Here is a 57,671-nt window from a genome sequence, read left to right on the forward strand (position 1 = left end):
GCCAAGGGCTGCCGTCGTCATCGAGATCGGCACGCTGCAATAGAGATCGGCACCGTCGCGCTGATAGAACTCATGCGGCTTGACCGAGAGGAAAATGTAGAGGTCGCCTGCCGGCCCGCCACGCACGCCTGCCTCCCCTTCGCCCGAGAGGCGAATGCGGGTGCCATCTTCGATGCCGGCCGGGATGTTGACGGAGAGCGTACGCTCTTCGGTGACGCGGCCATGGCCGTGGCACTTGGTGCAGGGATCGGTGATCGTCTGGCCGCGGCCGCCGCAGGTCGGGCAGGTGCGTTCGATCGAGAAGAAGCCCTGAGCGGCGCGAACACGACCGGAGCCCTGACAGGTGCCGCAGGTCTTCGGGCTGGTGCCCGGCTTGGCGCCGGAGCCGGTGCAGACGTCGCAGGTGATCGAGGTCGGTACCCGGATCTGCGCGGTCTTGCCGGAATAGGCTTCCTCAAGCGAGATTTCCATGTTGTAGCGCAGGTCGGCGCCGCGTTCGCGGCCGCCCGACGAGCGTCGCTGGCGTCCGCCACCCATCATCTCGCCGAAGATGTCTTCGAAGATGTCGGAGAAACCGCCAGCGCCACCGGCACCGCCACCAAAGCCGTTGCCCATGCCGCCCTGCTCGAAGGCGGCGTGGCCGTAGCGATCATAGGCCGCCCGCTTCTGCGGGTCCTTGAGCGTCTCGTAGGCTTCGTTGATTTCCTTGAAGGTCTTTTCCGAGGCGGCGTCGCCGGGATTCTTGTCCGGATGATACTTCATCGCCAATTTGCGGAAGGCGCTCTTCAGCTCCTTCTCATCCGCGGTCTTGGCAACGCCAAGCGTTTCGTAAAGATCACGTTTCATTCTTCAAAGATTGTCCTGTTACAAGACGTGCCAGCGCGGGGGCCCGGCGGCTGCCTGGTTACCTTGCCACAGGATTTAGTAAACCTTGAAGCGCGATACCATAGCCCATCGGGCCGAGGGTGCGGTTTTTTGTCGGAAAAATGACGTTTCTGCCGGTCCTGTGCCCCGCGGGCGCCATTCGTTGCCATTCCAGCCTGCGACGTTGCCCGGTGGCGGCCGTCTGAGTTGCGTCTGGTCAGTGACTGCCTTCCCGTCAAAAGCAGTCCGACGCGAGGCTGAGGAGGGATAAGGAGCAACAAAAAAGCCCGGGGTGACCCGGGCTTTTCCGTCTCTAGCAGAGAGCGACTTAGGCCGAACGCTTGCGGTCGTCTTCGTCGTTGACTTCTTCGTAGTCCGCATCGACGACATCGCCGTCACGGGCCGCGTCAGCGGCGGCATCCGCATGGGCGGCGTCCGTCTGCTGCGCTTCATAGATCGCCTGACCGAGCTTCATGGACACTTCCATCAGCGTGGCGGTCTTGGCCTTGATGTCTTCGGCATCAGGCTCGGACGCCTCGACGGCGGTCTTCAGCGCGGCAATGGCGTCGGAGATCGACTTGCGGTCGGCTTCCGAAACCTTGTCACCATAGTCCTTCAGCGACTTTTCCGAAGAATGGATCAGGCTTTCGGCCTGGTTCTTCGCTTCCACGCCTTCGCGGCGCTGCTTGTCGACTTCGGCGTTTGCCTCGGCGTCCTTGACCATCTTCTCGATGTCGGCGTCGGACAGACCACCGGATGCCTGGATGCGGATCTGGTGTTCCTTGCCGGTGCCCTTGTCCTTGGCCGAAACCTGCACGATGCCGTTGGCGTCGATGTCGAAGGTCACTTCGATCTGCGGCATGCCGCGCGGAGCCGGCGGAATGCCGACGAGGTCGAACTGGCCGAGCAGCTTGTTGTCGGCGGCCATTTCGCGCTCGCCCTGGGAGACGCGGATCGTCACGGCCGACTGGTTGTCGTCGGCGGTCGAGAAGGTCTGCGACTTCTTGGTCGGGATCGTCGTGTTGCGTTCGATCAGGCGGGTGAAGACGCCACCGAGCGTTTCGATGCCGAGCGACAGCGGGGTCACGTCGAGCAGGAGAACGTCCTTGACGTCGCCCTGCAGAACGCCGGCCTGGATGGCAGCGCCCATGGCGACCACTTCATCCGGGTTCACGCCCTTGTGCGGCTCCTTGCCGAACAGCTGCTTCACGGTTTCCTGAACCTTCGGCATGCGGCTCATGCCGCCGACGAGAACGACTTCGTCGATCTCGGCAGCCGAGACACCGGCATCCTTGAGGGCTGCCTTGCACGGCGCAACGGTGCGCTGGATCAGGTCGTCGACAAGCGCTTCGAACTTGGCGCGGGTCAGCTTCATCGTCAGGTGCTTCGGACCGGAAGCATCAGCCGTGATGAACGGCAGGTTGATTTCGGTCTGCTGCGACGAGGACAGCTCGATCTTGGCCTTTTCGGCAGCTTCCTTCAGGCGCTGAAGAGCGAGCTTGTCGTTCTTCAGGTCGATGCCCTGTTCCTTCTTGAACTCGCCGGCAAGGTACTGGACCAGACGCATGTCGAAGTCTTCGCCGCCGAGGAAGGTGTCGCCGTTGGTCGACTTCACTTCGAAGACGCCATCGCCGATTTCGAGAACCGAGATATCGAAGGTGCCGCCGCCAAGGTCGTAGACGGCGATCGTCTTGCCGTCCTTCTTGTCGAGGCCGTAGGCGAGCGCGGCTGCGGTCGGCTCGTTGATGATGCGCAGCACTTCAAGGCCGGCGATCTTGCCGGCATCCTTGGTTGCCTGGCGCTGAGCATCGTTGAAGTAGGCCGGAACGGTGATGACGGCCTTTTCGACCTTTTCACCGAGGTAGGACTCGGCCGTTTCCTTCATCTTCTGAAGGATCATGGCGGAGATCTGCGACGGCGAGTAGTCCTTGCCGTGTGCTTCGACCCAGGCGTCGCCATTGTCGGCCTTGGTGATCTTGTAAGGAACCATGTCCTTGTCTTTTTGCGTGGTCGGGTCCTGGAAGGTCCGGCCGATCAGGCGCTTGATCGCAAAAAGCGTGTTTTCAGGGTTGGTGACCGCCTGGCGCTTGGCCGGCTGGCCAACGAGACGTTCGCCGTCTTCGCTGAATGCCACCATCGAGGGGGTCGTGCGCGCGCCCTCGGCATTTTCGATGACCTTCGCATCTTTTCCGTCCATGACGGCGACGCAGGAGTTGGTCGTTCCCAAGTCAATACCAATTACTTTAGCCATGTCGTTCTCTCCTTGCAGCGGACTGTCGGAACCCGGTCAGGCATTCGTGAGACAGCCCCTAACGGGATGGTCTTAGGATTTCTTCGCAGCGGTGGCTGCGCCGATGCGGCGTATATAAGGACCGGCGTTTCGGACTGCAAGGCATTCTGGGGGGCGATTGGGGGCAAAAGCAAGCCTGCGTTTGGCGCGCGGCACACAATAGCCGCCCCGCCTGTCGTCGGGGCGGCGCGCAAACGGCGGGAAGGCGCCGTTTGCGCCGCCTCAGCCGCCGGTCAGGATGTCGAAAAGCGTGGTTCGCTTGGTGGCGCCGGTGGTCTGACCGACATCGGCTGGCGGCACCATGCCGCCGTTGCCGTCGGGAAGGGGGCGGGTCTGGTCAACGGCGATCGAGCCGTCGACGCCGACAGGCGGAGCGGGAAACGCGTCCGGATCTCCTGACATGACGTCGCCCGTCGCGGCAGGCGGTGCGCCGCCTTCATCGAAGACCGGCTGTACCCCGGTGGTGCCGAACAGCGGCGAGGGCGAAAGCCCCTCATGCGCGGCCAGCATGTAGTCGTGCCAGGCCCTGGCAGGCAGACCGCCGCCGGTCACCTTTTTCATCGACTTGCCGTCGTCGTTGCCGAACCAGACGCCGGTCGTCAGGTTGGAGGTGTAGCCGACGAAGAGCGCGTCGCGGAAGGATTGGGTGGTCCCGGTCTTGCCGGCGGCTTCCCATCCCTTCAGCTGCGCCTTCTTGCCGGTGCCGTTGGTCAGCACCCGCACCATCATCTGGTTCATTTCGCTGACGATGGCCGGGTCGAGAACGCGCGGCGGGTTGTCGTAGGTATTTTCGTAGAGCACCGTGCCGTCGGCCTTAGAAATCCGGCGGATGACATGCGGCGTCGCCTTGAAGCCGCCGTTCATGAACGGGGCATAGGCAGACGTCAGTTCGACCAGGCTCACTTCCGAGGTTCCGAGCGCGATCGAGGCATTGGCCTGCATCTCGGAATCGATGCCGAGACGGTGCGCGACCTTGACGACGTTCTGCGGGCCGACCTCCATCACCAGCTGGGCCGCGATGGTGTTCAGCGAATTGGCAAGCGCATCGGCAAGCGTGACTTCGCCACGGTATTTCTGGTCGTAGTTTTCCGGCGTCCAGTTGCCGATCCGGACCGGGCCGTCGTTGCGGACCGACATCGGCGTGCGACCGATCTCGAGCGCGGCCGCATAGACGAAGGGCTTGAAGGCAGAGCCTGGCTGGCGCTTGGCCTTGGAGGCGCGGTCGAACTGGCTCTCGGCATAGTCCTTGCCGCCGACGAGCGCGCGGATGGCGCCCGTGCCGTCGATCGACACCAGGGCTGCCTGCGAGGCGTCGAGCTTCTTGCCGTCGCCGTCAAGCGTGGCGCTGATCGCCTCTTCCGCCTTCTTTTCCAGGTTGAGGTCGATGGTGGTGTCGACGATCAGGTCTTCCTTGATTTCGCCGATCATGCCGGGAAGCTGGTCCATCACCATGTCGGCGACATAGTGTTCGGCGCCCGACCAGTAGCTCTTGGCCTTGGTCGGCGTCTGCGACATCGCCGTCTTGATCTCGCTGTCGGTGACGAAGCCTTCCTCGCGCATGGCGCCGAGAACGACCTGGGCGCGCTCTTCCGCGGCCTTCGGGTCGCGGGCGGGCGAGAGGCGCGAGGGCGCCTTCAAAAGGCCGGCGAGCAGGGCTGCCTCGCCGAGGTTCACGTCGCGCGCCGACTTGTTGAAATAGCGCCGCGAAGCAGCCTCGACGCCATAGGCGTTCGAGCCGAAGAACACCCGGTTGAGATACATCGCCAGGATCTGGTCCTTGGAGTATTTCTGCTCCAGCCAGAAGGCGAGCAGCACTTCCTGGACCTTGCGCTCGAGCGTGCGATCAGGTGACAGGAACAGGTTCTTGGCCAGCTGCTGGGTCAGCGTCGAACCGCCCTGGACCATGCGGCCGGTGGTGACGTTGGTCAGCATGGCGCGTGCAAGCCCCAGCGGGTCGACGCCGAAATGCGAATAGAACCGCCGGTCCTCGATGGCGATGACGGCCTGCGGGATGTAGGGCGACATGTTTTCAAGCGAAAGCGCTTCGCCACCGGTGGTGCCGCGATTGGCGATATCGTCGCCATTGACCGCAAGGATCTTGACGTTGGGCGGGCGCTCGGGGATCGACCAGCTTTCCGCGCTCGGCATGCGCGCGCCGTAATAGAGCACGAGACCGCCGACGCCCATGGCGCCCCAGATGCCGATGACGATGCACCAGTAGAATAGGGTGCGCACCAGGCCGATGAAGCCGCCGCCGCCACCGGAGTTGCGGCGCGATCCACCGCGCTTGTTTTTCTGTGCCTTCTTCCTCCGTTGGGAAGCCTGTTTACCACGGACTGGCTTGCGGCCGCCGCCGGTCACGCGATCGCTGGCCTCGATGCGAAAATCGTCGTCATCGTCATCGGCGCTGTTGCCGAAGGAAGGCTCGATCCGTTGTCCTGACTTGCCGCTTGCTGCCATGCCGTTTGGATTTACCCTTCATGCCGCATCGCGGGCGACGAGCCGCTCGCCCCAGCGGCGAACGCACTCTCAAGGGCGGGGAGGAATTGCTCTATCGACCCGCCACGGCGATGCGGTGAACTTTAAATGCGGCAATTTAAGGGGGCGTTAAAAACCGGTTTGTCAAATATGCATGGTCTTCAACAGCTTGGCCGATACGCAGCCCTGCCACCCTGCCAGTCGTTGGCCCTGCGGGTGCCATCGGCGCGCGACGGGTTGCCGGCGCGGCCGGGTATTCATGACCCTGATTTGCCCCGTCGTCTCTGTGGGGCCTATTCGGCGGTTCTTTCGTGCTGCACGATCCGACCGGTCTTCTTCAGAAGGACCGTTTCCTCGGGTGCCGGCTGGCTGTCCTTGGTGATGCTGGCGGTCGTCGTCGTCGTGTCGATCGCCGCGTTGGTCTTGGCGTGATAGGCGCATTCGGCGAATGCCATGGAGGCAGACAGGCCGACTGCGGCCACAGCCACAAGAAGCATCTTCATGATCTTCTCCTTTTCGCTCAACGCCGAAATCCTACGCCTCGACGGGGTTTGCCCGAAATCACGTTTCTGTTTGCCGCTTCGATGCGAGGCCGCAGGGCCGTTCGAAAGCGAGTGCTACTCGATCGAGGTCCGGAGCGGCGTTTCGCCGACGAGCCTTGCCTGTTTGCCCGGGTCTGGATTGGTATAGTCGTAAAGCCATTGGCTGTAGGGCATGCGCAGCAGCACCGAATTGACCAACCTGTTGGTGGCGACCGCGTCGCAGTCGCGCGCCGGATGCGCCTGTCGGGTACACAGCGCCTGAGGGCTATCGACCAGGCGATAGCCGTGGCCTTGAAAGACCAATGCCGTCATCGCCGCCAACTTGTTCGGACCGGGCGGCAGGACGACAACGCGCAGGCTGGCAAGCCAGATTGCCAGGATTACCAGGACGATCATCGCGGTCGGGATCTGGAGCAAAAGTTTCATGGGAGGATCTGCCGTTCCTGAGTGCAACGGCATCTAGAGAACCACAGCGCGTCGACATGTCGAGAGAGATGTGTTTTTTCACATCAAATATCATGGGTTGTGGTTTACAACCTGTAATATTAGTCGGCCATTATGCACTGCAATCTGCGGCCGGCGAAAGAGCGGAAATCGGCAATTCATGGTGCAACGCAGCAATTCCACCCTTGAAAATATTGCGGCGCATGATTATTATACGACTTATCGAAGCGCTGCACCTCCTCCCGCGGCGCCCGATGTGGATCGGTGGCACTCCTCCTCCCAGTCACCGGTCAAGTTTGAGAGCTCCGTGCACCTCCTCCCGCACGGAGCTCTTTTCATTTCCGGTCCTGGCAGAAGTCACGGTCTGGCGCGAAATCATGGTCGCCCGGCGCGAGGCAAACCTGCCACCGGTCTCTCCGGCAATATCGATATTTTCGCGAATCCTGCTATGGCTTCGCCTTGATGTTGTGCTCGGCTGGCCTCCCCGAAAGCCGATGAGGAGGAATTCGATGAAGTTTCCGTCCGCCGCGGTGCTGGTGTTTTCAACGCTTGCAATCGTGAATTCAGATGCTCTGGCGCAGGACAACGTCGCCTATGTCGACGATCGCTCTGACGGCGCGGCCGTCGTGCGCTCGCTCTACAACGCCATCAATCGCAAGGAATATGCCCGCGCCTACGGCTATTTCGGCGAGACGAAACCGGCCGGCGGCTACAAGGCGTTCACGCGCGGCTACGAGCGCACCGTTGCGGTCGAGGTCAAGCTTGGCAAGGTCAAGACCGAGGCGGGCGCCGGCAGCATCTATTCGGCGGTGCCGGTCGCGGTCAAATCGATCGAGCAGCGTTCAAGGGTCCGGTTCTTCGCCGGCTGCTACGTCACCCGGATCATCAATCCATCGCTTCAGGTGCCGCCGTTCACACCCTACCAGATCGAAGCGGCACGCCTGAAGGAAGTGAAGGGGCCGCTCGACGCAGCCCTTCCGACCGTCTGCAACGCACCCTGACGAACGTGCCGGTTGTCCGCTACTGAAGCGGCCCGCGCCGGTCGGCCAGGAATCGCGAGCGCTCGAACACCAGGATGACGCCAAGCGCCATGATGAATGGGATGAGCAGGTAGAGGATCCGGAAAATCGCCAGTGCCGCCAGCACGTCGGCCGGGTTCATTTCCGGCAGGGCGGCGATGAAGACGAGCTCCAGTACGCCGAGACCGCCAGGCGCATGCGACAAGAGTGCCGCCGAGAAAGACGCCAGGAAAATCCCCAGAATGACGATGAAACCCGGGTTTCCGGCCTCCGGCAGGGCGAAATAGATGATCCCCGCTGCGCCGATCAGCTCCACCGGTGCGATGACCAGCTGCCTGAGCACGATGGCGGGCTTGGGATAATGCAGCTGGAACCAGCGGGTCCGGATCGAAGGCAGGCCGACAAGGCTGCCGATCAGATAGAGCGCGATCACCACCAGGATCAGCACGCCCGTTGTCAGCGACATCTCGACCGGCAGGAACTCGGCGAAACGCTCGATGATCTCCGGCTTCACCAGAAGCACGATCGCAGACAGCATCAGCGTGCCGAGCGCGAAGGTGAAGGAGCAGAAGGCGACGAGCACGCCGACTTCGCCTGCCGTCAGCCCCTTCGATCGATAGGCCCGGTAGCGCACGACCGCGCCTGAGAACACCGAGGCGCCGAGATTGTGTGAGAGTGCATAGGTGGTGAACGAGCAGACGGTGATGAACCAAAGCGAGATGCGATGGCCCAGGTGATCCAGTGCCAGCTTGTCGTAGCCGGCAAGCGCCGCATAGGCGACCAGCGTCGCCCCGATCGCCAGAAGCCAGCTTTTCAGCGAAATTGCCTTGAAGCTGGCGAGGAACTCATCGACCGAAAGCCCGCTCAGCTCGTGATAGAGCGCATGCACAGAAAAGATGATCGCCGCCAGCCCGACGATGGGCCAGAAATACGCGCGCAGCCTGCTCATGCCGGCGTCGCGATCGCTGCAAAAAATCGGGCCGAAGGCTCATTCGACGGCGTCGGCTCTATTTCGGAACGCATCTGTTCATGAACGCGGCCGCCATCGCGGCCAAAGCTTTTCACAGTTTCGCGTCCGCTACGCGACGTCTCGGTCCTTACACGTGCCAATGATCCAATGTCCCATTCTGATTTGTTTTGCAAAAGGGAAGCATCTGAGGCCGGTGAGGTCAAGGATCGATGCCCCGGCAGCGGCCGGTGTTTGGTCAAGAAATCGTCGGGACGACACGGTAAAGCGCGTGGGCAAACGTCGATTTGCAGCCGGCATGCCGATGGCGCCGGCTGGCGCGATTTACCGTGCTTCCTGTGCGGCCCGGTGCATATGGCCGCTCCAGCGCTGATTGCCCGGTCTGTCGCAGTGGTCTTGAGCGTCGCATGACCGTCGTGGCGGGTGTGCCCGCCACGACGTCGTTTGATATCAGGCCGCAAGCGCGTCCAGGATGCGGATCCACGAGCGGATGCCCTTGTGATAGGACTGCAGCTCGTACTTTTCGTTGGGTGAATGGATGCGGTCGTCGGAAAGACCGAAGCCGACCAGCAGCGATTCCATGCCGAGCATCTTCTGGAAATCGCCGACAATCGGGATCGAGCCGCCCATGCCGATGACGACGGCCGGCTTCGGCCACTCGTCGGAGAGGGCGAGCTTGGCCGTGTTGAGCAGGTTCGAATCGTAAGGCAGCTGGATGGCCGGCGAACCGCCATGGGCGTGGAACTCGACCGTGCAATCGGCGGGCACCTTCGAGCGCACATAGGCGCGGAAGGCTTCGCGGATCTTGTCCGGGTTCTGGTTGCCGACGAGACGGAAGGAGACCTTGGCGGAGGCCTCGGCGGCAATTACCGTCTTGAAGCCTTCACCGGTATAACCGCCGGTGATGCCGTTGATCTCGGCGGTCGGGCGCGCCCAGGTGAGTTCGAGAACCGAGCGGTTCTTTTCACCCGACGGGATCGACAGTCCGATCTCGCCGAGGAACTTTTCCGCCGTCTGGCCGAGCGTCTCCCAGCCGGCCTTGATCTGTTCCGGGGTCTCCTCGACCCCTTCATAGAAGCCGTCGAGCGTTACGCGGCTGTCGTCGTCGTGAAGGCCTGCGAGAATGCCGGTGAGGATACGGATCGGGTTGGCGGCAGCGCCGCCGAAATAGCCCGAATGCAGGTCGCGGTCGGCGGCCTTGATGACGACTTCCTCGCCGACGAGGCCGCGCAGGCCGGCCGAGATCGCCGGCGTGTCCCGGTCCCACATGCTGGTGTCGCAGACAAGGGCGTAGTCGGCCTTGAGTTCGGCGGCATTGGCTTCGAGGAAAGGCTTCAGCGACGGCGAGCCGGATTCTTCCTCGCCTTCGAACAGGATGGTGACGCGGCAGGGCAGCGTTCCGTGAACATCCTTGTAGGCGCGCGCCGCCTCGACGAAGGTCAGGAGCTGGCCCTTGTCGTCGGCGGTGCCGCGGCCGGTGATGACCTTGCGGCCGGGCTCCAGTTCCTTCAGGCCGGGCTCGAACGGGTCGGTGTCCCAAAGGTTCAGGGGGTCGACCGGCTGGACGTCATAGTGGCCGTAAAACAGCACGTGCGGGGCATCGGCCGTAGCGCCGGCGTGATGGGCGACGACCATCGGATGTCCGGGGGTGTCGCGCACGGACGCGGTGAAGCCGAGGCCGTTCAGTTCCGCGACCAGCCATTCGGCGGCCTTGCGGCAATCGGCCTTGAAGGCCGGATCGGTCGAGATCGACTTGATGCGCACGAGGTCGAAAAGCCGGTCCAGGCTCTTCGGCAGGTTGGCATCCGCGCGCTCGAGAATGGGGGTGATATCTGCCATCATGCATATCCTTGCTTCATGTTTGCCGGAACCTACTGCATGACGTCGTAAATCGGAATCGATTTCAGCGGCGAAATCAGGCAGTCGTTCGACGGGCGGCAGCTGCTCAGGCGCGTCCGAACGGACACGCTGACGTTGCTTTAGAGCCTGAAGCGATCGGGTTTAAGCCAAATCTTTTGATGGAACGATCAGAGAGGGTTCTTCCCCCTCATGGCGCGCTGCCGTCCTGCCCGGCACGGGCAAGCGCCATGCGCATGTATTCGAGCATCAGCTCGCGCTCGAATTGGCGCAGACCCGACAGCAGCGACTGATCGGCGGCGAGTGCCGCCTCCTTGGCCGCAGCCTCGATATCGCGCGCCCGCTCGGTCAGGAACACCTGCTGCGACCGCTTGTCCTGCGGATGCCTGCGGCGGGTGATGAGCCCGTCGCGCTCCATCCGCGCCAGCGTGTTGGCCATGGTCGCCTGCTCGATATCGAGCCTGTCGAGAAGCTGCTTCTGGGTCAGGCCCTCCTCGGCCCACAGTTCCAGGAGGACGGGAAACTGCCCGGGTGCGAAGCCGAGCTTTTGCGCGCGTTCCTGGAGGGCACGCGAGAAACTCTTGGCCAGCAGGCTGGCCAGGTAGGTCGCCGATTGCATTCGATTGAAGGCCATGTCCCATGGGTACGCCCGAAGCGGCGCGAAGACAAGTTACAAAGCAGGCGATGGAGTTTAGAAAGCCTTGTCTCACAAGGATTTGACCCCAGAAACGAGAAACCGCCACGGCGCGGAGGCGGCGCCGTGGCGGTTCTCTGAAAACGGGACAAAGGCCCGGAGAGGGGGATAAGGCCTTTGTCCTCATCTGGTGCGGGCGGGGGACAGGCCAATCACCAGAAGACGGCATCACTCGGTGCCGTTGATTAGGATTTGAGGATTCAAATGTGGCTTTTCAAGGATAGGGGGCCCGAATCCGACATTACAAATGCGTAACGTTTCTGTGAGACTTACGTCGTTCTCGGCACCGTCCCGAAACCGGACGGGATCGCAGCTCTTCGTTATCGCAACAGCCCCGACCAGACCCGGAAAGACCCGGCGCGCAGGCCTTCCCCTTGCTGCCAGAAATAGGCATTGCGCCCCCAGCTGACAAGCAGGCAGATCGGCCGTATCCAGCCATCTTGCCCGGAGCACGCGCCGGCGATCGTGCGCCTGTTCGAGCCCCTGTCGGAAGCGCTTGCGACAAAGAAGAGAATGTCGGGCGCGCTGAAAACCGCAATGGACGTTTCGCTCCCCTCGCGCTATCCATTGCCGATGAAAAACGGTGATCACCTCTTCCTCGTCGACGGCTCCGGATTCATCTTCCGGGCGTTCCATGCCATCCCGCCGCTCAACCGCAAATCCGATGGCCTTCCGGTCAATGCGGTGTCCGGTTTCTGCAACATGCTGTGGAAGCTCTTGACCGATGCGCGCGACACGTCGGTCGGCGTCACGCCGACGCATTTCGCCGTCATCTTCGACTATTCCTCGAAGACGTTCCGCAACGAACTCTATGACCTCTACAAGGCCAATCGTTCGGCGCCGCCGGAGGAGCTCATCCCGCAGTTCGGGCTGATCCGCCACGCCACCCGTGCCTTCAACCTGCCCTGCATCGAGAAGGAAGGCTTCGAGGCCGACGACCTGATCGCCACCTACACGCGCCTTGCCGAAAAGGCGGGCGCCAGCGTCACCATCATCTCCTCCGACAAGGACCTGATGCAGCTGGTGACGCCGAATGTGTCGATGTACGACAGCATGAAGGACAAGCAGATCTCGATCCCGGAAGTGATCGAGAAATGGGGCGTGCCGCCGGAAAAGATGATCGACCTGCAGGCGATGACCGGCGATTCCACCGACAACGTGCCCGGCATTCCCGGCATCGGTCCGAAGACGGCTGCGCAATTGCTGGAGGAATACGGCGACCTCGATACGCTGCTCGCGCGTGCCGGCGAGATCAAGCAGGCCAAGCGCCGCGAAAACATCATTGCCAACGCCGATCTCGCACGCCTCTCGCGCCAGCTGGTGACGCTGCGCACCGACACGCCGCTCGACGTGCCGCTCGAAGATTTTCAGCTCGAGCCGCAGGACGGGCCACGCCTGGTCGCGTTCCTGAAGGCGATGGAATTCACAACACTCACCCGCCGCGTCGCCGCGGCCACCGGCACGGACGCCGATGCGATCGAGCCGGCGACGGTGCCGGTCGAGTGGGGTGACGACGCGCGTGGGCCCGATCTCGACAAGGCGGCGGTTTCGAAGGCGCCGCTCGGTGCCGGTGAGGCCGTGCCCGCCGGCGAAGCCGAGGCCGTCGCGACTGCAGGAGCCGGCGACGCCACGGCCGAGGCGCTCGCGCAGTCGCGCGCAGCCCTTTTCGCCAGCGCCGCCATCGATCATTCGACTTACGTCGCGATCCGCGACCTCGCGACGCTCGATGCCTGGATTGCCGACGCCAGGGACGCGGGCCTCGTTGCCTTCGACACCGAAACCACATCGCTTGATGCCATGCAGGCCGAGCTCGTCGGCTTCTCGCTGGCGATCGCCGATTACGCCAGGGATCCTTCTGGAACCGTGATCCGCGCGGCTTACGTGCCCCTGATCCACAAGACCGGCGTCGGAGACCTTCTGGGTGGTGGCCATGCGGAAAACCAGATCCCGGTGCGCGAAGCGCTGAGCCGGCTCAAGGTCCTACTCCAGGACCCCTCGGTGCTGAAGGTCGCGCAGAACCTGAAATACGATTACCTGATCATGAAGCGGCACGGCATCACCGTTCAGGGCTTCGACGACACCATGCTGATGTCCTACGTCGTCGATGCCGGAAACGGCACGCACGGCATGGATGCCCTGTCGGAGCGCTGGCTCGGCCACAAGCCGATCGCCTACAAGGACATGACCGGCAGCGGCAAGTCGTCGGTGACCTTCGATTATGTCGATATCGACCGCGCCACCGCCTATGCCGCCGAGGATGCCGACGTCACCCTGCGGCTCTGGCACGTGCTGAAGCCACGGCTGAGCGCCAAGGGGCTGGTGCGTGTCTATGAACGGCTGGAGCGGCCGCTGGTGCCGGTTCTGGCGCATATGGAGGAGCGCGGCATCACCATCGACCGCCAGATCCTGTCGCGCCTGTCCGGTGAACTGGCGCAAGGCGCCGCAGCCCTTGAGGACGAGATCTACAAGCTGGCCGGCGAAACCTTCACGGTCGGCTCGCCCAAGCAGCTCGGCGATATTCTCTTTGGCAAGATGGGCCTGCCGGGTGGCTCGAAAACCAAGACCGGCCAATGGTCGACCTCGGCGCAGGTGCTCGAGGATCTTGCGGCCGAAGGCCATGAACTGCCGCGCAAGATCGTCGACTGGCGCCAGATGACGAAGCTGAAGTCGACCTATACCGACGCCCTGCCGGGCTTCGTTCATCCGGAAACCAAGCGCGTCCACACCTCCTATGCGCTGGCATCGACGACCACGGGGCGTCTGTCGTCGTCCGAACCGAACCTGCAGAACATCCCGGTGCGTACCGCCGAAGGCCGCAAGATCCGCACCGCCTTCATCGCCACGCCCGGCCACAAGCTGCTGTCGGCCGACTACAGCCAGATCGAGCTGCGTGTGCTCGCCCATGTCGCCGATATTCCGCAGCTGCGCCAGGCCTTTGCCGACGGCGTCGACATTCATGCCATGACCGCCTCGGAGATGTTCGGCGTTCCGGTCGAAGGCATGCCGAGCGAAATCCGCCGGCGGGCGAAGGCCATCAACTTCGGCATCATCTACGGTATCTCTGCCTTCGGCCTCGCCAACCAGCTGTCGATCGAGCGTTCGGAAGCCGGTGACTACATCAAGAAGTATTTCGAGCGCTTCCCCGGCATTCGCGACTACATGGAAAACACCAAGGCCTTTGCCCGCGAGCACGGTTATGTCGAAACGATCTTCGGCAGGCGGGCGCACTATCCCGACATCCGCTCGTCGATCCCCTCGCACCGCGCCTTCAACGAGCGCGCGTCGATCAACGCGCCGATCCAGGGATCGGCCGCCGATATCATCCGTCGCGCCATGGTCAAGATCGAGCCGGCGCTCGCCGAGGCGAAGCTGTCCGCCCGCATGCTGCTTCAGGTGCACGACGAACTGATCTTCGAGGTCGAGGATGCCGAGGTCGAGCGCACCATTCCGATCGTCGTCTCAGTGATGGAGAATGCGGCCATGCCCGCGCTCGACATGCGCGTGCCGCTCAAGGTCGACGCCCGCGCAGCCATGAACTGGGACGAGGCGCACTGAGGTTTCCTGAGGGGTTCCATCAGAAGCCTCTGGTCGACAGATGCGGTTATTCTTGCAAAAGGCGGCCCCCACGGCCGCCTTTCGTTTGTCCTGATATCACGATGAGAGAAAGCGTCTCCTGCGGCCATGTCGGCCCCATGCCGGCCGTTGCGGCAAGCGCGGTCACCTTCTAGGCAGCGACCTTGGAAGGCGCCAGCGCGCCCGGTAAAACCGTTGACCGGAGGGGACCATGACCACCAACACGTTCATCCTTGTGCTGGCCTGTGACGACAGGCCCGGCATCGTCGCCCAGGTGACATCAGAGCTTGCTGCCCTTGGCGCCAACATCGCCGAAAGCAGCCAGTTCTGGGACCGCGGCACCAATGGCTTCTTCATGCGCATCGCCTTCCAGGCGCCGGAGGGCGTGCTGCGCCACGATATCGAGCGAGCGCTGCAGCCGGCTATCGACCGGTTCCAGATGCGCGTCACGCTGAGCGAAGCGACACGCAGGCCGAAGGTCATCATCCTGGTGTCGAAGTTCGACCACGCGCTCTTGCATCTGCTCTATCAGATCCGTGTCGGCTGGCTTCATGCCGAGGTCGTCGCGATCGTTTCCAATCACGAGGATAGCCGGCGGACGGCCGAGCTGGAGGCGATCCCCTATCACCACTGGCCCGTGTCGAAGACCAACAAGGCCGAGCAGGAGGAGAAGCTGCTCGGCCTGGTGCAGGAGACCGGAGCTGACCTGGTCATCCTGGCGCGCTACATGCAGGTGTTTTCGGATACGCTGTCGAAACGCCTCTATGGCAAGGCGATCAACATTCACCACTCGTTCCTGCCGTCGTTCAAGGGTGCAAAGCCCTATCACCAGGCGCACGAGCGCGGCGTCAAGCTGATCGGCGCGACCGCGCACTACGTCACCCCGGATCTCGACGAGGGCCCGATCATCGAGCAGGAGACCGAACGCGTCAGTCACGCGCTGACGGCGGACGACTTCGTCGCCAGCGGCCGCGACATCGAGAGCCGCGTGCTGGCGCGCGCCGTCAGGCTGCACCTGGAGCGGCGCGTCATGCTCAACGGTCACAAGACGGTGGTGTTCAGCTAGAACGCGTCCGCTTACGGATGAAGCGCTCGTTCGGCGGTCGATGGCGCGCTGACGGCCGGCGGGGTGCGAAAGCTCGAAAACAGCCGGCTCAAGCCATCGCGCCCTTCGATGACGAGATCAAAGCGGCGGCCGAAGAGCAGCCATTGGGTGCACAGGCCCAGCATCATCCAGTGAAGCGTGCGGGTCGCCGATGTCGGCGTCCAGTTGTCGCGCATATGACCCTTGGCAAGGGCGCGGGCGAAGGCCAGCTCGAGCAGGGCATTGTGATGCTCGTCGAGCTCCTTGTGCCGGGTCAGGACCTCGGCCATGTCGCCGTCGTAGTTGGTGCGCAGCATGATGGTGAGAATGCGCTGACGCTGCTCGTCAGCGGCCAGGATATCGATCCAGGCACCCATCGCGTCCTCGACGATCGCCAGCGTATCGGCAGCTTCCGCCTCGATCTCCTGGGCGATCATGTCTTCCTGCGGCAGGGGGACTGCGTCATGCAGGGCGAGGAAAAGGTCAGTCTTGTTGGAAAAGTGCCAGTAGATGGCGCCGCGGGTTACGCCCGCTTCCTTGGCCACTTCCTCCAGTGTCGTGTTGGAAACACCCTTTGCGTAGAAAACGCGTTCGGCCGCATCCAGGATCTTCTGCCGGGTTGCCTCCGCATCGGCTTTCGTTCGGCGCATTCATTCCTCCTTGCAGAACGGCCCGCCCAGGGGGCGGGCCGTCGATTGTCATCTTACTCGGCGGGTGTGGGTGTTTCGGTCGCAGCCGGTGTGGCTTCTGCCTTCTTGCGTCCGAACAGCTTCGTGACGAACACGAAGAACACCGGAACGAAGAAGATCGCCAGCACCGTTGCCGAGATCATGCCACCCATCACGCCGGTACCGATGGCGCGCTGGCTGCCTGAGCTTGCGCCCGTCGCGATCGCGAGCGGCAGAACGCCGAGCGTGAAGGCGAGCGACGTCATCAGGATCGGACGGAAGCGCAGATGCGCCGCCTCCAGCGTCGCGTCGATCAGCGACTTGCCCTGCTCGCGCAGTTCCTTGGCGAACTCGATGATCAGGATGGCGTTCTTCGCCGACAACCCGATGATCGCGATCAGGCCGACCTTGAAGTACACGTCGTTCGGCATGTCGCGCATCGTCACGGCCAGAACCGAGCCGATGACACCGAGCGGAACCACCATGATGACCGCGACCGGGATCGACCAGCTCTCATAGAGGGCTGCAAGGCACAGGAAGACCAGCAGGCACGACAGCGCGATCAGGAGAGGCGCCTGGGTGCCGGACTGGATTTCCTGCAGCGACTGGCCGGTCCACTCGTAGCCGAAGCCTGCCGGCAACTGCCCAGCAAGCCGCTGCATCTCGTTGATCGCGTCACCTGACGAATAGCCATGGGCCGCTTCGCCACTGATACGCACCGACGGGTAGCCGTTGTAGCCGATCGTCTGGGTCGATGCCTTGACCCACTCCACGGTCGCAAAGGCCGACAGCGGAACCATGCCGCCATTGGCGTTGCGCACGTTGAGGTTCAACAGGTCCGACGTCTGCATGCGCTGACCTTCGTCCGCCTGCACCGTCACGCGCTGCATGCGGCCGGCATTCGGGAAGTCGTTGACGTAGGACGAGCCGAGATTGGTCGAGATCGTCGAGTTGATGTCGGCAAAGGTGACGCCGAAGGTATTGGCCTTTTCGCGGTCGATGGTCACGCTGACCTGAGCCGCATCGGGCATGCCTTCGAAACGAACGCCAGTGACGATCTTGCTTTCGGCCGCAAGGCCGAGAAGCTGGTCGCGGGCCTGTGACAGCGCCGCTTCGCCGAGACCGCCGCGATCCTGCAGGCGGAAGGAGAAGCCGCCGGTGGTGCCGAGACCCTGGATCGCCGGCGGCGACAGCGCGAAGCTGATCGCATCCTTGATCTGGCTCATCGCCATCGTCGCCCGCATGGCGATCGACTGGGCGGCGTTGTCGGCGTCGCGTTCCTTCCAGTCCTTCAGCGTCACGAAGGCGAGCGCCGCGTTCTGTCCGGTGCCAAAGAAGGAGAAGCCGTTGATCGCGATGATGCGTTCGACAGCGGGCTCCTGGCCGAAGATCTTTTCGGCCTGCTCCACCACCTCGGTCGTGCGGTTGCCCGTCGCCTCGGAGGGGAGCTGCATCATGACGATCACGAAGCCCTGGTCTTCGTCCGGAAGGAACGACGACGGCAGCTTCATGAACAGCCAGCCGAGACCGGCCAGAACCGCAAGGTAGACGATCATGTAGCGGCCGGTCCGGTGGACCATGCGCTTCACGAGGCCGCTGTAGCCATGCGAGGTCTTGTCGAAGCTGCGGTTGAACCAGCCGAAGAAGCCGCGCTTGGCGTGGTGGTGGCCCTTGGGAACCTGCTTCAGGAAGGTGGCGCAGAGCGCCGGCGTCAGCGACAGGGCAAGCAGCGCCGAGAACAGGATCGACACGACCATCGTCAGCGAGAACTGGCGATAGATCACGCCGACGGCGCCCGGGAAGAAGGCCATCGGAATGAACACCGAAGCCAGGACCAGCGTGATGCCGATGACGGCGCCGGTGATCTGCTTCATCGCCTTGCGGGTCGCCTGCTTCGGCGTCAGTCCCTCTTCGGACATGATGCGTTCGACGTTTTCGACGACGATGATCGCATCGTCGACGAGAATGCCGATCGCCAGCACCATGCCGAACATGGTCAGAACGTTGATCGAGAAGCCCATCGCCAACATGACCGCGCAGGTGCCGAGCAGGGCGACCGGCACGACGAGCGTCGGGATGATGGTGTAGCGGATGTTCTGCAGAAACAGGAACATCACGATGAAGACGAGCGCGACCGCTTCGACCAGCGTCGAAAGCACCTTCTCGATCGAGACGGCAACGAACGGCGAGGTGTCGTAGGGAACCGAATATTCGAGGCCCTGCGGGAAGAACTTCGACAGTTCGTCCATGCGCTCCTTGATCGCGGTCGATGTCGACATGGCATTGCCGCTCGGCGACAGCTGCACGGCGATGGCCGCAGACGGCTTGCCGTTCAGGCGGGTCGAGAACGCGTAGCTTTCACCGCCGATTTCGACGCGGGCAACGTCACGCAGACGAACGGAGGAACCGTCCGGATTGGCGCGAAGCACGATCGCTCCGAATTCCTCGGCGCTCGACAGCTGGCCCTTGACGACGACGGGCGCGCTGATCTGCTGGGTGATCGGGTTCGGCTGCGCGCCGATCGAGCCGGATGCGATCTGGGCGTTCTGCGCCTGGATGGCATTTGTCACGTCGGCGGCCGTCAGGTTGAGGCCGAGCATCTTGTCGGGATCGAGCCAGATGCGCATCGACCGTTCGGTCGCAAACAGCTGCGCGCGGCCGACGCCGGGCACGCGCTGAACTTCGTTCAGCACGTTGCGGCTGAGATAGTCGCCGAGACCGATGGCATCCATCGAGCCGTCGGTCGAGGTGAGCGCGACGATCATCAGGAAGCCGGAGCCGGCTTCGTCGACCTGCACGCCCTGGCGCTTGACCGAATCGGGCAGGCGCGGTTCGACCCGGCGAACGCGGTTCTGGATGTCGACGGCCGCCTGTCCCGGGTCTGTACCGGGTGCAAAAGTGGCGCTGATGTCGACCGAGCCGGAAGCGCTGGAGGTCGATTCGAAGTAGAGCAGGCCCTCGACGCCGTTCAGCTCGTTTTCGATGAGCCGGGTGACGCTCTGGTAGGTGTCTTGCGACGAGGCGCCGGGATAGCTCGTATTGATGGAGATCTGCGGCGGCGCGACATCAGGATATTGCGATACCGGCAGGAGCGGTATCGCAATGATGCCGGCGAGCATGATGAAGATCGCCACCACCCAGGCAAAAATCGGCCTGTCGATGAAAAAACTGGGCATTAATCAGCACTCACTTTGTGGCTTCAGCGGGCTTTTCTTCGGCGGCTGCAGTCGTCTGGGCTGCTTCGGCCGCGGGCTTGGCGTTCGGGTCCCAGTCGGTCGGCTCGACCGGTGCACCGGGTCCGATCTTCTGGAAGCCTTCGACGATGACCTTCTCGCCGGGCTTCAGACCCGACGTGACCTGCCAGCGGGTTCCCACGGTGCGTCCGAGCGTGACGTTGCGGAACTCGACCTTCTTGTCGGCATCGACGACATAGACCTGCGACTGACCGGCAACATTGCGCTGGACAGCCTGCTGCGGCACGGTGATCGCGTTCTTTTCGACACCCTGCTGGACCAGCACGCGGACGTACATGCCCGGAAGCAGATCGCCATCTGGGTTGGGGAATTCGCCGCGCAGCGTCACCTGGCCGGTCGTCGCATCGACGGCGGCTTCGGAGAACAGCAGCTTGCCCTTGTGTTCGTAAGGCGTGCCGTCGTCGAGGATCAGCTGAACCTCGGCTTCCTGGTCGCCGCTCATCATCTGGCCGTCCTCGAGTGCCTTGCGCAGGCGGATGAGATCGGTCGCCGACTGGGTAAAGTCGGCGTAGAGCGGGTCGAGCTGCTGGATCGTGGCGAGGTTTTCCGAGCTGTTGGCACTGACGAGTGCACCCTCGGTGATCAGCGCGCGCCCGATCTGGCCGCTGATCGGCGCGGTCACGTTGGCATATTGCAGGTCGAGCTTGGCAGCGGCGAGGCCGGCCTGGGCGATGGCGACGTCTGCAGCAGCTGCGGCGAGCAGGGCGGCGGCGTCGTCGAACTGCTGGGCGGCAACGACGTTGGCCTTTTTCAGTGCTTCCTGGCGTGCAGCTTTCTGCTCCGCCTGCAGGCGCACGGCCTCGGCGCGGCGCAGCGTCGCTTCAGCCTTTTCGACCTGAACCTGGAAGGGAGCCGGATCGATGCGGTAGAGCACGTCGCCTTCCTTCACCTTGGTTCCCTGCTGGAAGACGCGCTCGACGACGATGCCGGAAACGCGCGGGCGCACCTCGGCGACGCGTGTCGCGGTGATGCGGCCCGGCAGTTCGTTGGTGATCGGCAGCGTCTCGGATGCGGTCGTGAAGACGGCAACGGCTGAGGGCGGGAAGGCGGGAGCGGCCTGTTCTTCTTGTTTCTGGCAGCCGGAAAGCAGAATCACGGTTGCCAAGGCGGCGGCCAGTGTCGGTCGGTTCATGCGCATAGCGATGTCCATGTTCGGTGACCGTGCGCAGCCAGATTGGGAGGGCTGCGCGGTCCGGAAGTGAAGGGAAGCGGGACCGGCATGGGAACGGAGAATACCGGAACGCTAATATACAAACATAAATGTATGTTAATTTGCGCCGCAGTGCAACACCGTGATGCGGTGCGTTGGTTCCAGCAAAAAATCAGCCGCCGCAGTGCGTAGAGCACCACGGCGGCGTGATATCACCAAGCTGTGATCCGTCCGTCAGGCCGGATTGTTTGCCTCAGGCGAGGATGCGGTCATCGGCACCGAAGCGGTGCATGCTGCCGACCATCGGCGTCGCATAGACAATGTCGTCAGGCGCGTAGCGGTGTTCGCCGAACAGCCTGACCGTGATCAGGCCGACCTGCTCGGACTCGATGTAGACGATGGTGTCGGCACCCAGATGCTCGACATGCACGACCTTGCCCTTCCAGTCGCCGCTGTCGCGCGACAGGCCGATATGTTCCGGTCGGATGCCGATCGTCTTGGCGCGGCTATCGCCGAGCCGGGCGCCGTCGACGAAGTTCATCTGCGGCGAGCCGATGAAGCCGCCGACGAAGACGTTGGCCGGGCGGTTGTAGAGATCCATCGGCGAACCGATCTGCTCGATCTGACCGGCGTTCAGCACCACGATCTTGTCGGCGAGCGTCATCGCCTCGACCTGATCGTGGGTAACGTAGATCATCGTCGCCTTGAGGCTGCGGTGCAGCCTTGCGATCTCGAGCCGGGTGTTGACGCGCAGCGCCGCGTCGAGGTTCGACAGGGGCTCGTCGAAGAGGAACAGCTTGGGTTCGCGCACGATGGCGCGGCCGATGGCGACGCGCTGGCGCTGGCCGCCGGAAAGCTCTGCCGGGCGCCGTGCGAGATAAGGGTCGAGCGACAGCATGCTCGCCGCCTTGCCGACCTTTTCTTCGATTTCCGCCTTCGGTTTGCCGGCCTGCTTCAGGCCGAGGCCCATATTGTCCTTCACCGTCAGGTGCGGATAGAGCGCGTAGGACTGGAACACCATGGCGATGCCGCGCTTGGCGGGTGCGACGTGACCAACTTCGACGCCGTCGATCTGGACGCTGCCGGAGGTCGCATCCTCGAGGCCGGCGATGGTGCGCAGCAAGGTCGACTTGCCGCAGCCGGAGGGCCCGACGAAGATGACGAACTCGCCGTCCTTCACTTCGAGATCGATGCCCTTGAGAACCTCATGGCTGCCATAGGCCTTGCGGATGGATTTGAGTTGAAGTGATCCCACCTGATTGCCCCTCTTAAAGTTTGACCGGCTGGCCGCTGCGCACGCTTTCATCAGCGGCAAGGCAGATGCGCAGCGACTGGACGGCATCGTCCATGTGGCGGTCGAGATTGATATCTTCGCGGATGGCCTTCAGCACATAGGCCTGCTCCCGGTCGCACAGTTCCTGGTGGCCGGGCTCGCCGTCCATCTTCAGGTCGTCGTCCGGTTTCAGGAAACGCCCGTCTGGGCCGGTTTCCGCGCTGTGGAGGCGAATGACCGCCGTCTTGGTGTGCATGTCGATATCGTCGGACTTGGCGTTCTGGTCCATGACGATCGAGACGGATCCCTTCGGCGACATCACGTCCTTCACGAAGAAGGCGGTTTCGGAGATCATCGGACCCCAGCCGGCTTCGTACCAGCCGGTCGAACCGTCCTCAAAGATCACCTGCAGATGGCCGTAGTTGTACATGTCCGGCGCGATTTCGTCGGAAAGACGCAGGCCCATGCCGCGCACTTCCACCGGCTTGGCGTCGGTGATCTGGCACATGACGTCGACATAGTGCACGCCGCAGTCGACGATCGGCGAGGTCGTCTTCATCAGCGACTTGTGCGTCTCCCAGGTCGGGCCGCTCGACTGCTGATTGAGGTTCATGCGGAAGACGTAGGGGCCGCCAAGCTTGCGGGCTTCGGCGATCAGCCGGATCCACGACGGGTGATGGCGCAGGATATAGCCGATGATCAGCTTGCGGCCATGCTTTTTTGCGGCGGCAACGACGCGCTCGGCGTCGGCGACCGTCGTTGCCAGCGGCTTCTCCACGAACACGTCGCAGCCCGCTTCGAAGGCGGCGACTGCATAGTCCGCATGACTGTCGGAATAGGTGCAGACCGAGCAGAGCTCGGGTTTCAGTTCCGCAAGTGCCGTCTTGAAATCCGGATGGATCGTATAGCCGCTCAGCTCTTCCGGCAGCGGCACCTTCGAGCGGTTGACCAGGCCGACGATCTCGAAGCCGGGGTTGTTGTGGTAGGCGAGCGCATGGCTGCGCCCCATGTTGCCGAGCCCTGCGACGAGGACGCGGACCGGTTTGCTGTCTGAACTCACTTGACTGCTCCTGCGGTGATGCCGCGGATCAGCTGCCGCGAGAAAATGACGTAGAGGACGAGAACCGGAAGGATCGCAAGCGACAGGGCCGCAAGCACCGCGTTCCAGTTGGTGACGAACTGGCCGATGAAGATCTGCGAGCCGAGCGTCACCGTCTTGGTGGCTTCCGCCGGCGCGAGGATCAGCGGGAACCACAGATCGTTCCAGATCGGGATCATCGTGAACACGGCGACCGTCGCCATCGCTGGCCGGATCAGCGGCAGAACCAGGCGGAAGAAGATCGAGTATTCCGACAATCCGTCGATGCGGCCGGCATTCTTCAGGTCATCGGAGACCGTGCGCATGAATTCCGACAGGATGAACACCGCAAGCGGCAGCCCTTGCGCGGTGTAGACCAGGATCAGTGCCGTCAGCGTGTTGACGAGGTTGGTGGCGACCATGCCCTGAAGGATGGCGACGGTGCCAAGCCGGATCGGGATCATGATGCCGATCGCCAGATAGAGGCCCATCAGCGTGTTGCCGCGGAAGCGATATTCCGAGAGGGCGAACGCTGCCATCGCGCCGAACAGCAGCACCAACGCGATCGCGACGATGGTGACGATGAAGCTGTTCTGGAAATAGGTGGCGAAATCACCCTGGCCGAGCACCGTCTGATAGCCGATCAGGCTGAATGTTTGCGGCGTGGGCACAGACAGCGGCGCCCGGAAGATGGCGTTTCGGTCCTTGAACGAGTTGATGATCGTCAGGAACACCGGAAACAGCGAGATCAGCGTATAGGCGATCAGGGCTGCGTGGACGAAGCCGGTGCGGAAAATGGAGTTGCGTGCTTGCGACATCTCGGCCTCCCTTAGAACTGATAGCGGCGCATGCGGCGCTGGATGACGAAGAGGTAGAGCGAGACGCCGGCGAGGATGATCAGGAACATCACCGTTGCGATCGTCGCGCCCATCGAGCGGTCACCGAGCTGCAACTGGAAGCCGAAGAACGTGCGGTAGAGCAGCGTGCCGAGAATGTCTGTCGAGCCGTCAGGACCGGCAAGCGCCCCTTGCACCGTATAGACGAGGTCGAAGGCGTTGAAGTTGCCGACGAAGGTCAGGATCGAGATGATGCCGATCGCGGGCAGGATCAGCGGCAGCTTGATCTTCCAGAATTGGCTCCAGCCGGTGACGCCGTCGCATTCGGCCGCCTCGATCACCTCGTCGGGAATGTTGAGGAGCGCAGCATAGATCAGCATCATCGGGATGCCGACATATTGCCAGACCGAGATCAGCGACACGGTGATGAGCGCCGAGCCGGGCTTGCCGAGCCAGGGCGCAAACAGCGACTTCAGGCCGACGAGGTCGAGCATCCACGGGGAAACGCCCCAGATCGGCGACAGGATCAGCTTCCAGATGAAGCCGACGATCACGAAGGAGAGAAGCGTCGGCAGGAAGATCGCCGTGCGGTAGAAGGTGACGAAGCGCAGCTTGGGAATGGACAGCATGGCCGCGAGCGCCACGCCGATCGGGTTCTGCACGCACATGTGGATGATGAAGAAGATGACGTTGTTCTTCAGCGCGTTCCAGAAGTCATGGGCCCAGCGTTCCTCGCCGAACAGAACCTGGAAATTCGCGAGGCCGACGAAGGTCGGCTGACCGTCGACCGTGTTGTACAGCGACAGGCGCAGCGTCTCGATCAGTGGCAGGATCATCACCGCCGTGTAGACCACGAGGGCCGGCAGCAGAAAGACGAGGATGTGCCAGCGTTTCGGCCGTCTCGCGGTCGGCTGTTCCTCATGCAGTGAAGTGGCGTTGCTCATTGATCGTACCCGCTTGTTCGACCGGTTCCCCTGGGCATCATGATGCGTATCGGCGCGATACGGCCGGTCCTGCCGCATAACGCCTGCCCCGATCCGGGCTCATGACGAAGGTTAAGGCTATCGCGTTTTTTTGCAAACGACTGCGTCGGTGGCCTCCCCATAAAGGGGAGGCCGATGACGCTGCGGCTGGGGGAGTGCCTCTTTGGACATTGTCGCCCCGCCCGGCCCTTGCTGCATGCTTCGGTGGAACCATGCAGCAACTCGAAATGCTACGGCGACGTTTGCGCGTCTCATCAGACGCATGGCGCCGTAGGGCCGACCCTCCCCGTGAAGGGAGGGAACCAGTTGCACTTACTTTGCCGGCTTGTACCAGCCGTCGAGGCCCTTCTGCAGCTTTTCCGCGGCCACTTCAGGCGTATCGGTGCCGTTGATGACGTTTGCAGATTCGACCCAGGTCTCGTTTTCGAGGTTCGGCGTGCCGCGCGACAGGATCTGGTAGGTCGAGCGGATCGTCGGCTTGCACTTTTCGCGCCAGGAGACGAATTCCTGTGCGAGCGGATCGGCCATCTTCACCGCGGTCGAGTTCAGGCTGAAGAAGCCCGGCAGCGCGTTGGCGTAGATTTCGGCGAATTCCGGCGACGAGATCCAGGTCAGGAGCTTCTTGGCTTCTTCGGCATGCGCGCTCTTGGCGTTGAGGCCGACGCCGATGTCGTTGTGGTCGGAGATGTAGCAAGCGTCGCCGGCGTTCTTAACCGGTGGCGGGAATGCGCCCATCTTGAACTGGGCCTGGGTGTTGAACAGGCCGATTTCCCACGAGCCGGCCGGGTAGATCGCGGCGCGGCCGAGCGTGAACAGGTTCTGGCTGTCCGGATAGGTCTGGGCTTCGAAACCGTCGCCGAGGTAATCCTTCCACTTGGCCAGAACCTTGTAGGGCTCGACCCACGCGGCGTCGGTCAGCTTTTCTTCGCCCTTGATCAGCTTGGCGCGGCCTTCTTCACCCTTCCAGTAGGTCGGGCCGATGTTCTGGTAGCCCATGGTCGCGGCTTCCCAGAGGTCCTTGGTGCCCATCGCCATCGGGATGTAGTTGCCGTCGGCCTTGATCTTGTCGAGCGCCGCGAAGAATTCGGCTTCGGTTGCCGGCGGCTGGATGCCGAGCTGGTCAAAGGCGTCCTTGTTGTAAATGAAGCCGTGGATGACCGATGCCATCGGCACGCAGAAGGTGGCTGCGCCATCGTCGGTGGTCCAGGCGGACTTGGCGACCGGCGAGAAGTTCTCCATGCCCGGAAGGGCCGTCAGGTCGGCCAGGTGCTTCTTGTTGTAGAGTTCGAGCGAGGCGTCGAACGGACGGCAGGTGATGAGGTCGCCAGCCGAACCGGCGTCGAGCTTGGCGTTCAGCGCCGCGTTGTATTCGGTCGGCGCGGTCGGTGCGAACTTGACCTTGATGCCCGGGTGCTTGGCTTCAAACGCCGGGATCAGCTTTTCCTGCCAGATCGCCAGGTCGTCGTTGCGCCAGCTTTCGATCGTCAGCGTGACGTCTTCGGCGTGTGCCAGACCGGCCGAGCCCAGAATGCTCGACGCGAGCAGCAGGCCCTTGAGTGTTGTACGGGTCATTCAGCTTCTCCCTCTTATATGCGCCGTTCCGGCGCGGTTTGAATCCCAGTTTCTTGTCAGGCCGAGACGATATCGATCGCCCGGCGCAGATTCTGCTTGCTCTGGTCGAGCGCCGCTTCGGCCGCCGCCACATCCTTGGCGCCGGAGGCGAGCAGGATGGCGATCTTGACCGAGCCGGAGGCGGTATTGATCAGCCGGCCGGCCTCGGACGCGCTGATGCCGGTAATGTCGGCAACGATGCGCACCGCCCGGCCATGCAGCTTGATGTTGTCGGCGCGCAGGTTGACCATATGGCCGTCGAGCACGTGGCCGAGATGGATGCCCACCAGTGTCGAGAACATGTTGAAGGCGATCTTCTGCGCCGTACCGGCTCCCATGCGCGTCGAGCCGGAGATCACCTCCGGCGGCGTCTGCAGCAGAATGGCGACGTCGGCGTCCTTGAAGAGAGCGGCACCCGGATTGTTGGCGACCGCGATCACCTTGGCGCCGCGCTGGCGCGCTTCGTCGGACGCGGCAAGCGCATAGGGCGTCGAGCCGCTGGCCGACACCGAAATCAAACAGTCGCCGGCCGTGATGCCGGCCTTGCGCACGTCTTCACGCGCAAGCTCCATATCGTCTTCATAGCCGCCGGCAAGGTCGCTGAGGCTGGCAGTGCCGCCCGCAAGCAGCACGACGATCTGGTCCTGGGGGATGCCATAGGTGCCGGGGAGTTCCAGCGCGTCGGCCATGGCCATCAGGCCCGAACTGCCGGCCCCGGCATAGGCAAGCCGCCCGCCGGAGGCAAGCGCTTCGGCAGCCAGGGACGCTGCGGCGGAGATCGGCTCGATTGCCGCGTCCACCACCTTTGCCGCCGCCTGCTGCCCGGATGCGAGCAGCCGAAGCGCCAGCGCCGGATGCATGACATCGAGGCCCTTGGCGTTATCGTGACGCTCCTCGGTCTTCACTGAAGGCATAGGTTGTGTCTCCTCTGAGCGAATTAATGCCAAAAAAATACCAATTGTCTAGGGCAAATTACATTTTGAAGCCAGAAAAAAGCAATCTCTGAAATTATCCGTTGTTATTCAATGCATTATTTCAAAAAACGCGGTCGAGACCGATTCGGACTTGGTTATTGGTACTTTTTTGGTATCTTCAACGGGCGGAGGTACTCATGCCAAACTACCTAATAGGAATCGACGGCGGCGGAACGAGCTGCCGGGCGGCTGTGGCTGCGGGGGATGGACGGATCCTTGGCCGCGGCAAGGCAGGTGCTGCGAACATTCTGACCGATCCCGAAACGGCGCTCGCCCATATCGGCGATGCCGCGCGGGCCGCGTTCGAAGAGGCCGGTCTTGATCCCGACGGCATTGCCGCGGCGCGCGCGATCGTGGGTGTCGCCGGGCACAATGTCGGCGATGCCGTGCACTATGTGAAGCGCCGCCTGCCGTTTGCCGCAGCCGATATCGAATCGGATGGCCTGATCGCGCTTCAGGGTGCGCTCGGCAACGAGGACGGTGCGGTTGCCATTCTTGGCACCGGCAGCATCTACATCCTGCGCCAGGGTGCAACGGTCAGCTATGTCGGCGGCTGGGGCTTCACCATCGGCGATCACGGCAGCGGCGCTCGCATCGGCCATGCCCTTCTGCAGGAGAGCCTGCTCGCCTTTGACGGCATCCACGAAGCGTCGCCCGTGACCGACAGCGTCATGGCCGAATTCAGGAACGATCCGGGCAATGTCGTCGATTTCGCGCGACTGGCAAAGCCGGGTGAGTTCGGCCGCTACGCCCCGCGTGTGTTCGAGGCGGCGCAACTGGGCGACCCGGTCGCCGTGCGACTGTTGAAGTCGGCAGCGACCACCATCGACGAAGCGCTCGACGTGGTGGTGGCCCGGGGCGGGCGCAAGATCTGCCTGCTTGGCGGTCTCGCTCCGATCTACCGTCCGTGGCTTGCGCAGCGCCATCAGCCGCTGTTCGTCGAAGCCGAGGCCGACGCGCTCACCGGCGCCGTGGCGCTCGCCGCCCAGCGCTTCGGCTCCAGCCCGGAGGTTGGAGCATGACCGATCATCTCGCCGCCATCCTGCCGCTCGAGGGGCTTTTGGCCGGCGGATCCGGCCCGCTCTATCTCAAGCTGCGCCAGTCGCTGGAAGATGCTATCCAGTCGGGCAAGCTCAATCACGGCGACGCCCTGCCGCCGGAGCGCGACCTGGCCGACTACGCCAATATCAGCCGCGTCACCGTGCGCAAGGCGGTCGACGACCTCGTGCGCGACGGTCTGCTCGTGCGCCGTCACGGCTCCGGCACCTTCGTGGTCAAGCCGGTGTCCAAGGTCCAGCAATCGCTGTCGCGGCTGACGTCGTTTACCGAGGACATGGCGCGCCGCGGCCTCAACACCCACGCACGCTGGCTCGAGCGCGGCCTTTTTCATCCATCGCCGGACGAAATGATGGCGCTGGGCCTGCCGGCAGATGCGCTGGTGGCGAGGCTGGGGCGCCTGCGCATCGCCGGCGACATGCCGCTCGCGATCGAGCGTGCCAGCATTTCGGCCGAATTCCTGCCCGATCCGCAGGCCGTCACGGCGTCGCTCTATACCGCGCTCGACAAGACCCGCTCGCGCCCGGTGCGCGCCGTGCAGCGCATCTCCGCCTGCAACATCAAGGATCCCGACGCCTCCATGCTCGGCGTCGCGGTCGGCTCGGCCGGCCTTTCCATCGAACGTGTCTCCTATCTCGCATCGGGACGCGTCGTCGAATTCACCCGCTCGCTCTATCGGGGCGACGCCTATGACTTTGTCGCGGAACTGACCCTGTCGGAATCCTGACCGACGAAGCCGCCAAGAGAGGAATTGACCATGCAGACCAACATGCGCCGAGAAATCGACGAGATCCCCGAAGCCGCCCAGCGCTTGCTGGAACGCTCCGCCGATCAGTTGAAGGCAGCCGGCGCGGCACTGCGCGCCAAGGATCCGGCCTTTCTGGTAACGATCGCGCGCGGCTCTTCCGACCATGCGGCCCTGTTTCTGAAATATGCGATCGAGCTGCAGGCCGGTCGCCCGGTCGCCTCGCTCGGACCGTCGCTGGCCTCGATCTACGGCGCCAAGCTTAAGCTCGGGGGCGCTGCCGCCATCGCCATTTCGCAATCGGGCAAGAGCCCTGACATCGTCGCCATGGCGCAGGCGGCAACCGATGCCGGTGCCGTTTCGATCGCGCTCACCAATACGCTTCCGTCGCCGATTTCCGAGGCCTGCACCCATCCGCTCGATATTCTCGCCGGGCCCGAGATCGCCGTCGCTGCGACCAAGTCCTACGTCAATTCCATCGTCGCGGGCCTTGCCGTTCTCGGCGAATGGACCGGCGATGCGTCGCTGCAACGTGCCGTCGCCGACCTGCCGAACCAGTTCGCAAAGGCTGTGAAGCTTGACTGGCAGTCCTTTGCCGACGACCTCGGTGAGGCCGAATCGCTCTACGTGCTCGGCCGTGGCCCGGCGCTGGCGATCGCCAGCGAAGCGGCGCTGAAATTCAAGGAAACGTCGGGCATGCATGCCGAGGCCTATTCCGCCGCCGAGGTGTTGCACGGACCGGTGGCGCTGGTCGGTGCCAAATTCCCGGTGCTGACGCTTGCAGCGCGCGACGCGGCCGAAAGCTCGGTCGCGGGCATCGCCGACGGCATGGCCGAAAAGGGCGCGGTGGTTCACGCGACCTCGAGCCTTGCCGCCAAGGCCAAGCGTCTGCCGTTCGTTGAAACCGGTCACCCGATCACCGACGCGCTGACGCTGATCCTGCCGTTCTACGGCTTCGTCGAGGCCTGGTCGCGCTCGCGCGGCCTCAACCCCGACGCACCGGCGAGCCTCAAGAAGGTAACGGAGACGAGATGACCGAGACGAAGGCAATCATCGGCGCCCGCCTGTTCGATGGCATCGAATGGCACGATGGCGCCGCCCTCCTGATCGAGGCCGGTCGCGTCAAGGCGATCGTTGCCGCCGGTGATGTGCCGGCCGGCGCCGAGACCGTCGATGCGCATGGCCTGTTGCTGGTGCCGGGGTTCATCGACCTCCAGGTCAATGGCGGCGGCGGCGCGCTTCTCAATGCGCAACCGACGCTTGAGGGCATTCGCCAGATCTGTTCGGCCCATGCGAAGTTCGGCACCACGGCGCTGCTCCCGACGCTGATCACCGATACGCGCGAGGTGCGTGCGGCGACGATTGCCGCCGGCGTTGCGGCAAAGGCGGCAAGCGTGCCCGGCTTCCTCGGCCTGCATCTGGAAGGCCCGCATCTCTCTGTCGCGCGCAAGGGCGCGCACGACCCCGCGCTGATCCGGCCGATGGATGAGGCCGACCTCAAGGACATGCTGGACTGCGCACGCGCGCTCGGCGTGCTGATGGTCACGGTCGCTCCGGAAAACGCGACGAAGGAGCAGGTGCGGGCGCTCGCCGATGCCGGCGCCGTCGTCAGCCTCGGTCATACCGATGTCGGCTACGAGACCGCCGTCGCCTATGCGAAGGCCGGGGCAAGGACGGTGACACACCTGTTCAACGCCATGAGCGGGCTTGGCCACCGCGAGCCCGGCGTCGTCGGCGCAGCACTTGCGACCGGCACGTTGCATGCCGGCCTGATCGCCGACGGCTACCATGTCGAACCGGCCTCGATGGGCGTCGCGCTGCGCGCGAAGACCGGTCCCGGCCAGATCTTCCTGGTTACCGACGCCATGTCGCCGATCGGAACCGATATGACGAGCTTCGAGCTCAACGGTCGCGAGATCCTGCGCCATGGTGGCCGATTGACGCTTGCCGACGGCACGCTCGCCGGCGCCGATATCGACATGCTGTCGTCGGTGCGCTTCGTGCACGAGAAGCTCGGGCTTCCGGTCGAGGAAGCGCTGCGCATGGCGTCTGCCTATCCCGCCGACGCGATGGGCCTCTCCTCGCACAAGGGCCGTCTGTTGCCCGGCTCCGACGCCGACTTCGTGCTTTTGACGCCGGACCTCGGCATGGGATCCACCTGGATCGGCGGAACGCAGGTCTACGCCGCCTGATTGCAGCGACGAAAGAACCGGAAAGCCTGAGCGCTTTCCGGATTTCGGCATGCGTTTGCTTAAATCACGACAACGGTCGCGCCGGTCGGGGCCTTGTCGAAGAGGTCGATGATATCCTCGTTGACCATGCGAATGCAGCCGGACGACGCCTCGGTCCCGATCGTCCAGGGCTCCGAGGTGCCGTGGATGCGATAGAGCGTGTCGCGACCATGCTGAAACAGATAGAGGGCGCGCGCGCCAAGCGGATTGTCGACACCAGGCGCGATCCTCGACGGTAGCCCTTCGACATTGCGTTTCATGTCGTCGGTCGGATACCAGGCCGGCCACACCGCCTTGCGACCGACGATCGCCTCGCCCTTCCAGCTGTAACCGGAGGTGCCGACCGCAATGCCATAGCGGTCGGCGGTGCCGTTGCCACGGATCAGGTAGAGCAGCTTTTGCTGCGTGACGACGACGATGGTCCCGGCCGCGTAGCCGGGTGGCGCCGCTACCGTCGCCGGTCTGAGCCGCGGCGCAAATTTGCTGCGGTCGACGATGCGGACCGGATAGGCCTCCTGCGCATAGGCCCGCGGGGGCACGGCGATTGCGGCGGCGGAAAGTCTTGGGTCGCCTTCCGTGCGAGGGCTGCAGGACGTACACGTGATAAGGACCGCGGCGAGGACAGCAGCTCTGCAAAGCGACGGCCGTTTTGGGCCAATCTCACTGTGCGCCATCGGACATCTCGGCATTCGCGGAGAGTTTCTTCAGCCGATCGAGACTTTGCGAGAAGCCCTTGAGCGATACGGCGACATCGACACGCTGCCCGCTATCGGCCGCGGTCATTTCGATAACCAGCTTGGCGCCTGCTCTCAGCGCGCGTTCGAGCTTTTCGTCGGGTGCAAAAGCGGCGAGACACCCTTGAGGCAGACATGTCTTGAAGGTGGTCGTCAACAGCATGTCCTTCTCGATGCGCAGCCTAATGCCGGACTGCAGATCCAGTCCGAATGGCGCGACGATCGTCCCGCTCAGCCCGTCTTTGCCCCCCGACGGAATGGCGAATGCGATCGTCAACACGCGCTCGTGCGAATTCGCCTGCAGCAGGCTCTGCGAAATCTGGCACACTTTCCTGCCGGCCTGCTTTTGCGCAGCCTTGTCTGCGGATCGCGCGGTGGTGCATTCGACCACCCAATCCTGATAGGTCTCCGACAACGCCGACGGTGTGGCGTCCTGTGCGTTGGACCGATCGGCAAGGCCGAAAGACAGCGTGCTCAGCGCCGCACCGATTGCCCAGCGGGCGAAAGGCCCTGGCCCCTTACGTGGGCAGGTGGGGCGTCTTGCGCGTGTTCCTACCATTTGACGCGAAACCCGATTGAGCCGCCGACGGTGTAGCTGTCGGCGAAGTTGGCAAGGCTGGTGTTGAGCGAGACCTCGCCATAGACGGAGTATTTGTCGTCGTCCCAGTTGTAGCTGCCGCCGGCGCCGATGCCGCCCCACAGTCTCTCGGGCCGGGTCTGGAACTTTGTGCCGGAAACGTCGACCTGGCTTGCGTCGAGGAACTCGTAATAGAGGTTGGCGATGCCGTAGAGGTGGCTGCGCCGGGTCTTGCCCTCGTCGTCCTTCCAGGTCTGGTCGCGGTCGGCGGAGATGCCGAGCCGGCCGCGCAGGCTGTCGCCGTCGTCAAGCGAGACCGACGCGTCGAACGGGTCGGTGAAGCTGTCGAAGTCGACATGGGAATAGATCAACTGCGCCTGGGGTGTGATCGTCCAGGTCTCGTTGAGATCGATCTTCTTGCCGGTCTCGATCGACAGGGCATAGCCGATGCCGTTGTTGCCGTCTGCAAGGCCGATGCCGGCCGTGTCGGAGAAGAGGTCGCTGTCGTACCAGGTGACTGTGGCCTGGCCGTCGACATAAAAGCCGTTCTGGTCGAGCCAGGTCAGCGTGCCGCCGAAGCCGAAGCCGGTCGTATCGATGCCGCCATTGCCATAGATCGAGCTGACGTCGCTGGAGGCCTGTCCGTAGTGAATGGTGATACCGCCGATCAGCCTGCTGCCGTCATCGGCCTCGTGCAGCAGGCCGTCGAGCCCGGCCTGCAGTTTCCAGCTGTTGGTGTCGTAGTCGGTGCCGCTGGTGGTGACATCAGGTTCGATGCTGCTGTGCAGACCTTCCAGCCGGCCCCAGACGCCGCTGGCCTCGATCGTCGCGCGGGCGGTCTGGCCGTCGACGTAGTATCCCGCCTGCTCCGGGGTCACCGTGCAGCGGAAGTTGCGCGACGGATCCTTGCAGAAGATCTCCGCCGGGGCAGGCTCCGGTTCGCGCCAGTAACGATTGCCGACCCGCTGCTGCATCGTCGGCATGCCGTTGAGCGCAAGCAGGTTTTGCGCATAGACCTCGTAGACCGGTACCCCAGGCTGGTAGAGTGGCGGTCCCGGATCGGGATCGGGATCGGGATCCGGGTCGGGGTCCGGGTCGGGAGCCGGGATCAACCGCGAGCGAAGATACCAGTTGTTGTCGGCGACATCGGCGCCGACGCCGCCGTAGTTGAGGGTATAGGCATAGGCGCCACCGACGACGGCCTGCTCGCCATTGCTGGTGATGTAGTCGCCGACGAGCGTGAAGGCGGTCGATTCCGAGGTCGCACCATTGATGGTATCGACCACCAGGATGCCGTTGGCTGTCGTCAGCGCTCCCGGTCCAGTCGTGTTGCGCACGATCAGCGACGTCGCGCCGGTGGCAGCACCGCCATCCACCACCAGAATGTCCGATGGCGCGCCATCCGCGCCGAGATAGGTGTTGAGAGCGATCTGGCCGTCTTCGCCGACATAGTTGACGACCGTCAGCGTCTTGTAGCTCGCAAGCAGAGTCGGGTCGCCCACGGGCGGCGAGAAGTCGATCAGGCTCGGGTCGTTGAGCAGGTTGGTGAGGTTGGAGGAGCCCGTCAGGTTCCAGACGCTGTCGCTCCGCATCACCACGTTGGAGACGCTGTCGACGGCGGTAAAGGCCGAACCGGTGACGGTGGACGCCGTCAGGGTGATGTTGGCAAGGCCGGGGACGACGGGCAGGGCGGCGGGCGGTGAAAAGACCGGCGGCGTCTCCGTTCCCTCCGGATCCGTCAGCCCTCCCGGGCCGCTGTCAGGAAGACCAAGGGGTGGAAACTCGGCGATCGTCGCGACCCGCAGCCACTCGCCGCTGCCGCCAGCCGTCGAATTCGTCAGCGTCACGTTGCCGTTGCCGCCGACCGCGATCGTCGGACCGCTCGCATTGGTCAGCGAACTCCCGGTAAAGCGGGCTTCGGAGACAAAACCCGGCGCGCCGGCGACATAAAGGGCGGCCGCCTGCGTGCCGGTCGCCTCGACGGTCGAGTTGAGACCGGTGACCAGGCCGCCGGCTTCGGCAAGGGCGCCGTGCCCGTTCGTCCCGGTCGCCAGTACCGCGGTGCTGTCGAGATTGACGGAGCTGCCATTGTCCCTGGCATGCATGCCGGCGGAGCGAACGCCTTCGACGAGAACATTGCTGCGGTTGGCGTTGACCGTGCCGGCCATGATCGCACGCAAGCCATCCGACAGGGCGCCGTGGGTGGTGACCGCGGAATCGTTGAGGGTGATGACGGAAGGGGCTTCGAGGAAATGCTGGTTTGCCCCGGCGCCATGGGCGGCCGCGCCTGACGTCTCGACCGTTATGCCGTTTGCCGTGATCGTTGCCGGAAACTGCGCACCGGCCTGTTCGACGGTCGCGTAGAGACCGAGGCTTCCGGGGCCGAGCGTCGTGATCGTATTTCCGTTGAGGAACACCGATCCGCCGTCGTCGGCCACAGCACCCATGGCGATGTTGCCCGTCGTCAGGATCGCGGTGCCCGTCGCCGTCAGCACGCCGTTCGGGTTGCGCGCCGCCACGCCATGGGGAAACGAGCTCAGTCGCACTGCGTCGCCGGTGGTCGTCACCGAGCCGCCGTTGAGGGTGATCTGCCCGTTCAGGTCTGCGAGCACACCCATCGCGTTGTCGGTGCCGGATGTGCGGATGGTGACGTCTGTGGCGGTGATCGTGCCGTTGGCCGCATAGAGGGCGGGGCCGTCACGCCCTTCGGTGGTCGACGAGCCGCCATTCATCGTGGCGGATGCGCCGGACACGACGCGCAGGCCATAACCGACAGGCCCGGTGCTTCGAATGGCGCTGTTCGTGAGGCTGATCGTCGAGCCTGCGTCCTGCACGAGGATGCCGGTGTTGTTCTGCGACAGGAATGTGCTGCCGGTGACTGTCGCCTGGCCGCCGTTGAAGAGGAAGACGGCGGGTGCACGTGTGCCGGCGACCGTCACCGTCGTGTTCTCTATCGTGGCCGTCGAGCCGGCGTCCTGAACGGAGATGCCGACACCGCGCTGGCCGGTCGCGTCGATCGTGACCCCGCTCAGACTGAGGGTGCCGCCGGACAGCGCCCTTGCCGCCGAAGATGGATCCGTGTCGGCACTGGCGTTGCTGCTCGAATTGATCGTGCTGTTCGTCAGGCTCACACTGCCGCCCTGCTCGGCACGCGCGCCACTCGCCAGCAGGCCCGAGGTGCTCACGGTAATGCCGGTCCCGTTGATCTGGCTGCCGGCGCCCGTCGCGATCAGGCCATGGCTGCCCACTGGCCCAACCGTGTTCTGCACACCGGTGGTCGTGATGGTCGCACCGCTGTCGAGGGTGATCGCGCCGCCGCCCTGCGCGAGCGCGCCGAAGGAGCCGCGCGACAGCGTTGCAATCGAGCCGCCCGAAAACTGGATCTGGCTGCCCGGGCCGGTTGAAATCAGGCCATGGTTTGTCAGGCCGTTGCCGCCACCGAGCATCCGGATCGCGGTGTTGGTCAATGTGAGCGCGCCGCCTGCCTGCGCCGTGGCGCCGACCATGTTGCTGGCTGTCGTGGTTCCGTTCGGCGGCCCCATGGTGATCGTTGTGCCCGATGCGGCGATCGTGCTGCCGGTTCCGGTCGCACGCAGCCCGATCTGTCCGGCGGAGGTGGCTGTTGTCACTGCCGTCGTCACAAGCCTGCTGTCGTTGAACTGGATGGTCCCGCCCGACTGCGCCTGGACGCCGATCGTCGTCGCCGCGCCGAGGTTGACGGTGATGCCGTCGCCTATGATCTGGCCGAGCGTGCCCGAGGCGTTCAAACCGACGGCGTTTGCCGGCACCACGTTGATCGTTGTTCCCGGCGGGACTGTACATTGGGTGTTGTTGACGGTTGCGGGGGCCGGGCAGGCCTGGGCGAACGCGGTGCCGGGCAGGGCAAGCGACACAAGGGCCGCAGCACCAGCGCTTCCGAGCCAGCCAGCTTGATGCTGCCTGTCGTTGACGACGTTCTTGGGAATGGAAGACGGCGCCCGTCTGCGCGCAGCATTCGCCCTGCACCGGTGGTGATGCTGCTTGTCGGTCGTCATTGAAACGTCCCCTCGCATGCCTCAACGGATCGTCGGCGTCGGGGGAAGGTTCGGGAGCCTTGCTTGTGCTACCGAACGAGAATCAAGATCCCCCGTAATCTACAGCAATACGCTCGCAATTGTGATAACAATACCCTGCATTTTAGTGGGTGCTTTATTATCTTTCTGAAAGAATTAACGACCTATTACCGTCTGTATTCTTCGCTGCCGGCGGCAAGTTTGAAGTGGTGCGCCCTTCACGCCGGAATGCATGCTGGATCTTCTTGATCATCGGGCAGCGCAAGCACGTCTGCAGACGTAGAGCGAGCACGCCGCGTGGCGCCCACTCTCGATGGAGGCAGGGCAGGGTATGGTTGGCGGGGCATGGCAGGGTGCGCGACGCGCCAGGAGCAGATCAGGCCGTGATGGCTGAGCCTTTACCGTGCATCGTGTGCGGCGAGCTTCGCCTTCATCGCCTGCACCGTCGTGGTGTCGGTGCGGCGCCGATCCTCGGTCACAAAGCCCATGCTCAAAAGTCGTGGATCGTGAGCCGGCTCACGGATCGAGCATGACGAATGCACTTCGCTGACCGAAAGTCGGGCGAGCAGCGCGTCGACTGTATCTAGTGTTACGCCGGAGCCGGGCATGATCGACAGTCGTCCGGCCGACAGCTGCACGAGTTCCGCGAGCCTGTCGATTGCCTGCGGCGCGCTTTTCGCGCCGCCCGACGTCAAAATCCGCTCGAAGCCGAGTTCGACGGCAAGCTCCATCGCGTCATTGAAATCCGGCACCAGGTCGAAGGCGCGGTGCAATGTGAGGCCGAGGCCGGCGGCATGGCCCGTCAGTTTCCGCAGCATCGGCGCGTCGAGACTGCCGTCGGCGAGCGACGCGCCGAGCACGACACCCGCAAGCCCGGCATCGCGCACGGCATCGATATCCCGGCGCATCATGTCGAGGTCGCCGGCGCTGAAGACGAAGTCGCCCGGACGCGGTCGGATCATCGCGTAGACGGGAACCGGTGGTGGTCCGGCAAGCGCCATCAATCCGGCGGTGGGCGTCAACCCGCCGATCGAGAGCGCCGCGCAGAGTTCGATGCGGTCGGCGCCGCCCTCGATTGCCGCTGCCAGCCCGTCGGCGTCGTCGACGCAAACCTCAAGTCCAGTCACGCTCATGCTCTTTCCTCTCCCAGTCCCAGCAGTGCCGCGCCGATCAGGCCCGGCTCGACCCGACACTCGCCGCGCACCACCAACGGCCGCTTGAACTGCCGCAGGATCCGGCCGCGGACCGCCGTGTCGATTTCTTCCAGCAACGGTTCCACATTGGAAAGGCCGCCGCCGACCGGCACGATCGTCGCACCCGTCGTGTTGATGACCACCGCCAGCGGCGCGCTGACGAGATCGACAAGCACCTCGACGGTGCGTTTTGCTTCGGCGTCGCCCTTCAGCCACGCCTCGATGATCTCGTGGCTCGTCATCGTCTTGCCGTGGATGGTGTCGTGCAGGCGCTCGAGTCCGCGCGCGCCGCCGACGGTGTCGACGCAGCGTCGCTGGCCGCAGCCGCAGGCATAGGCGGGAATGGCAATCGGCGGATCTCCGGCTTCGGCAGCCAGAGCCGGCCCGTGCCCCCATTCGCCGGCAAAGCCGCCATCGGCGTTGATCAGCTCGCCGCCGACCACCAGGCCGCCGCCGACGCCGGTGCCCAGGATGGCGCCGAAAACGATGCGATGCCCCCGTCCTGCCCCGGCGCCGGCTTCTGCAAGCGCGAAGCAGTCGGCGTCATTGGCGATCCTGACTGGCAGATGCAAGGCGCGTTGGAGCTCTGTCACCAGTTCGCGGCCATCGATGCAGGGTATGTTGGCGCATTTGATCCGGCGCGTTTCCGGGTCGATGACGCCGGTGATCGAGATCGCCACGCATTCCGGATGGCCGCCGGCCTCGTCCAGCACGGACTCGAGCACCTGGACGAACTGGCGAAAGTCGGTGAGCGGCGTCGTGCGGCGCGGCAGCGGAAAGATCCGGTCCCGCGCATGCACGACCGCGCCCTTGATCGCCGACCCGCCGATGTCGAAACAGACGATCATGCCTCTCCCCGGATCACCGTTTCGGCCGCAAGCGCAATCGACAGCAACCGGTCATCCTGATGATGTGGTGCGGCGAGCTGCAGGCCGACGGGCATTTCGCCGGCGCCGGTGCCGCAGGGGATCGAGACGCCGCAGAAGTCGAGGAAGTTGCCGATGAGCGTGTTGCGCAAGGTCCTGGCATTGGTCTTGAAGAACAGCTCGTCGTCGCCAAGCAGTGGCGCGACGGGCGGGGCCACATGCGGCAGCGTCGGGTGGACGATCAGCTCGCCGGGCTTCAGGCTCTCGATCGTCTCGTGGATCAGCTGGTCGCGTGCATCGAGAAGCGCGATGTAGTCGGGCATGGTGATCTTCTCGCCCAGCCTGGTGCGGGCGACGACGCGCGGGTCCATGCGTTCGGCTTCGGGTCCAGCAAGCCGTTCCCGATGCAGCGCAAAGGCCTCCGCTGTCACCAGCGCACCATGGCGGGCCATCAGGTCGAATACCGCCTTGAAGGTCGGGAAGGCGCGCCGCGTCACGCTGGCACCGGCCTTTTCCAGCCGCTTGATCGCATCCTCGAAGGCTTCGACGACTTCGCTCTCGGCCTCGTCGAAGACGATGGTTTCAGGAATGACGATGGCAACGCCGGCGATCTCGCCGCGGCGCACCACCGGTGCGGTCAGACCACGCATGGCGGCATCGATCCAGACCGCATCCTGCACCGTGTGGCAGAGGGGGCCGAGCGAATCGAGGCTCTCGGCCAGCGGAAACACACCCTTCATCGAATAGCGGCCACGCGTCGCCTTGTAGCCGACGATGCCGGTCATTGCCGCCGGGATGCGAATGGAACCGCCGGTGTCGGTGCCGATCGCCGCCGGCACCAGGCCGGCAGCGACGGCTGCGGCCGAACCGGAGGAAGAGCCGCCGGTGATGCGCTCGACATCGGTCGAGGCCGGGTTGTGCGGCGTGCCGTAATGCGGATTGATGCCCAGGCCGGAAAAGGCGAATTCGCTCATATTGGTTCGCCCGACGCTGACCATGCCTGAGCCGGCAACCGCGCCGACCACTGCCGCGTCGATGCTGGCGGGTGCATTGTCCTTCAGGACGACGGAGCCGGCGGTGGTGACGCTGCCCTTGACGTCGAAGAGGTCTTTCCACGCGACCGGAAGGCCGTCGAGCAGGCCGAGCGAGCGGCCGGCCCGGATCCGGCTGGAGGCAGCAGCCGCATCCTTCAGCGCGCGGTCGCGGGTGGGGCCGACGAAGATCGCCTTGTCGCCATGTGCCTCGATACGGGCGAGCGTTTCCTCGGCAAGCGTGACCGGATCGAGCTTACCGTCCTGGATGAGGACCGATAGCCCGGCGAGCGTTTTCTGTCTGGTCATTGTCTCCCCTTGTCCGCCGGCCATCCGTGGCGGTTCGTCTGTGTCCTGTCGGCCTGTCGGGCCGTTGATTTCGCGCGTCGCGATCCCTCGGGCGCGCTTCACGCGCCGGCCGTCATCGTCGACATGGCTTACCATATCGCTCCCCATGGCGTTTGCCATGGCCCGACCGCCTCCGCCGCCAGAATTTTGCCGAATTGGCGGGATGCCCGCCCTCCCGCCTTGTCGATGCGAACGCTTCTGCCTACATGCCTCATCGAACCCTGCCCGGCACTGGAGAGAATTGATGATTTTGGACGCGGCGCGACTTTCTCTCGCCAATCTCTTTGCGCCGGAAACGCGCTCCGTGTTCTGGAAGGTTCTCGGCCTGACGCTGCTGGCGCTGGCAGCGCTCTGGTTCGGGCTTCGCGAAGTTTTCATCTGGCTCGCCTTGCCATGGCTCGACGCGCTGATGCCCGGCACGCCTGCCTGGGCGGGCTGGCTCACCTTCGTGCTCGGTATCTTTGCCAGCCTCGGGCTGGCGCTGGCGCTCGCCTTGTTGCTCGCACCGGTAACCGCGCTGATCGCCGGCTTCTTCCTCGATGATGTCGCCGAAGTGGTCGAGGCGCGCGATTATCCGAACGAGCCAGCGGGCAGGGCGCTGCCACTCGGCGAGGCGATCGCCGGCTCCGCCAAGTTCCTGGGCGTCGTCATCCTCGGCAACATCCTTGCGCTGTTCCTGCTGCTGGTGCCGGGCGTCAATCTCATCGCCTTCTTTCTCGTCAACGGCTACCTGCTCGGCCGGGAGTTTTTCGAGTTCGCCGCCATGCGCTACCGTTCGCCGGCCGAGGCGCGGCTCTTTCGCGCCAAGCACCGCTCGACCGTGTTTCTGGCCGGCCTGCTGCTGGCGGCCTTCCTCGCCGTCCCGCTTCTCAACCTTTTGACCCCGCTTTTTGCCGCAGGCCTGATGGTGCATCTGCACAAGAGGCTGTCGGCGAGCGATCCCGGATTTTCGTCGACGCCTGGGGCGCGACCGCCAGCGCGTGAACGGCAATCCGCTTGACAGCGGGCTGCCGCTCGCCAATCTGCCGGCAAACCCAAAATGACGTCGCGCGCCCAGGTGGCGCAGACCGGACGGAGAGCCGCAATGAACAATGAAGACCGGGTCACCAGGCTCGAAGAAACGATCGCGCACCAGGCCAAGACGATCGAGGAGCTCTCCGATCAGCTTGCCGAGCAATGGAAGGTCGTGGAACAGACGCGGGCCAAGCTCGACCGCTTGACGGAGCGCTTTCTCAGCCTCGAGGAGCAATCGCTCGACGCGCCGCCGATCACCCGCCCGCCGCATTACTGAGAGGCAAATCCGGAAAACGTACAAAAAAGGCCGCCGTTCCTGCGAACGACGGCCTTTCTCGTTTGAAGGCGCTAGCCCTTAGTAGGGGCAGGCTTCGTCGCTCATGTAGTCGTGAACCTGGACCTTGCCGGCGATGATTTCGGCTTTCACCTTTTCGACCGCGTCGAGCATTTCCGGGGTGATCAGGGCCTTGTTGTTGTCGTCGAGCGCGTAACCGACGCCATCTTCCTTGAGGCCGAGGTTGGAGATGCCGAACTCGAACTTGTCGTTCTTGGCTGCGGTGAAGGCTTCGTAGACGGCGACGTCGACGCGCTTGAGCATCGAGGTCAGCACCTTGCCCGGCTGCAGGCCGTTCTGGTTGGAATCGACGCCGATACCGAGCTTGCCGGCATCTGCAGCTGCCTGCAGGACGCCGACGCCGGTGCCGCCGGCTGCGTGGTAGACCACGTCCGAACCCTGGTCCATCTGCGACTTGGCGATTTCGCCGCCCTTGACCGGGTCGTTCCAGGCATCCGGCGTCGTGCCGGTGTAGGCTTCGAGAACCTTCACGTCAGCGCCGGTCGACTTCGCGCCGCCGACATAGCCGCAGGCGAACTTGTGGATGAGCGGAACGTCCATGCCGCCGATGAAGCTGACGGTCTTCGACTTCGAAGCGAGACCGGCGAGCACGCCGACGAGGTAGGAGCCTTCCTGTTCCTTGAACACGATCGACTTCACGTTCGGCTTGTCGAGCACCATGTCGATGATCGCGAACTTGGTGTCGGGGTATTCGGCGGCGATCTTTTCGAGCGGAGCGGCCCAGTTGAAGCCGGCCATGACGATCGGGTTGTTGCCGTCGCTGGCAAACCGGCGGAGCGCCTGTTCGCGCTGTGCGTCATTGGCGATTTCGAACTCGCGGTATTCGACGCCCGATTCTGTCTTGAATTTTTCGGCGCCGTTGAAAGCGGCTTCATTGAACGATTTGTCGAACTTGCCGCCCAGATCGTAAATGATGGCCGGCTTGATGTCGGCGGCCAGAGCCGTCGCGGACATCATGGAAAAGGCAAAGAGACCGAGAATTGTTTTTTTCATCGTGCAGCCCTGTTGTCGCTATTGATCTTTATCGGGTCCTCCCGCGGGCTCCTGACGGAGCCTGTCTGCGGAACCCACCCCTCTCGCGGGGGCTAGGGTGGGCGCATCCTTGCACGGTCACGGCAAAAAAACACTCAAAATTTTTCGGATGGTAAAAATGTCGACCGACATTCACAGACATCGTTAAAATGCCGGTTCCCTTGACCTTTTGGCGTCCGGGGATGGGCGCCGCGCGCCGCGCGCACGGCGGAAAAGGGCTAGCCGCCGATCGGGCAGCTGACCCCGGTGCCGCGCAGACCGCAATAGCCGCTGGGGTTTTTCGCCAGATACTGCTGGTGGTAGTCCTCTGCAAAGTACAACGGACCGGCCACTTCGATTTCGGTGGTGATCCTGCCGGTATTGCCCGACTGCTTCAGGGCACGCTGGAAGGCGTCGCGCGCGTCCTTGGCCTGTCTCAGCTGCGCGTCGTCATAGGCATAGATCGCCGAACGATATGTCGTGCCGATATCGTTGCCCTGGCGCATGCCCTGGGTCGGGTCATGCGCCTCGAAGAAGGTCTTGAGCAGACTGGCAAGTGAAACAGTCTTCGGGTCGTAGACCACCAGCACCACCTCGGTGTGGCCGGTGAGCCCCGTGCTCGTTTCCTGGTAGGTCGGGTTCGGCGTCAAGCCGCCGGAGTAGCCGACCGCCGTGACGTGCACGCCGGGAATGTTCCACAGCAGCCGTTCCGCCCCCCAGAAGCAGCCCATGCCAAGCAAGATCTTCTCGGTCCCTTCGGGGTAGGGGCCCTTCAGGGCGCGTCCGGAGACGAAATGGGTGTCGGCGGTCGCAATGGCTTCCGCGCGCCCGCGCAGTGCCGTCTGGGCGTCGGGCAGAATGGTCTTCTTGTTGAACATGTCGATCAGGAACATCGTCAAACTCCTTGTCGTCGGGGCGGGTGAGCGCCCTTCGATGATCAGGCGGCGAAGCGACCGGCGGCCGGCCGCTTCTTGTATCCGGCCATCCAGAGCAGCAGGGCGAGAAGGGCAAGCACCGCAAAGGCGGGCTGCGTCAAAAGCCAGTGCAGCGCCTGGTGCCAGAGTGTCGGTGCGCTATCGGAGCGCTGCGCAAACTGCACCCAGCTGGCGGTATCGGCGCCGAGCGCCTCGAGATCGTCGCCGAGCGAGGTCATAACGAGTTCGGATGCGGCGACGGACTGGATGGCATCGACCGCACCGGCCAGGACGGCTGCAAGCAGCACCACGAAGCTTGCCAGTCTCAACACGAAACGCATCGGTCCCTCATTCCTCAAATTCTGTCCCGCGGGCGGACCCGTCGCTCCTTCGGCGGCCCTTCCGAGGCGGAAAGCCGGCGAGGCCAGGGCACGCGATATTCCGGGATGGCGCAGCCTTCCGGCGATGTCGGTCGCTACGGGTCGAACAACGCTTCGGCAAGAGATAGGCCCGCTCGTTGGCGAGCGCAATGGCGAGCCTTGCCTGCCAAGTTATACAAGATGTCAACAATCTGTCAGAAAGCAGTTGATCCCGGACAAATCATCGGTATATATCCCGCCCGTCCGCCGGTTCGCGCCGGATGACACGAAGGGCCAAGGCTCTTCCCATCCAGCCGCATGACCATCGGCTGTTGACGGATGGACAGGTGGCCGAGTGGTTGAAGGCGCACGCCTGGAACGCGTGTATACGTGAAAGCGTATCGAGGGTTCGAATCCCTCTCTGTCCGCCATCACCTCTTCCCAAGCCTTGCTGCAGACACTCGCAAAGCCCTTGGCCTCCAGGATTCGTCACGCTTTGTGTTTCCCAAGGCTTCCCATCGGTAGGGACCGCGACCCACGCATATGTTGGCATATCCTCATGCAAACCTAACGAAGCTGGCCGCCGCGCGACCATGTTCATAGTGTCTGCTTCAGATTGTCGACCAGCTTACGAACCCGGCGTTCCCGCACTTCAGCGGTCTTGGCCTCCTCGATCGCGTTGACGTGTTTTTGCCGAAGCCCGAAAGGCAGGCGCTCAAAAGCCATTCGGGCGTGCGGAGCACTGTCGAAAGCCTCGGCGAGTTCGGCAGGCTCGGCGACCTCTCTCGGCGCCTCGTCGAGCGCGACATCGATCTCGATGATATCGCCTTCGTTGATCCCGGCGGCGGCGCGGTGGGCCGCGCTGATCCCTATCAGCCGCTGGCCGCGCATGGCCGCCACCCGGGTGCGCCAGCTAAAGCCATTAATCGTCACCGTCACCGGTGGGCGGCCGGCGGGACCCAGTATTTCCATCACTGGGCCGGGGACCTCGACGCCTGTTGCATTGCCCGAAGGGACGACCTTGGCCTGGAACGTTGCCGACCGCCTACCTGCATTCGTGTTCTGCTCGTCGCTCGATGCCATCGCCCAGATCCATGTTCATGCCACCCATCCATACGGCGTTAATTCGCAAGAGGAGTAAAGGTGCAAAATCCATTCGGTTTGCAGGGCCGTCGCGCGATCAGATGCCCATTGTCGATGCCGCCAAGTGCCTCCTGTCCTGCCTGTACGTTCCGCTTCCGTCCGGGGCTTGGTCGATCGGACATGCTTCACGCGTCGATGACGCGGCCGGCGGCGGTTCCGGCAATCTGCATCGCGGCAACCATCATCTGGTGGATCTGATCAGGGTCGTCGCCCCAGCGATGCGTTGCGGGCGGATCTGAATGTCGAAATTCGGCGTGATCAAGCGCGCCCGCTATCCAGTCATGCGGGCATTTTATGCGCAAAAATATACTTGATGATCCGCTAAAGGAGAAGAAAACCCAATAAATATGAAACAGATGAAATTTCTCTTGCGGAAAACCTCAACGTGCATGTAGTGTTTATGTGCATAAAAAGAGGTGAACATGTCGGTCTTGCAATTTCCACTTATTGAGATTCACGGTTCCCCGCGAGAGCGGGGGCGCATGCATGGAATGCAGGCGGCGGATCGCATCAGGCTTGGTATCGGTCACTACCTCACGCAGTTTTCCTCCTACGGTCTGGGGCCCGCCGCAATCGGCCGGCACGTCGACGCCTATCTGCCGCGCATCCAGGCGTTCGACGCCAATCTCGTGGAGGAGATGCGTGGTATCGCCGAGGGGGCGGCCGTCGACTTCGAGGCAATCGTGCTGCTCAATGCCCGCACCGAGCTGCTGTACGAAGCGCGCGAAGTCAGGGATGCGGCGCTTGCCAGCGAGAGCGCTGCTCCCGATGGCTGTACCGGCGTGGTCGTTCTGCCCAGCGCTGCCCGGGACGGGCGGTTGATCCATGCTCTCAACTGGGACTGGAAGGCCGAGTGCGCCGAGACGTCCATCGTCATGCGGGTTCGTCGCGACGACGGTCCCGATGTGATGACGTTCACCGAGGCTGGCGCGTTGGCGCGGGCGGGATTGAATGCGGCCGGCATTGCCATCACCGCCAACTACATCGAGTCCGATCGCGATTTCCAGACGCCAGGCATTCCGCTCGCCCTGGTTCGCCGCAAGGTGCTGGAAGCCCAGACCTACGCGGAGGCAATCGGTGTGGTTGTCTCGACGGACAAGCTGACCTCGAACAACCTGATCCTCAGCCACCGTGACGGCGTGGCAATCGACTTTGAATGCGCTCCGCGCGAGACCTTTGCGCTTTATCCGGACAACGGGTTGCTGGTTCATGCCAATCACTGGACCAACAAGTCCGCGCTTGCAAAGTATCGCGACGTCGGCATTCGCAATACGCCCGACAGTCTCTATCGTGACCTTCGGGTGCGCAGCCTGCTCGAGCCGAGCATAGGCGCCATCACCCAGGACGATGTCATTGCCGCCTTGCGCGACGATTTTGGCGCGCCTTATGCCGTTTGCCGTGCGCCCCTGGCCAACCGCCGTGGCAATCTGACCGCGACCGTCGCGACGTTGATGATCGACAGCACGGCGGGGACGATGGAGATCACGCCGCTTCCTGCCACGAACCGAAAGTCGACGACCTACAGTCTCACGCAACCGGCCTCACTGGCTGCCTGAGATCGAGGTATCGATGTTTCGCTATTTCCTTCGCCGAACCTTGATGACGGGCATCACGCTGTCGCTTGTCGGCATCACTGTCTTCTTCATCATGCGACTGATCCCCGGGGATCCGGCGTCACTGATGCTGGGCGAGTCTGCGACCGACGAGCAACTCCAGATCCTTCGCGGCCGCTGGGGGCTCGACCAACCCTTGCCGGTGCAGTTTGGTTACTGGCTTGCAAGTCTGCTGTCGGGCGACTTCGGCGTTTCGACGCGAACAGGGCAGGATGTTCTGCCGCTCATTCTCGACCGCTTCGGCGTCACCGCGACGATCGTCGTCCTGGCCGTTGCCATTGCCGTGGCAATTGCGGTTCCCGCGGGCATGATCGCCGCATGGCGCCAGAACAGCCTGACCGACGTTGTTGCGATATCGCTCGCAACTCTGTTGCTGTCCATTCCGAGCTTCTGGCTCGGACTGATCATGCTGCTGGTCTTCGGGCTCAAGCTGGGCTGGGTCCCGGTCCTTGGTTTCGTCGGCTTCGACGGGGACATCTTGCGTGCGCTATCATTCATCATCCTGCCTGTCGTCACGCTTGCGCTGATTGAAATCGGCGTGCTGATCCGCATGGCGCGTGCCAGCACCATCGAGGTGCTCCGGCTGGAATATGTCACGCACGCCCGCGCCAAGGGCATTCCCGAGTGGAAGGTGCTGGTTCGACACGTCTTTCCCAACGCCTTCGCACCGACGCTCACCCTGATCGGGCTGATGCTGGGCAATCTTCTGGGCGGTATCGCGGTGCTTGAGACGGTGTTCACGCTGCCGGGCATCGGCAAGCTGCTGGTGGAGTCGATTTTCGCCCGTGACTACCCTGTCGTGCAGGGCTGCCTGCTGCTGACCGCCACAGTCTTCGTGCTCATCAACCTTGTTGTCGACCTGCTCTACCCGGTCTTCGATCCGCGCGTAACGGTGGAATAGCGCAATGATAAATAAGGCAAATCTTTTCGCTGGGGCGGCGTTGACCGGTGGGCTGCTGGCTGCGGCAATTCTCGGCGCCTTCTGGACACCTTACAATCCATTGCAGCTCGATATGCTCAACCGATTGGGCGTGCCGTCATCGACCAACTGGCTCGGAACAGACGAATTTGGTCGGGACGTGCTGAGCCGCTTGATGGCGGGGGCGACGGCGAGCCTGAGTATCGCGGCAATAACGGTCGCCCTGGCCATCGTTTCCGGCACGTTTCTGGGCATGCTTGCGGGTGTCACCCGCGGGTGGGCTGCCCGCGGCATCAGTGCCGTCAGCGACGCCCTGCTTGCATTTCCCGGCATCCTCTTGGCACTCACTTTGATCGTCATTGTCGGCGCGGGCCGCAATGGCATCGTGATCGCGCTCGCCATCGCCTACATGCCCGGTGTCATGCGGATCGTGCGCAGTTCCGTGCTTTCCGCCCGCGAGAGGGAATATGTCGAGGCGTCACGCGTCATTGGAAATTCGGAACTGTACACCATGCTGGTACATGTCCTGCCCAATTGCCTGGCGCCGATCACCGTCCTTGGCACCTCCATGTTCGGCTGGGCGATCCTGTCTGAAAGCGCCCTGTCGTTTCTCGGGCTTGGCGTTCCGCCGCCGGCTCCCACATGGGGCAACATGCTGGCCTCCGGTCAGCCGTTCTTCGAACAGGCGCTTTGGCTGAGCCTGGCACCCGGCATCTGTATCTCCGTCGCACTGCTGGGCACCAATTTGCTCGGCGATGCCCTTCGCGACCGTCTTGACCCACGAATGGCTGCAATATGAGCACTCCAGTCCTCGAAATCAGCGGCCTGCGCGTTGCGACCAATCGCCTGGAAGTCCTGCATGGCGTCGACCTGTCGCTCGCGGCCGGACAGCTTTCTGCCCTTGTCGGCGAGTCGGGCAGCGGCAAGACGATGGCGGCCCGCGCCGTCATGCGGCTGTTGCCAGGCGGACTGCGCATTACCGGCGGTTCGATACGCCTTGATGGCGAAGAGATCACAGGCGTCAGCGACCGGCGGATGCGCGCCCTGCGCGGACCCGGCATGGGCATGGTCTTCCAGGAGCCAATGGTGTCGCTCAATCCAGCGATTTCGATCGGGGCGCAGATGGCCGAAGGCCTCGTCCAGCACCGGCGCCTGTCGCGCGCCGATATCAAGGCACTGTCGCTGGCAATGCTGGAGCGTGTCCGCATCGCTGATCCGGAAGCCTGCCTGAGGGCTTTCCCGCACCAGTTTTCCGGCGGCATGCGCCAGCGCATCCTGCTGGCCTCGGTCATGTTGCTCAAGCCGCGCCTGCTGGTGGCGGATGAGCCGACAACGGCACTGGATACGCTCGCCCAGCGCGAAGTGCTGGACCTGATGGTCGAACTTGCGCGCGAGAACAACACGGCCGTGCTGCTCATTACCCACAATCTCGGGCTGGTATCGCGCTACACCCAGGAAATGACGGTTCTGAAGAATGGCGATGTGGTCGAAAGGGGTTCGACCAGGCGCATCATCGACCATGCCGAACATCCCTATACGCAAGAGCTGGTTGCGGCAGCGCGCCGCAGCGATGGCGCACCGCCAGCCCCTGCCGGGACCGTCGTTCGTGAACTGGTCCGCGCCAAGGCGGTTTCGGTCACCTATCGCGGCCGCCACAGCAATGCGGTCAACGGCGTCGACCTTTCGATCGGCGAGGGCGAGACGGTGGCGCTTGTCGGCGGCAGCGGCTCGGGCAAGACGACGATGGGTCGGGCCATTCTCGGCCTCGTGCCGCTCTCTTCGGGCGAGGTGACGTTTCGCGACCGCAGCATCATGTCGGGCGGCGCCGTCGACCGGGACGTCCGTCTCGCCTGCCAGATGGTGTTCCAGGATCCATACTCGTCCCTCGACCCACGTCAGCGCATTGGCGCGATCGTGCGCGAGCCGCTTCGCCATGTCGGCGATATGACCGGTGCCGAAAAGGATGCCCGCGTTGCCGAGGTCATGGCCGATGTCGGGCTCACGGGCATGGAGCGACGGTTCCCCCATGAATTGTCGGGAGGCCAGCGCCAACGCATTGCGATCGCCAGGGCGATCGTGCGGCGCCCGGCGTTTGTGGTTGCCGACGAGCCGGTTTCGGCGCTCGACATGACAATTCAGGCCCAGGTTCTCGACCTGATCCTTTCGCTTCAGGCGCGATATGGCTTTGCGTGCCTGTTCATCAGCCATGATCTCTCTGCGGTGCGGCGCATCGCCCAGCGCGTGGTGGTCATGGAGAACGGCGTCGTTGTCGAAGCCGGGCCGACGGCTTCGGTCCTCGACAAGCCGAGCCATCCCTATACGCGTCGGCTGGTCGAAGCCGCACCGGTAATCGACAGGCCTTCGATCGCACCCAGACGAGCTGCCGGTGATCATCTGGATCAGCGAGACAAGGAATTGTTGTAATAATTTCTTATAGTTATCTCTAGACAACGACGACATATAAAAACGGGAGGTGGGGATGATTTTCAGTTTTCAGAGATTTGCGAACGTTCGATCAGGGCGCTTGGGGGTTGCCTTTGTCGTACTGTCACTGGGCATCGGCTTTGCCGACCCGGCTATCGCTCAAGGGGGCAGCATCATCCGTGCTGCCCTGAACGAAGACATCAGGGGTGTCGACCCGGCGCGCCAAAGCGAGGGCATGGCTGACCCGGTTCACATGCATGTCGTCGAGGGCCTCGTCGCATACGGCAGCAATCTGGAAGTCGGGCCCGTTTTGGCCGAGTCCTATTCGGTCGAGGATGGCGGCAAGACCTACGTCTTCAAGCTGCGCGACGGCGTGAAGTTTCACAACGGCGAGACGCTGACCTCGGCCGATGTCAAATGGTCCTGGGACTATCTGATGGCCGAGGGGTCCGTCTGGCGTTGCAAGGCGGTCTTCGAAGGCAACGTCAAGGTGCTCGCCGTCGAGACGCCGAATCCGCTGACCGTGGTCTACAGGCTTGCAGAGCCCAACGGTTCGTTCGCCTACACCCTGGCGCGGACCGACTGCGCCGGTACGCCGGTGTTTCACAAGAGTTCGCTGAAGGCCGACGGCAGTTGGGGGTCGGTCATCGGCACCGGCCCGTTCACGGCAGGCGAGCGGAAGATCGGTGAGTATGCTGAAGTGCTCCGTTTTGCCGACTACAAGTCGCCCGCCGGCGAAGCCAATGGCCGGATCGGCCGCAAGGAAGCCATGGTCGACAAGATCCGCTTCTCGGTTGTCACCGATCCGGCCGCGCGCATCGTTGGGCTGCGTTCGGGAGAGCTCGATGTTTCCTCGGTCGCCAGCCAGTCAGTGGATCAGATCAGGCAAGAGGCGGAGCTGGACGTCGTGCTGTCCGAGACAACGGTCTGGTATGCCCTGCTGCTCAACCAGAAAGATCCGCTGCTGCAGAACAAGGCGCTGCGCCAGGCGATTGCATCGGCCATCGACCGGCAGGCAGTCGCGCAGGGTGTGACCTACGGTCTGGCCACAGGCACGTCCACGCCGATGCCGCGCGTCAGCCGTTACTACTCGCCGATCGCCAACGAACCCTTGGCGGCCAATCCGGACCGAACGCGCGAATTGCTGGCTGAAGCCGGCTATGACGGCGAGCCGATCACCATCATTGCCAACAGGAGCTTCCAGTCGATGTTCGACCAGGCGATCATCATTCAGAGCCAGTTGCAGGCAGCCGGCATCAATGTGACGATCGAGACGCTCGAATGGGGTCTGCAGCTCGAGCGCTATACGGGTGGCAAGTATCAGTCGCAGTCGTTCAGCTATTCGGGCCGTTTTGACCCGATGGGAGCGTGGGAGCGCATCATCGGGCCGGAATCACGCAAGGTCTGGAAGGATGAACGCGCCATCGCACTGCTCAAGAAGGGGCTCGTGGCCACCGACCCTGACGAAGTTCGGGCGATCTCGGACGAAATCTATGCCCTTTTCATCGAGGAAGCGCCTGCTGTCAGCCTCTTCCACATGACGCTGGCAAACGGCTTCAACAAGCGTCTTGAAGGCATCAAGTCGGCGCCCTTCGACACCCCGACATTGTGGAACGTCTCCATCAAGTGACCTGCCTGACATGCGCTTGCCGAGCGCATGTCTCTCGCGGCCTCGCGGCAGCTCCTTCCCCGGAGCGGTCGCGAGGCGGCTTCGCCTGCAAATCTTGACAAGGAAAGAGTGAAATGAACGCATCGGAACTGGACGCCAGGCTGCAAGCCCTGTCTGAAAATCGAGGCTTCGATATCTACTGGCACGTCCGGTTGGCAGCCGGCGGGGAAGAGCTGACGCGCGGTGGCGACGCCGTTCTTCCCTCTGCGAGTGTTCGCAAGACATCCGTCATGATGGCTGCGCTGCATGCCGCTGCCGAAGGGCGCCTGGACCTTGACCAGCCAGTCGTCATCGCGAAGGAGGCGCAGCCGGGAATTCTATCAGGCGTGTGCCAGTACATGACGCCAGGCCTGACCTTTCCGATGCGCGACGCCATCCTGCAGATGATCATCACCAGCGACAACATCTGCACCTATGAGGTGATGAAGGGTTTGGAAATTTCCGAATTCACCGACTATTGCCGCCGTATCGGCATGGCCAACACGACGCATCGCACCCGCTTGCCGCCTCTGGGATTGTCGCCCGAGCATGCGCTTGACCATGTCACGACAACAACGGCGCGCGACCAGGTGCTGCTGCTGCAGCTGATCTACGCCGGCGCCAAGGGCGATGCGGACGCGATTGCACGGCTTGGTGTCGACGCCGAGCATTGCGCCATGGCGCTGCGCTTTCTGACCTGGCAGCGCTTCCGCAGCATGATTCCGGGGCATCTTCCGACGATGGCCGAGGTGGCCAACAAGACGGGCTGGGGCGAACGTGGCTGGATGGATTCGGCAATCGTCTTCAAGGACTCCGCTCCGCTCTACATCATGAGCATAACGACCGACCGGGTGCCGAGGGTCATGCCCAACGGCCTGCCGGGTCGCGTCGCCTCGACGGCGGCTATCGCCGAACTGTCGCGGGCCTGCTGGGACGCATTGGGCTGACGCTGAGGACGGTGCAGGCGTTCAGAACGCCTTGATGTGGCCGACGATGGCCTGCTCGACCTCATAGGGATCGCGCTCCTCGATCGCCGCCACGATGGCGAAATGGTCGCGGCTGCTCGCCTGCAGCCCTTCCACCGAGCGCCAGCGGCCGGTGGTGAACTGGCCGCTGCGGTTGCGCATCTCGTTGATCGTCTCGCTCAATACGGTGTTGCGTGTGAGCGAGTAGAGATAGGAGTGAAAATTGTGGTTGGCGTGGGCCTGCGCCTGCCTGCCGTCTTCGGAGATGCTGGCTTCGAAGATCAGGGCAAGCCGCCGCAGCTCGGCGATGTCGGCCGCGTCGGCCCGGGCGGTGATGAGGGGGGCCGCGCTGCGCTCGAGCAGTATGCGTACGAACAGCGTCTCGTTTCGGGTCGTCACATCGAGCGTCGCGACGCGGAATCCTGCATTGGCAACGTGATCGACGAGCTTGTCGTTCTTCAGATGGTCCAGTGCGCGGCGGATGTGGAACGGGCTTGCATCATACTGATGCTGCAGTTCGCTCAGCTTCAACCATGTGCCGGGCGCATAGGCGCCAAAGATGATGTCCCTGCGGATCGTGGTGATCAACTGCGCCAGTTGTTCGGCCGCTTCATGTGACTTCGCCATAACGGTCCATTCTGTTCAACGCGCCCATTCTAGGTGGGCGGAAAGGCGAAGGCCAGCGCCAGACAGCGTTGAAGCCATATCTTTCACCGGTTCGGTGGCGACAGCCGCACAGTAACCGCGACGGAAGCATCCGGCGGGCTCCCGCCGACTGCGACAGGATCTGGACGATATCCGGTATCGGCAAGGTTGAGGACGATCGGCATGCGAACGGGGAGAATGGGATGCCAGTCCGGCGACGCGTCAGTCGCCAAACCGCGCATTGGCCAGCAGATAGACCGCGCCAGCCTCGATATCCTTGATGATCGCCGCGCTCGCTGCATCCGCATTGCCGGCTTCAAGGGCAGCCAAGGCATCCTCATGATAGTCGATCGCCAATATGCCGGACAGGTCGCCGTCAAATCCTTCGGCAAAGCGCCGAAGGAAAGGCCCGACCTGCATCCAGAGCGTCTCGATCAGGAAGATCAGCGCCTCGTTGCCGCAATGGCGATAAATCGAGAACTTGAAGTCGTAATTGGCCGCGAGATACTGGCCGATATCGCCCTTGCGTGCGGCTTCGGTCAGTTCGTTGCTAAGGCGGCGGACGGTCCGCAGGTTGTTGCCGTTGAGCAGTGCCGAGGCTCGAGCCGTCGCGCCACCCTCCAGCAACTTGCGGGCATCCGTGAGCTGGCTAAACGCCTCGACCGTCATCACCGGGACTTCCAGGCTTCCGTTGGGCAGCGCATTGAGCGCATGCAGGGCCTGCAGCCGGAGAAGGGCGCTGCGCACCGGCATATCGCTCGTGCCGAGCTCCTTTGCCAGCTTGCGTGACGTCAGCTTCTGCCCGGGCTCGAACTGGCCGGAAATCAGAGCCCGCGCGATCTCGCGATAGACCTTCTCGTGCAGCGGCTCGGTTTCCACGGACGCGAGACCAAACTGTGTCCGTTTCTCCACTTCAGTCTCCATCTCTGTGCCAAGCTGGCCATCATCCAATGACCATGCAATATAACGTTCACACCCCGAGTGCCATCCGTAAGTTCCAGCGAATACACCATATTTGCGCGATCGGTGATCGAGCGACGCGTCACGAAACGGCATGTCGACGCACGGCCTCGCCAAAGGCCGCAAAGATCGCCGCCGATGTGGGATCGCTGCTGACCCAGTATTCCGGGTGCCATTGAACACCCAGGATGAACGCGCCGGTGTCATCCGTCGACACGGCTTCGATGATGCCGTCCTCGGCCAGTGCCTCGACGCGCAAACCGTCCGCCAGCCGATCGATAGCCTGCCGGTGGAGGGAATTGATCTGCAAGGGCGCCGTGCCTGCAATCGCAGCCAGGCATGCGCCGGGCGCCGCGGTCACGGTTTGTCGAATGGCAAAGCGCTCGTCGCGCGTCGCGGCTTCGGGCATCCGGTGGTCAAGCGCTCCGTCGCGCTCCTGGATTTCCGTCTGCAATGTGCCTCCAAGAGCAACATTGAGTTCCTGCATGCCCCGGCAAATTGCCAACACCGGGATGCCACGCGCCAACGCTTTGCGGATAAGCGGCAATGAGGTCGCATCCCGGGCCTGGTCATACGGCCCGTTCGTTTCGCCGGGATCGCCACCGTAGAGACCCGGAAACACATTGGATTTCGACCCGGTGGCGATAAGTCCGTCGACCGCATCCAGCACGCGGTCGAGGTCGAGTGCATCGCCAAGGGCAGGCACCAGCAATGGTGTGACCTGCGCGCCGGCGGCGGCCGCCACGACATATTGCTGCTGCGCAACATGCCATAGCGTGCCGTCGAACTCTCTGGTGTCGCAGGTCATTGCAACAAGCGGCCTGTTCGCGCTCATACGCTTTCCAGATAGGTCTGGTGTTCGAACGGGCTGACATGAGCGGCAAAGATGTCCATCTCCTGCCGCTTGCAGGCCAGCATGGATTGCACCAGCTCCGGTGCGAAGATATCGGCCACCATCGGACCGGCCTCGAAGGCGTCTGCTGCCGCGCGCCAGCTATTGGGCAGCTTCGGCAGGTCGTCGGCATAAGCATCAGCCCGGCGCGGATCGCCCGGCGATATGGTGCGCTCGATGCCGATGAGGGCTGAGCCCAGCATGGCTGCCATCACCAGATAGGGGTTGGCATCAGCACCGGCCACCCGATGCTCGATGCGTCGCGCCTGGTGCGGTCCGCCGGGAATGCGCACGGCAACCATGCGGTTTTCATAGCCCCAGGCGACGGACGTCGGTGCGTAGGAATTGGGGCGCAGGCGCCGATAGGAGTTGTAATGCGGCGCAAAGATCAGTGTGCTTTCCGCCATGCCCGCCAGCATGCCGCCAACCGCATGGCGCATCATGTCCGTGCCCTGGTCGGTGCCGTCATCGAACACATTGTTGCCGTCGCGATCCAGCAGGCTCATGTGGATATGCAGACCGTTGCCTGAGAAATTGCCATAGGGCTTGGCCATGAAGCTGGCCGCAAACCCGTGCTTGCGTGCAATGCCCTTGACGGTGCGCTTGAAAAACACGGCGTCGTCGGCCGCGCGCAAGGCGTCAGGCAAATGGCCAAGGTTGATTTCGAACTGGCCGCTGCCATTTTCGGCGATCGTCGTGTCGACCGGAATGTCCTGCTGTCGGCAAGCGGCATAGACCTCGTGAAAATAGGCCTCGAACTGGTCGAGCTCCTCCATCGCCATGGCGGCAGCCGTGTCGAGGTTGCGGCCGGTGATCGGCGATTTGGCGCCCTTTGGAACATCGCCGCTGGCGTCGACGAGATGGAACTCAAGTTCAACCGCAGTGACCGGCGTCAGGCCAAGGGCCTTGTAGCGCGCCAATACGGCCGCCAATGCCCGGCGCGGATCGCCGAGATAGGGCATACCGGCATCGTCCTGCAACCAGACGGGCAGGAAGGCGGTCGGATGTGCGGTCCATTCCACAGGCAGGATGTTGCGCCCGGTCCAGGCGGCGATGCCGTCGACGTCCCCGGTCTTGAACACCATGGGGTTGTTGTCGATATCGCCGCCCCAGATATCGAGGCCCGCCACGGACAGGGGCATGCGCAGCTTGTTTTCCATGATCTTGATCGCCTGATCCGCCGGAATGCGCTTGCCGCGCATCACCCCGTTCAGATCGCAGGCCGCAGCGCGCACGGTGTGAATGTCGGGCCGGGTCTCCAGCCAGCGCAGGACATCGGAGATCGTCGAAGAAGTGTACATTTTTAGCTCCAGGGCTTGGTCGAGCAGGCAACGCCAGTGACAATGGGCATGTTTCAGTCCTTGAACCGGATCCAGGTGGTCTTGAGCGCGGTGTATTTTTCAGCGGCGTGCCGGGAAAGGTCCCGACCCGAGCCAGACTGCCGGAAGCCGCCAAACGGTATGGCGGGATTGACCGGATCGACGACATTGACGCCAACCACGCCGGCGACGATCTGTTCGGACACCCGATGGGCGCGAGACAGATTGTCGGTCCACACGGACGCGCCGAGGCCATAGACACTGTCATTGGCCAGTGCGATGGCTTCCGCCTCGTCGGCAAAACCGAGAACGGCAAGCACAGGTCCGAAGATCTCCTCGCGGGCGATGACCGCATCCGGCCGCACATCGGAAAAAATCGTCGGTTCGATAAAGCTGCCGCGACCGTTGACGGTCACGGCATTGCCACCGGCGACCAGCGTTGCCTCACGGCACCCGGCCTCGATGTATCTCATGACATTGGCGGCATGTTTTGCCTCGACCATCGCCCCGAGGCGCGACTGCGGATCAAGCGGGTCTCCCGGGCGGTATTGCGCCATTCGCTCTGTCAGCAGATCGAGAAACCTGGCGCGGATCGAGTCTTGCACGATCAGGCGTGATCCCGCCGAGCAGACCTGTCCCTGATTGTAGAGGATGCCTGACACGACCTGATCGGCCGCGGTTTCCAGGTCTTCGCAATCTTCGAAAACGACAACCGGCGATTTGCCGCCGCATTCGAGCCAGACCTGCTTGAGGTTCGAGTCCCCGGCGTAGCGCAGGAACATCTTGCCGACGGCCGTCGAGCCGGTAAAGGCCAGGCAGTCGACATCCATGTGGCGACCCAGCGCCTGGCCCGCCGTTTCTCCGAAGCCGGGCACGACGTTGAGCACGCCCTCCGGCAGCCCGGCCTCAAGCGCGAGTTGGGCGAAGCGCAGAGCGGTCAGCGGCGACTGTTCGGCCGGCTTCAGCACGACGCTGTTTCCGGCGGCAAGCGCCGGGGCGCATTTCCAGATCGCCATGT

Annotated in this window: 48 protein-coding genes and 1 tRNA gene (2 of these 49 only partly in view); 17 read left to right on the top strand and 32 right to left on the bottom strand. The window is 63.4% G+C overall.

Features of this window, described 5'->3' with window-relative positions; genetic code table 11:
* The 5 genes from dnaJ to RTP54_RS00295 form a co-directional block, all read right to left on the bottom strand.
* Nucleotides 1-846, bottom strand: partial view of a molecular chaperone DnaJ gene (gene dnaJ / locus RTP54_RS00275; RefSeq protein ID WP_077499455.1) — the 5' portion only. It extends 291 nt beyond the left edge of the window; only the first 846 of its 1,137 coding nucleotides appear in the window; its start codon is at nt 844-846; its stop codon lies off the left edge, out of view.
* 346 nt (nt 847-1,192) lie between these two features.
* Nucleotides 1,193-3,115, bottom strand: a complete 1,923-nt coding sequence (dnaK, locus tag RTP54_RS00280; RefSeq protein ID WP_112809355.1) for a molecular chaperone DnaK — start codon at nt 3,113-3,115, stop codon at nt 1,193-1,195.
* Between the two features lie 261 nt (nt 3,116-3,376).
* Nucleotides 3,377-5,614, bottom strand: coding sequence for a transglycosylase domain-containing protein (locus tag RTP54_RS00285; RefSeq protein ID WP_312359926.1), 2,238 nt, complete (start codon nt 5,612-5,614; stop codon nt 3,377-3,379).
* Between the two features lie 311 nt (nt 5,615-5,925).
* The gene (locus tag RTP54_RS00290; RefSeq protein WP_112817960.1) at nt 5,926-6,135 is read right to left on the bottom strand and encodes a hypothetical protein; all 210 of its coding nucleotides are present in this window, start codon (nt 6,133-6,135) and stop codon (nt 5,926-5,928) included.
* Between the two features lie 114 nt (nt 6,136-6,249).
* The gene (locus RTP54_RS00295) at nt 6,250-6,600 is read right to left on the bottom strand and encodes a hypothetical protein (RefSeq protein WP_312359927.1); all 351 of its coding nucleotides are present in this window, start codon (nt 6,598-6,600) and stop codon (nt 6,250-6,252) included.
* Between the two features lie 527 nt (nt 6,601-7,127).
* On the opposite strand from RTP54_RS00295, the gene RTP54_RS00300 reads away from it, so the two are divergent.
* Nucleotides 7,128-7,619 (top strand): hypothetical protein, encoded by a 492-nt coding sequence (locus RTP54_RS00300; RefSeq protein ID WP_312359928.1) that lies wholly within the window; start codon nt 7,128-7,130, stop codon nt 7,617-7,619.
* A 19-nt stretch (nt 7,620-7,638) separates the two neighbouring features.
* Here the strand turns inward: RTP54_RS00300 and RTP54_RS00305 are convergent, their stop codons facing one another.
* From RTP54_RS00305 to RTP54_RS00315, 3 genes are all read right to left on the bottom strand, one after another.
* Nucleotides 7,639-8,586 (bottom strand): YbhN family protein, encoded by a 948-nt coding sequence (locus tag RTP54_RS00305; protein WP_112809350.1) that lies wholly within the window; start codon nt 8,584-8,586, stop codon nt 7,639-7,641.
* A gap of 468 nt (nt 8,587-9,054) precedes the next feature.
* Complete coding sequence (locus RTP54_RS00310) at nt 9,055-10,446, bottom strand: M20/M25/M40 family metallo-hydrolase (protein WP_112809349.1); 1,392 nt, start codon at nt 10,444-10,446, stop codon at nt 9,055-9,057.
* Between the two features lie 205 nt (nt 10,447-10,651).
* Nucleotides 10,652-11,095, bottom strand: coding sequence for a MarR family winged helix-turn-helix transcriptional regulator (locus tag RTP54_RS00315; protein ID WP_112809348.1), 444 nt, complete (start codon nt 11,093-11,095; stop codon nt 10,652-10,654).
* Between the two features lie 633 nt (nt 11,096-11,728).
* Between RTP54_RS00315 and polA the strand changes: the two genes are divergently transcribed.
* Complete coding sequence (gene polA, locus RTP54_RS00320; protein ID WP_312363108.1) at nt 11,729-14,710, top strand: DNA polymerase I; 2,982 nt, start codon at nt 11,729-11,731, stop codon at nt 14,708-14,710.
* Between the two features lie 229 nt (nt 14,711-14,939).
* Nucleotides 14,940-15,794: a formyltetrahydrofolate deformylase gene (gene purU / locus RTP54_RS00325; protein ID WP_312359936.1), complete on the top strand. Its 855-nt coding sequence runs from the start codon at nt 14,940-14,942 to the stop codon at nt 15,792-15,794.
* A gap of 11 nt (nt 15,795-15,805) precedes the next feature.
* Here the strand turns inward: purU and RTP54_RS00330 are convergent, their stop codons facing one another.
* From RTP54_RS00330 to RTP54_RS00370, 9 genes are all read right to left on the bottom strand, one after another.
* The gene (locus RTP54_RS00330) at nt 15,806-16,462 is read right to left on the bottom strand and encodes a TetR family transcriptional regulator (protein ID WP_112834283.1); all 657 of its coding nucleotides are present in this window, start codon (nt 16,460-16,462) and stop codon (nt 15,806-15,808) included.
* A gap of 53 nt (nt 16,463-16,515) precedes the next feature.
* Complete coding sequence (locus RTP54_RS00335; protein WP_112809345.1) at nt 16,516-19,656, bottom strand: efflux RND transporter permease subunit; 3,141 nt, start codon at nt 19,654-19,656, stop codon at nt 16,516-16,518.
* A gap of 10 nt (nt 19,657-19,666) precedes the next feature.
* Nucleotides 19,667-20,884 (bottom strand): efflux RND transporter periplasmic adaptor subunit, encoded by a 1,218-nt coding sequence (locus tag RTP54_RS00340; RefSeq protein WP_112809344.1) that lies wholly within the window; start codon nt 20,882-20,884, stop codon nt 19,667-19,669.
* Between the two features lie 253 nt (nt 20,885-21,137).
* Nucleotides 21,138-22,139 carry an ABC transporter ATP-binding protein gene (locus RTP54_RS00345; protein WP_112809343.1) on the bottom strand — a complete coding sequence of 334 codons (1,002 nt, stop codon included), beginning with the start codon at nt 22,137-22,139 and terminating at the stop codon, nt 21,138-21,140.
* 13 nt (nt 22,140-22,152) lie between these two features.
* The gene (locus tag RTP54_RS00350) at nt 22,153-23,217 is read right to left on the bottom strand and encodes a Gfo/Idh/MocA family protein (protein WP_112809342.1); all 1,065 of its coding nucleotides are present in this window, start codon (nt 23,215-23,217) and stop codon (nt 22,153-22,155) included.
* Nucleotides 23,214-24,053 carry a carbohydrate ABC transporter permease gene (locus RTP54_RS00355; RefSeq protein WP_112809341.1) on the bottom strand — a complete coding sequence of 280 codons (840 nt, stop codon included), beginning with the start codon at nt 24,051-24,053 and terminating at the stop codon, nt 23,214-23,216. The genes RTP54_RS00350 and RTP54_RS00355 overlap by 4 nt, the downstream gene beginning before the upstream one ends.
* Before the next feature lie 11 nt (nt 24,054-24,064).
* Entirely contained in the window at nt 24,065-25,015 is a 951-nt protein-coding gene (locus RTP54_RS00360) for a carbohydrate ABC transporter permease (RefSeq protein WP_112809340.1), read from the bottom strand.
* 351 nt (nt 25,016-25,366) lie between these two features.
* Nucleotides 25,367-26,626 carry an ABC transporter substrate-binding protein gene (locus RTP54_RS00365; protein ID WP_112809339.1) on the bottom strand — a complete coding sequence of 420 codons (1,260 nt, stop codon included), beginning with the start codon at nt 26,624-26,626 and terminating at the stop codon, nt 25,367-25,369.
* A 56-nt stretch (nt 26,627-26,682) separates the two neighbouring features.
* On the bottom strand, nt 26,683-27,579 hold the full coding sequence (locus RTP54_RS00370) for an N-acetylmuramic acid 6-phosphate etherase (protein ID WP_112817927.1): 897 nt from the start codon (nt 27,577-27,579) through the stop codon (nt 26,683-26,685).
* 197 nt (nt 27,580-27,776) lie between these two features.
* Between RTP54_RS00370 and RTP54_RS00375 the strand changes: the two genes are divergently transcribed.
* Genes RTP54_RS00375 through nagA form a run of 4 tightly spaced genes read left to right on the top strand, consistent with a single transcriptional unit; the run spans nt 27,777 to nt 31,632 of the window.
* A complete protein-coding gene (locus RTP54_RS00375) occupies nt 27,777-28,661 on the top strand; it encodes an N-acetylglucosamine kinase (RefSeq protein WP_312359952.1) in 885 nt (294 codons plus the stop codon).
* Nucleotides 28,658-29,422, top strand: coding sequence for a GntR family transcriptional regulator (locus RTP54_RS00380; protein WP_112809336.1), 765 nt, complete (start codon nt 28,658-28,660; stop codon nt 29,420-29,422). The genes RTP54_RS00375 and RTP54_RS00380 overlap by 4 nt, the downstream gene beginning before the upstream one ends.
* A 30-nt stretch (nt 29,423-29,452) precedes the next feature.
* Nucleotides 29,453-30,475 carry an SIS domain-containing protein gene (locus tag RTP54_RS00385; RefSeq protein WP_112809335.1) on the top strand — a complete coding sequence of 341 codons (1,023 nt, stop codon included), beginning with the start codon at nt 29,453-29,455 and terminating at the stop codon, nt 30,473-30,475.
* Nucleotides 30,472-31,632 (top strand): N-acetylglucosamine-6-phosphate deacetylase, encoded by a 1,161-nt coding sequence (nagA, locus tag RTP54_RS00390; protein ID WP_112809334.1) that lies wholly within the window; start codon nt 30,472-30,474, stop codon nt 31,630-31,632. The genes RTP54_RS00385 and nagA overlap by 4 nt, the downstream gene beginning before the upstream one ends.
* Before the next feature lie 59 nt (nt 31,633-31,691).
* Here nagA and RTP54_RS00395 read toward each other — a convergent pair whose 3' ends face one another.
* The 6 genes from RTP54_RS00395 to RTP54_RS00420 form a co-directional block, all read right to left on the bottom strand.
* A complete protein-coding gene (locus tag RTP54_RS00395; protein ID WP_312359957.1) occupies nt 31,692-32,210 on the bottom strand; it encodes a L,D-transpeptidase in 519 nt (172 codons plus the stop codon).
* A 121-nt stretch (nt 32,211-32,331) separates the two neighbouring features.
* Complete coding sequence (locus RTP54_RS00400; protein ID WP_312359959.1) at nt 32,332-32,964, bottom strand: invasion associated locus B family protein; 633 nt, start codon at nt 32,962-32,964, stop codon at nt 32,332-32,334.
* Nucleotides 32,958-37,016, bottom strand: a complete 4,059-nt coding sequence (locus tag RTP54_RS00405) for an autotransporter outer membrane beta-barrel domain-containing protein (protein ID WP_312359963.1) — start codon at nt 37,014-37,016, stop codon at nt 32,958-32,960. The genes RTP54_RS00400 and RTP54_RS00405 overlap by 7 nt, the downstream gene beginning before the upstream one ends.
* Nucleotides 37,017-37,432: 416 nt before the next feature.
* Nucleotides 37,433-38,167 (bottom strand): copper homeostasis protein CutC, encoded by a 735-nt coding sequence (locus RTP54_RS00410; protein WP_312359966.1) that lies wholly within the window; start codon nt 38,165-38,167, stop codon nt 37,433-37,435.
* Nucleotides 38,164-39,075, bottom strand: coding sequence for an ROK family protein (locus RTP54_RS00415; protein WP_312359967.1), 912 nt, complete (start codon nt 39,073-39,075; stop codon nt 38,164-38,166). The genes RTP54_RS00410 and RTP54_RS00415 overlap by 4 nt, the downstream gene beginning before the upstream one ends.
* A complete protein-coding gene (locus RTP54_RS00420; protein WP_312359968.1) occupies nt 39,072-40,433 on the bottom strand; it encodes an amidase in 1,362 nt (453 codons plus the stop codon). The genes RTP54_RS00415 and RTP54_RS00420 overlap by 4 nt, the downstream gene beginning before the upstream one ends.
* A 283-nt stretch (nt 40,434-40,716) precedes the next feature.
* Here RTP54_RS00420 and RTP54_RS00425 point away from each other — a divergent pair, with 283 nt between their 5' ends.
* Both RTP54_RS00425 and RTP54_RS00430 read left to right on the top strand, forming a co-directional pair.
* A complete protein-coding gene (locus RTP54_RS00425; protein WP_112809331.1) occupies nt 40,717-41,472 on the top strand; it encodes a sulfate transporter family protein in 756 nt (251 codons plus the stop codon).
* Between the two features lie 84 nt (nt 41,473-41,556).
* A complete protein-coding gene (locus RTP54_RS00430) occupies nt 41,557-41,763 on the top strand; it encodes a SlyX family protein (protein ID WP_112809330.1) in 207 nt (68 codons plus the stop codon).
* Nucleotides 41,764-41,841: 78 nt separating this feature from the next.
* On the opposite strand, the gene RTP54_RS00435 is transcribed toward RTP54_RS00430, so the two are convergent.
* The 3 genes from RTP54_RS00435 to RTP54_RS00445 all read right to left on the bottom strand — a co-directional run bounded on the left by RTP54_RS00435 (nt 41,842) and on the right by RTP54_RS00445 (nt 44,107).
* Complete coding sequence (locus RTP54_RS00435) at nt 41,842-42,834, bottom strand: BMP family protein (protein WP_112809329.1); 993 nt, start codon at nt 42,832-42,834, stop codon at nt 41,842-41,844.
* A 257-nt stretch (nt 42,835-43,091) separates the two neighbouring features.
* Nucleotides 43,092-43,745 carry a peptide-methionine (S)-S-oxide reductase MsrA gene (gene msrA / locus RTP54_RS00440; RefSeq protein WP_312359971.1) on the bottom strand — a complete coding sequence of 218 codons (654 nt, stop codon included), beginning with the start codon at nt 43,743-43,745 and terminating at the stop codon, nt 43,092-43,094.
* A gap of 44 nt (nt 43,746-43,789) precedes the next feature.
* Nucleotides 43,790-44,107, bottom strand: a complete 318-nt coding sequence (locus RTP54_RS00445) for a hypothetical protein (protein ID WP_312359973.1) — start codon at nt 44,105-44,107, stop codon at nt 43,790-43,792.
* A gap of 359 nt (nt 44,108-44,466) precedes the next feature.
* Between RTP54_RS00445 and RTP54_RS00450 the strand changes: the two genes are divergently transcribed.
* Nucleotides 44,467-44,556 (top strand) — tRNA-Ser (locus tag RTP54_RS00450).
* A 166-nt stretch (nt 44,557-44,722) separates the two neighbouring features.
* Here RTP54_RS00450 and RTP54_RS00455 read toward each other — a convergent pair.
* Nucleotides 44,723-45,208 (bottom strand): YdeI/OmpD-associated family protein, encoded by a 486-nt coding sequence (locus RTP54_RS00455; RefSeq protein WP_312359976.1) that lies wholly within the window; start codon nt 45,206-45,208, stop codon nt 44,723-44,725.
* Between the two features lie 11 nt (nt 45,209-45,219).
* Between RTP54_RS00455 and RTP54_RS00460 the strand changes: the two genes are divergently transcribed.
* The 7 genes from RTP54_RS00460 (at nt 45,220) to RTP54_RS00490 (ending at nt 52,819) form a co-directional block, all read left to right on the top strand.
* Complete coding sequence (locus RTP54_RS00460) at nt 45,220-45,507, top strand: hypothetical protein (RefSeq protein ID WP_312359979.1); 288 nt, start codon at nt 45,220-45,222, stop codon at nt 45,505-45,507.
* Nucleotides 45,508-45,690: 183 nt separating this feature from the next.
* Complete coding sequence (locus RTP54_RS00465) at nt 45,691-46,824, top strand: C45 family autoproteolytic acyltransferase/hydolase (RefSeq protein ID WP_112809325.1); 1,134 nt, start codon at nt 45,691-45,693, stop codon at nt 46,822-46,824.
* Nucleotides 46,825-46,837: 13 nt separating this feature from the next.
* The gene (locus RTP54_RS00470) at nt 46,838-47,782 is read left to right on the top strand and encodes an ABC transporter permease (protein WP_112816362.1); all 945 of its coding nucleotides are present in this window, start codon (nt 46,838-46,840) and stop codon (nt 47,780-47,782) included.
* A gap of 4 nt (nt 47,783-47,786) precedes the next feature.
* Complete coding sequence (locus RTP54_RS00475; protein WP_312359984.1) at nt 47,787-48,599, top strand: ABC transporter permease; 813 nt, start codon at nt 47,787-47,789, stop codon at nt 48,597-48,599.
* A complete protein-coding gene (locus tag RTP54_RS00480; protein ID WP_312359987.1) occupies nt 48,596-50,224 on the top strand; it encodes an ABC transporter ATP-binding protein in 1,629 nt (542 codons plus the stop codon). Before RTP54_RS00475 ends, RTP54_RS00480 begins: the two co-directional genes overlap by 4 nt.
* A 100-nt stretch (nt 50,225-50,324) precedes the next feature.
* Nucleotides 50,325-51,854, top strand: a complete 1,530-nt coding sequence (locus RTP54_RS00485; protein WP_312359988.1) for an ABC transporter substrate-binding protein — start codon at nt 50,325-50,327, stop codon at nt 51,852-51,854.
* A 113-nt stretch (nt 51,855-51,967) separates the two neighbouring features.
* Complete coding sequence (locus tag RTP54_RS00490; protein ID WP_312359990.1) at nt 51,968-52,819, top strand: serine hydrolase; 852 nt, start codon at nt 51,968-51,970, stop codon at nt 52,817-52,819.
* Between the two features lie 21 nt (nt 52,820-52,840).
* Here RTP54_RS00490 and RTP54_RS00495 read toward each other — a convergent pair whose 3' ends face one another.
* The 5 genes from RTP54_RS00495 to RTP54_RS00515 all read right to left on the bottom strand — a co-directional run.
* On the bottom strand, nt 52,841-53,464 hold the full coding sequence (locus RTP54_RS00495) for a GntR family transcriptional regulator (protein WP_112809319.1): 624 nt from the start codon (nt 53,462-53,464) through the stop codon (nt 52,841-52,843).
* Between the two features lie 240 nt (nt 53,465-53,704).
* On the bottom strand, nt 53,705-54,538 hold the full coding sequence (locus RTP54_RS00500; protein ID WP_312359993.1) for a GntR family transcriptional regulator: 834 nt from the start codon (nt 54,536-54,538) through the stop codon (nt 53,705-53,707).
* Nucleotides 54,525-55,250 (bottom strand): gamma-glutamyl-gamma-aminobutyrate hydrolase family protein, encoded by a 726-nt coding sequence (locus RTP54_RS00505; RefSeq protein ID WP_312359995.1) that lies wholly within the window; start codon nt 55,248-55,250, stop codon nt 54,525-54,527. The genes RTP54_RS00500 and RTP54_RS00505 overlap by 14 nt, the downstream gene beginning before the upstream one ends.
* Before the next feature lie 23 nt (nt 55,251-55,273).
* Nucleotides 55,274-56,635 (bottom strand): glutamine synthetase family protein, encoded by a 1,362-nt coding sequence (locus tag RTP54_RS00510; protein WP_312359997.1) that lies wholly within the window; start codon nt 56,633-56,635, stop codon nt 55,274-55,276.
* 53 nt (nt 56,636-56,688) lie between these two features.
* Nucleotides 56,689-57,671, bottom strand: the 3' portion of a protein-coding gene (locus RTP54_RS00515) for an aldehyde dehydrogenase (RefSeq protein ID WP_312359999.1). The gene runs 526 nt beyond the window's last position; 983 of the gene's 1,509 nt are visible here — the last part of the coding sequence; its start codon lies off the right edge, out of view — the gene reads right to left on this strand; its stop codon occupies nt 56,689-56,691.

This window comes from Ensifer sp. (assembly GCF_031989085.1).
Classification (GTDB): Bacteria; Pseudomonadota; Alphaproteobacteria; order Rhizobiales; family Rhizobiaceae; genus Ensifer.

What these genes read in the sequence shown, in the direction of transcription:
- dnaK (WP_112809355.1), bottom strand. Translation starts at nt 3,115, where the DNA reads ATGGCTAAAGTAATTGGTATTGACTTGGGAACGACCAACTCCTGCGTC.
- RTP54_RS00285 (WP_312359926.1), bottom strand. Translation starts at nt 5,614, where the DNA reads ATGGCAGCAAGCGGCAAGTCAGGACAACGGATCGAGCCTTCCTTCGGC.
- RTP54_RS00290 (WP_112817960.1), bottom strand. Translation starts at nt 6,135, where the DNA reads ATGAAGATGCTTCTTGTGGCTGTGGCCGCAGTCGGCCTGTCTGCCTCC.
- RTP54_RS00295 (WP_312359927.1), bottom strand. Translation starts at nt 6,600, where the DNA reads ATGAAACTTTTGCTCCAGATCCCGACCGCGATGATCGTCCTGGTAATC.
- RTP54_RS00300 (WP_312359928.1), top strand. Translation starts at nt 7,128, where the DNA reads ATGAAGTTTCCGTCCGCCGCGGTGCTGGTGTTTTCAACGCTTGCAATC.
- RTP54_RS00305 (WP_112809350.1), bottom strand. Translation starts at nt 8,586, where the DNA reads ATGAGCAGGCTGCGCGCGTATTTCTGGCCCATCGTCGGGCTGGCGGCG.
- RTP54_RS00310 (WP_112809349.1), bottom strand. Translation starts at nt 10,446, where the DNA reads ATGATGGCAGATATCACCCCCATTCTCGAGCGCGCGGATGCCAACCTG.
- RTP54_RS00315 (WP_112809348.1), bottom strand. Translation starts at nt 11,095, where the DNA reads ATGGCCTTCAATCGAATGCAATCGGCGACCTACCTGGCCAGCCTGCTG.
- polA (WP_312363108.1), top strand. Translation starts at nt 11,729, where the DNA reads ATGAAAAACGGTGATCACCTCTTCCTCGTCGACGGCTCCGGATTCATC.
- purU (WP_312359936.1), top strand. Translation starts at nt 14,940, where the DNA reads ATGACCACCAACACGTTCATCCTTGTGCTGGCCTGTGACGACAGGCCC.
- RTP54_RS00330 (WP_112834283.1), bottom strand. Translation starts at nt 16,462, where the DNA reads ATGCGCCGAACGAAAGCCGATGCGGAGGCAACCCGGCAGAAGATCCTG.
- RTP54_RS00335 (WP_112809345.1), bottom strand. Translation starts at nt 19,656, where the DNA reads ATGCCCAGTTTTTTCATCGACAGGCCGATTTTTGCCTGGGTGGTGGCG.
- RTP54_RS00340 (WP_112809344.1), bottom strand. Translation starts at nt 20,884, where the DNA reads ATGGACATCGCTATGCGCATGAACCGACCGACACTGGCCGCCGCCTTG.
- RTP54_RS00355 (WP_112809341.1), bottom strand. Translation starts at nt 24,053, where the DNA reads ATGTCGCAAGCACGCAACTCCATTTTCCGCACCGGCTTCGTCCACGCA.
- RTP54_RS00360 (WP_112809340.1), bottom strand. Translation starts at nt 25,015, where the DNA reads ATGAGCAACGCCACTTCACTGCATGAGGAACAGCCGACCGCGAGACGG.
- RTP54_RS00365 (WP_112809339.1), bottom strand. Translation starts at nt 26,626, where the DNA reads ATGACCCGTACAACACTCAAGGGCCTGCTGCTCGCGTCGAGCATTCTG.
- RTP54_RS00370 (WP_112817927.1), bottom strand. Translation starts at nt 27,579, where the DNA reads ATGCCTTCAGTGAAGACCGAGGAGCGTCACGATAACGCCAAGGGCCTC.
- RTP54_RS00375 (WP_312359952.1), top strand. Translation starts at nt 27,777, where the DNA reads ATGCCAAACTACCTAATAGGAATCGACGGCGGCGGAACGAGCTGCCGG.
- RTP54_RS00380 (WP_112809336.1), top strand. Translation starts at nt 28,658, where the DNA reads ATGACCGATCATCTCGCCGCCATCCTGCCGCTCGAGGGGCTTTTGGCC.
- RTP54_RS00385 (WP_112809335.1), top strand. Translation starts at nt 29,453, where the DNA reads ATGCAGACCAACATGCGCCGAGAAATCGACGAGATCCCCGAAGCCGCC.
- nagA (WP_112809334.1), top strand. Translation starts at nt 30,472, where the DNA reads ATGACCGAGACGAAGGCAATCATCGGCGCCCGCCTGTTCGATGGCATC.
- RTP54_RS00400 (WP_312359959.1), bottom strand. Translation starts at nt 32,964, where the DNA reads ATGGTAGGAACACGCGCAAGACGCCCCACCTGCCCACGTAAGGGGCCA.
- RTP54_RS00405 (WP_312359963.1), bottom strand. Translation starts at nt 37,016, where the DNA reads ATGACGACCGACAAGCAGCATCACCACCGGTGCAGGGCGAATGCTGCG.
- RTP54_RS00410 (WP_312359966.1), bottom strand. Translation starts at nt 38,167, where the DNA reads ATGAGCGTGACTGGACTTGAGGTTTGCGTCGACGACGCCGACGGGCTG.
- RTP54_RS00415 (WP_312359967.1), bottom strand. Translation starts at nt 39,075, where the DNA reads ATGATCGTCTGTTTCGACATCGGCGGGTCGGCGATCAAGGGCGCGGTC.
- RTP54_RS00420 (WP_312359968.1), bottom strand. Translation starts at nt 40,433, where the DNA reads ATGACCAGACAGAAAACGCTCGCCGGGCTATCGGTCCTCATCCAGGAC.
- RTP54_RS00425 (WP_112809331.1), top strand. Translation starts at nt 40,717, where the DNA reads ATGATTTTGGACGCGGCGCGACTTTCTCTCGCCAATCTCTTTGCGCCG.
- RTP54_RS00430 (WP_112809330.1), top strand. Translation starts at nt 41,557, where the DNA reads ATGAACAATGAAGACCGGGTCACCAGGCTCGAAGAAACGATCGCGCAC.
- RTP54_RS00435 (WP_112809329.1), bottom strand. Translation starts at nt 42,834, where the DNA reads ATGAAAAAAACAATTCTCGGTCTCTTTGCCTTTTCCATGATGTCCGCG.
- msrA (WP_312359971.1), bottom strand. Translation starts at nt 43,745, where the DNA reads ATGTTCCTGATCGACATGTTCAACAAGAAGACCATTCTGCCCGACGCC.
- RTP54_RS00445 (WP_312359973.1), bottom strand. Translation starts at nt 44,107, where the DNA reads ATGCGTTTCGTGTTGAGACTGGCAAGCTTCGTGGTGCTGCTTGCAGCC.
- RTP54_RS00455 (WP_312359976.1), bottom strand. Translation starts at nt 45,208, where the DNA reads ATGGCATCGAGCGACGAGCAGAACACGAATGCAGGTAGGCGGTCGGCA.
- RTP54_RS00460 (WP_312359979.1), top strand. Translation starts at nt 45,220, where the DNA reads ATGTTCATGCCACCCATCCATACGGCGTTAATTCGCAAGAGGAGTAAA.
- RTP54_RS00465 (WP_112809325.1), top strand. Translation starts at nt 45,691, where the DNA reads ATGTCGGTCTTGCAATTTCCACTTATTGAGATTCACGGTTCCCCGCGA.
- RTP54_RS00470 (WP_112816362.1), top strand. Translation starts at nt 46,838, where the DNA reads ATGTTTCGCTATTTCCTTCGCCGAACCTTGATGACGGGCATCACGCTG.
- RTP54_RS00475 (WP_312359984.1), top strand. Translation starts at nt 47,787, where the DNA reads ATGATAAATAAGGCAAATCTTTTCGCTGGGGCGGCGTTGACCGGTGGG.
- RTP54_RS00480 (WP_312359987.1), top strand. Translation starts at nt 48,596, where the DNA reads ATGAGCACTCCAGTCCTCGAAATCAGCGGCCTGCGCGTTGCGACCAAT.
- RTP54_RS00490 (WP_312359990.1), top strand. Translation starts at nt 51,968, where the DNA reads ATGAACGCATCGGAACTGGACGCCAGGCTGCAAGCCCTGTCTGAAAAT.
- RTP54_RS00495 (WP_112809319.1), bottom strand. Translation starts at nt 53,464, where the DNA reads ATGGCGAAGTCACATGAAGCGGCCGAACAACTGGCGCAGTTGATCACC.
- RTP54_RS00500 (WP_312359993.1), bottom strand. Translation starts at nt 54,538, where the DNA reads ATGCCGTTTCGTGACGCGTCGCTCGATCACCGATCGCGCAAATATGGT.
- RTP54_RS00505 (WP_312359995.1), bottom strand. Translation starts at nt 55,250, where the DNA reads ATGACCTGCGACACCAGAGAGTTCGACGGCACGCTATGGCATGTTGCG.
- RTP54_RS00510 (WP_312359997.1), bottom strand. Translation starts at nt 56,635, where the DNA reads ATGTACACTTCTTCGACGATCTCCGATGTCCTGCGCTGGCTGGAGACC.